General features: G+C 39.7%; 60 protein-coding genes, 4 pseudogenes and 1 riboswitch (1 of these 65 running past the window's edge). Of the genes and pseudogenes, 6 read left to right on the top strand and 58 right to left on the bottom strand.

The annotated features are described in order from the left end of the window. Positions 1-955, bottom strand: the 5' portion of a protein-coding gene (locus tag WKT11_RS15455) for a response regulator (RefSeq protein WP_022380183.1). It extends 665 nt beyond the left edge of the window; only the first 955 of its 1,620 coding nucleotides appear in the window; its start codon is at positions 953-955; the stop codon falls past the left edge of the window. Between the two features lie 374 nt (positions 956-1,329). Between WKT11_RS15455 and WKT11_RS15450 the strand changes: the two genes are divergently transcribed. Further along, the gene (locus WKT11_RS15450) at positions 1,330-1,773 is read left to right on the top strand and encodes an RbsD/FucU family protein (RefSeq protein ID WP_008708382.1); all 444 of its coding nucleotides are present in this window, start codon (positions 1,330-1,332) and stop codon (positions 1,771-1,773) included. A gap of 296 nt (positions 1,774-2,069) precedes the next feature. On the opposite strand, the gene WKT11_RS15445 is transcribed toward WKT11_RS15450, so the two are convergent. Then, a complete protein-coding gene (locus WKT11_RS15445) occupies positions 2,070-3,866 on the bottom strand; it encodes an L-fucose isomerase (RefSeq protein WP_022381348.1) in 1,797 nt (598 codons plus the stop codon). Positions 3,867-4,196: 330 nt separating this feature from the next. Here WKT11_RS15445 and WKT11_RS15440 point away from each other — a divergent pair, with 330 nt between their 5' ends. Further along, a complete protein-coding gene (locus tag WKT11_RS15440) occupies positions 4,197-5,045 on the top strand; it encodes an AraC family transcriptional regulator (RefSeq protein WP_118246989.1) in 849 nt (282 codons plus the stop codon). Positions 5,046-5,152: 107 nt separating this feature from the next. On the opposite strand, the gene WKT11_RS15435 is transcribed toward WKT11_RS15440, so the two are convergent. From WKT11_RS15435 to WKT11_RS15360, 16 genes are all read right to left on the bottom strand, one after another. Further along, positions 5,153-6,241: a cob(I)yrinic acid a,c-diamide adenosyltransferase gene (locus WKT11_RS15435; protein ID WP_118246990.1), complete on the bottom strand. Its 1,089-nt coding sequence runs from the start codon at positions 6,239-6,241 to the stop codon at positions 5,153-5,155. Positions 6,242-6,337: 96 nt separating this feature from the next. Further along, complete coding sequence (locus WKT11_RS15430; protein ID WP_117674449.1) at positions 6,338-7,489, bottom strand: 1-propanol dehydrogenase PduQ; 1,152 nt, start codon at positions 7,487-7,489, stop codon at positions 6,338-6,340. A 24-nt stretch (positions 7,490-7,513) separates the two neighbouring features. Beyond that, positions 7,514-8,278 (bottom strand): DeoR/GlpR family DNA-binding transcription regulator, encoded by a 765-nt coding sequence (locus WKT11_RS15425; RefSeq protein ID WP_117674488.1) that lies wholly within the window; start codon positions 8,276-8,278, stop codon positions 7,514-7,516. Between the two features lie 82 nt (positions 8,279-8,360). Beyond that, positions 8,361-8,909, bottom strand: coding sequence for a BMC domain-containing protein (locus WKT11_RS15420; RefSeq protein ID WP_117674448.1), 549 nt, complete (start codon positions 8,907-8,909; stop codon positions 8,361-8,363). 16 nt (positions 8,910-8,925) lie between these two features. Then, positions 8,926-10,254 carry a 4Fe-4S dicluster domain-containing protein gene (locus WKT11_RS15415; protein WP_117674447.1) on the bottom strand — a complete coding sequence of 443 codons (1,329 nt, stop codon included), beginning with the start codon at positions 10,252-10,254 and terminating at the stop codon, positions 8,926-8,928. A gap of 4 nt (positions 10,255-10,258) precedes the next feature. Further along, positions 10,259-10,525 carry a EutN/CcmL family microcompartment protein gene (locus tag WKT11_RS15410; protein ID WP_026648404.1) on the bottom strand — a complete coding sequence of 89 codons (267 nt, stop codon included), beginning with the start codon at positions 10,523-10,525 and terminating at the stop codon, positions 10,259-10,261. A gap of 137 nt (positions 10,526-10,662) precedes the next feature. Beyond that, positions 10,663-11,274 carry a phosphate propanoyltransferase gene (gene pduL / locus WKT11_RS15405; protein ID WP_445291951.1) on the bottom strand — a complete coding sequence of 204 codons (612 nt, stop codon included), beginning with the start codon at positions 11,272-11,274 and terminating at the stop codon, positions 10,663-10,665. 69 nt (positions 11,275-11,343) lie between these two features. Further along, positions 11,344-11,622 carry a BMC domain-containing protein gene (locus WKT11_RS15400; RefSeq protein WP_005427721.1) on the bottom strand — a complete coding sequence of 93 codons (279 nt, stop codon included), beginning with the start codon at positions 11,620-11,622 and terminating at the stop codon, positions 11,344-11,346. A gap of 212 nt (positions 11,623-11,834) precedes the next feature. Continuing rightward, positions 11,835-12,143: a BMC domain-containing protein gene (locus WKT11_RS15395; RefSeq protein WP_117674445.1), complete on the bottom strand. Its 309-nt coding sequence runs from the start codon at positions 12,141-12,143 to the stop codon at positions 11,835-11,837. A gap of 31 nt (positions 12,144-12,174) precedes the next feature. Continuing rightward, positions 12,175-12,450: a BMC domain-containing protein gene (locus WKT11_RS15390; protein WP_008705581.1), complete on the bottom strand. Its 276-nt coding sequence runs from the start codon at positions 12,448-12,450 to the stop codon at positions 12,175-12,177. A gap of 71 nt (positions 12,451-12,521) precedes the next feature. Next, positions 12,522-12,836 carry a BMC domain-containing protein gene (locus WKT11_RS15385; RefSeq protein ID WP_117674444.1) on the bottom strand — a complete coding sequence of 105 codons (315 nt, stop codon included), beginning with the start codon at positions 12,834-12,836 and terminating at the stop codon, positions 12,522-12,524. 27 nt (positions 12,837-12,863) lie between these two features. Further along, positions 12,864-14,081, bottom strand: coding sequence for a zinc-binding dehydrogenase (locus WKT11_RS15380; protein ID WP_117674443.1), 1,218 nt, complete (start codon positions 14,079-14,081; stop codon positions 12,864-12,866). 71 nt (positions 14,082-14,152) lie between these two features. Continuing rightward, on the bottom strand, positions 14,153-15,541 hold the full coding sequence (locus WKT11_RS15375) for an aldehyde dehydrogenase family protein (protein WP_008705584.1): 1,389 nt from the start codon (positions 15,539-15,541) through the stop codon (positions 14,153-14,155). 29 nt (positions 15,542-15,570) lie between these two features. After that, on the bottom strand, positions 15,571-16,434 hold the full coding sequence (locus WKT11_RS15370) for a class II aldolase/adducin family protein (protein WP_117674442.1): 864 nt from the start codon (positions 16,432-16,434) through the stop codon (positions 15,571-15,573). Positions 16,435-16,625: 191 nt separating this feature from the next. Then, positions 16,626-17,417, bottom strand: coding sequence for a glycyl-radical enzyme activating protein (locus tag WKT11_RS15365; RefSeq protein WP_117674441.1), 792 nt, complete (start codon positions 17,415-17,417; stop codon positions 16,626-16,628). 43 nt (positions 17,418-17,460) lie between these two features. Further along, on the bottom strand, positions 17,461-19,986 hold the full coding sequence (locus tag WKT11_RS15360) for a glycyl radical protein (protein WP_118516541.1): 2,526 nt from the start codon (positions 19,984-19,986) through the stop codon (positions 17,461-17,463). A gap of 401 nt (positions 19,987-20,387) precedes the next feature. On the opposite strand from WKT11_RS15360, the gene WKT11_RS15355 reads away from it, so the two are divergent. Next, positions 20,388-21,116: a phosphatase gene (locus tag WKT11_RS15355; protein WP_340285189.1), complete on the top strand. Its 729-nt coding sequence runs from the start codon at positions 20,388-20,390 to the stop codon at positions 21,114-21,116. 170 nt (positions 21,117-21,286) lie between these two features. On the opposite strand, the gene WKT11_RS15350 is transcribed toward WKT11_RS15355, so the two are convergent. The 23 genes and pseudogenes from WKT11_RS15350 to WKT11_RS15240 form a co-directional block, all read right to left on the bottom strand. Next, positions 21,287-21,472 (bottom strand): hypothetical protein, encoded by a 186-nt coding sequence (locus WKT11_RS15350; protein ID WP_118590456.1) that lies wholly within the window; start codon positions 21,470-21,472, stop codon positions 21,287-21,289. Between the two features lie 98 nt (positions 21,473-21,570). Beyond that, positions 21,571-21,954 carry a hypothetical protein gene (locus WKT11_RS15345; protein WP_117674437.1) on the bottom strand — a complete coding sequence of 128 codons (384 nt, stop codon included), beginning with the start codon at positions 21,952-21,954 and terminating at the stop codon, positions 21,571-21,573. A gap of 302 nt (positions 21,955-22,256) precedes the next feature. Further along, entirely contained in the window at positions 22,257-23,303 is a 1,047-nt protein-coding gene (locus WKT11_RS15340) for a hypothetical protein (protein ID WP_118246992.1), read from the bottom strand. A gap of 22 nt (positions 23,304-23,325) precedes the next feature. Beyond that, positions 23,326-25,623 (bottom strand): C1 family peptidase, encoded by a 2,298-nt coding sequence (locus tag WKT11_RS15335; RefSeq protein ID WP_340285188.1) that lies wholly within the window; start codon positions 25,621-25,623, stop codon positions 23,326-23,328. 626 nt (positions 25,624-26,249) lie between these two features. Continuing rightward, positions 26,250-26,573: a cysteine-rich small domain-containing protein gene (locus WKT11_RS15330; protein ID WP_118246993.1), complete on the bottom strand. Its 324-nt coding sequence runs from the start codon at positions 26,571-26,573 to the stop codon at positions 26,250-26,252. 334 nt (positions 26,574-26,907) lie between these two features. Beyond that, a riboswitch (cobalamin riboswitch) is annotated at positions 26,908-27,101 on the bottom strand. Between the two features lie 139 nt (positions 27,102-27,240). Continuing rightward, positions 27,241-27,747: a EutP/PduV family microcompartment system protein gene (locus tag WKT11_RS15325; protein WP_117674434.1), complete on the bottom strand. Its 507-nt coding sequence runs from the start codon at positions 27,745-27,747 to the stop codon at positions 27,241-27,243. A 42-nt stretch (positions 27,748-27,789) separates the two neighbouring features. Next, positions 27,790-28,218 (bottom strand): BMC domain-containing protein, encoded by a 429-nt coding sequence (locus WKT11_RS15320; RefSeq protein ID WP_117674433.1) that lies wholly within the window; start codon positions 28,216-28,218, stop codon positions 27,790-27,792. An 11-nt stretch (positions 28,219-28,229) separates the two neighbouring features. Further along, positions 28,230-28,595: a BMC domain-containing protein gene (locus WKT11_RS15315; protein ID WP_117844608.1), complete on the bottom strand. Its 366-nt coding sequence runs from the start codon at positions 28,593-28,595 to the stop codon at positions 28,230-28,232. 408 nt (positions 28,596-29,003) lie between these two features. After that, on the bottom strand, positions 29,004-30,431 hold the full coding sequence (locus WKT11_RS15310; RefSeq protein ID WP_118136432.1) for a C40 family peptidase: 1,428 nt from the start codon (positions 30,429-30,431) through the stop codon (positions 29,004-29,006). A 613-nt stretch (positions 30,432-31,044) separates the two neighbouring features. Beyond that, positions 31,045-32,517 (bottom strand): N-acetylmuramoyl-L-alanine amidase family protein, encoded by a 1,473-nt coding sequence (locus tag WKT11_RS15305; protein ID WP_118136434.1) that lies wholly within the window; start codon positions 32,515-32,517, stop codon positions 31,045-31,047. Between the two features lie 411 nt (positions 32,518-32,928). Then, positions 32,929-33,915, bottom strand: a complete 987-nt coding sequence (locus WKT11_RS15300) for a diaminopimelate dehydrogenase (protein ID WP_117844614.1) — start codon at positions 33,913-33,915, stop codon at positions 32,929-32,931. A gap of 160 nt (positions 33,916-34,075) precedes the next feature. Beyond that, entirely contained in the window at positions 34,076-34,723 is a 648-nt protein-coding gene (locus tag WKT11_RS15295) for a J domain-containing protein (RefSeq protein WP_117844616.1), read from the bottom strand. Beyond that, positions 34,716-35,561, bottom strand: coding sequence for a DUF5685 family protein (locus tag WKT11_RS15290; protein WP_118136435.1), 846 nt, complete (start codon positions 35,559-35,561; stop codon positions 34,716-34,718). The genes WKT11_RS15295 and WKT11_RS15290 overlap by 8 nt, the downstream gene beginning before the upstream one ends. 87 nt (positions 35,562-35,648) lie before the next feature. Beyond that, on the bottom strand, positions 35,649-36,059 hold the full coding sequence (locus WKT11_RS15285; protein ID WP_117674426.1) for a hypothetical protein: 411 nt from the start codon (positions 36,057-36,059) through the stop codon (positions 35,649-35,651). Positions 36,060-36,071: 12 nt separating this feature from the next. After that, complete coding sequence (locus tag WKT11_RS15280) at positions 36,072-36,578, bottom strand: flavin reductase family protein (protein ID WP_117674425.1); 507 nt, start codon at positions 36,576-36,578, stop codon at positions 36,072-36,074. Positions 36,579-36,598: 20 nt separating this feature from the next. Beyond that, complete coding sequence (locus tag WKT11_RS15275; RefSeq protein ID WP_178761321.1) at positions 36,599-37,801, bottom strand: class I SAM-dependent methyltransferase; 1,203 nt, start codon at positions 37,799-37,801, stop codon at positions 36,599-36,601. Between the two features lie 256 nt (positions 37,802-38,057). Next, positions 38,058-38,639 carry a GNAT family N-acetyltransferase gene (locus WKT11_RS15270; RefSeq protein ID WP_340285187.1) on the bottom strand — a complete coding sequence of 194 codons (582 nt, stop codon included), beginning with the start codon at positions 38,637-38,639 and terminating at the stop codon, positions 38,058-38,060. After that, complete coding sequence (locus WKT11_RS15265; protein ID WP_243009581.1) at positions 38,629-40,218, bottom strand: DUF1002 domain-containing protein; 1,590 nt, start codon at positions 40,216-40,218, stop codon at positions 38,629-38,631. Before WKT11_RS15265 ends, WKT11_RS15270 begins: the two co-directional genes overlap by 11 nt. 110 nt (positions 40,219-40,328) lie before the next feature. Further along, positions 40,329-40,883, bottom strand: a complete 555-nt coding sequence (locus WKT11_RS15260; protein WP_118136443.1) for a manganese efflux pump MntP — start codon at positions 40,881-40,883, stop codon at positions 40,329-40,331. A gap of 544 nt (positions 40,884-41,427) precedes the next feature. After that, positions 41,428-41,670: pseudogene (locus WKT11_RS15255) on the bottom strand (ABC transporter ATP-binding protein); the annotation flags it as partial. A gap of 28 nt (positions 41,671-41,698) precedes the next feature. Further along, on the bottom strand, positions 41,699-42,187 hold the full coding sequence (locus tag WKT11_RS15250) for a DNA-deoxyinosine glycosylase (protein ID WP_340285186.1): 489 nt from the start codon (positions 42,185-42,187) through the stop codon (positions 41,699-41,701). Positions 42,188-42,757: 570 nt separating this feature from the next. Continuing rightward, positions 42,758-43,321 (bottom strand): annotated as a pseudogene (locus tag WKT11_RS15245) (Fic family protein); the annotation flags it as partial. Further along, positions 43,311-43,445 (bottom strand): annotated as a pseudogene (locus tag WKT11_RS15240) (DUF4368 domain-containing protein); the annotation flags it as partial. The pseudogenes WKT11_RS15245 and WKT11_RS15240, both read right to left, overlap by 11 nt. Positions 43,446-43,472: 27 nt before the next feature. Here WKT11_RS15240 and WKT11_RS15235 point away from each other — a divergent pair. Next, positions 43,473-43,829: a helix-turn-helix domain-containing protein gene (locus WKT11_RS15235; protein WP_117739535.1), complete on the top strand. Its 357-nt coding sequence runs from the start codon at positions 43,473-43,475 to the stop codon at positions 43,827-43,829. A gap of 66 nt (positions 43,830-43,895) precedes the next feature. On the opposite strand, the gene WKT11_RS15230 is transcribed toward WKT11_RS15235, so the two are convergent. From WKT11_RS15230 to WKT11_RS15160, 15 genes and pseudogenes are all read right to left on the bottom strand, one after another. After that, complete coding sequence (locus WKT11_RS15230) at positions 43,896-44,096, bottom strand: cysteine-rich KTR domain-containing protein (protein ID WP_117980623.1); 201 nt, start codon at positions 44,094-44,096, stop codon at positions 43,896-43,898. A 46-nt stretch (positions 44,097-44,142) separates the two neighbouring features. Then, positions 44,143-45,309, bottom strand: a complete 1,167-nt coding sequence (locus WKT11_RS15225) for an ABC transporter permease subunit (protein ID WP_117605955.1) — start codon at positions 45,307-45,309, stop codon at positions 44,143-44,145. Beyond that, a complete protein-coding gene (locus WKT11_RS15220) occupies positions 45,309-46,181 on the bottom strand; it encodes an ABC transporter ATP-binding protein (protein WP_117605954.1) in 873 nt (290 codons plus the stop codon). Before WKT11_RS15220 ends, WKT11_RS15225 begins: the two co-directional genes overlap by 1 nt. Position 46,182: 1 nt before the next feature. Next, complete coding sequence (locus WKT11_RS15215; protein ID WP_117605953.1) at positions 46,183-46,920, bottom strand: hypothetical protein; 738 nt, start codon at positions 46,918-46,920, stop codon at positions 46,183-46,185. Beyond that, on the bottom strand, positions 46,917-47,471 hold the full coding sequence (locus tag WKT11_RS15210; RefSeq protein ID WP_117606041.1) for an RNA polymerase sigma factor: 555 nt from the start codon (positions 47,469-47,471) through the stop codon (positions 46,917-46,919). The genes WKT11_RS15215 and WKT11_RS15210 overlap by 4 nt, the downstream gene beginning before the upstream one ends. A 221-nt stretch (positions 47,472-47,692) precedes the next feature. After that, entirely contained in the window at positions 47,693-48,598 is a 906-nt protein-coding gene (locus WKT11_RS15205; protein WP_117739537.1) for a conjugal transfer protein, read from the bottom strand. A 1-nt stretch (position 48,599) separates the two neighbouring features. Then, a pseudogene (locus tag WKT11_RS15200) lies at positions 48,600-49,793 on the bottom strand (FtsK/SpoIIIE domain-containing protein); the annotation flags it as partial. Positions 49,794-49,997: 204 nt separating this feature from the next. Then, positions 49,998-51,068, bottom strand: coding sequence for a hypothetical protein (locus WKT11_RS15195; RefSeq protein WP_243009888.1), 1,071 nt, complete (start codon positions 51,066-51,068; stop codon positions 49,998-50,000). A gap of 170 nt (positions 51,069-51,238) precedes the next feature. Further along, entirely contained in the window at positions 51,239-51,508 is a 270-nt protein-coding gene (locus tag WKT11_RS15190; RefSeq protein ID WP_340285185.1) for an N-6 DNA methylase, read from the bottom strand. Then, a complete protein-coding gene (locus WKT11_RS15185) occupies positions 51,505-51,912 on the bottom strand; it encodes a type I restriction endonuclease (RefSeq protein ID WP_117844626.1) in 408 nt (135 codons plus the stop codon). Before WKT11_RS15185 ends, WKT11_RS15190 begins: the two co-directional genes overlap by 4 nt. A gap of 50 nt (positions 51,913-51,962) precedes the next feature. After that, entirely contained in the window at positions 51,963-52,148 is a 186-nt protein-coding gene (locus WKT11_RS15180; RefSeq protein WP_005339647.1) for a helix-turn-helix domain-containing protein, read from the bottom strand. Positions 52,149-52,444: 296 nt separating this feature from the next. After that, positions 52,445-54,205 carry a recombinase family protein gene (locus WKT11_RS15175; RefSeq protein WP_117844627.1) on the bottom strand — a complete coding sequence of 587 codons (1,761 nt, stop codon included), beginning with the start codon at positions 54,203-54,205 and terminating at the stop codon, positions 52,445-52,447. 70 nt (positions 54,206-54,275) lie between these two features. Continuing rightward, positions 54,276-54,425 (bottom strand): SHOCT domain-containing protein, encoded by a 150-nt coding sequence (locus tag WKT11_RS15170; RefSeq protein ID WP_004613393.1) that lies wholly within the window; start codon positions 54,423-54,425, stop codon positions 54,276-54,278. 384 nt (positions 54,426-54,809) lie between these two features. Continuing rightward, on the bottom strand, positions 54,810-55,046 hold the full coding sequence (locus WKT11_RS15165; protein ID WP_038292684.1) for a helix-turn-helix domain-containing protein: 237 nt from the start codon (positions 55,044-55,046) through the stop codon (positions 54,810-54,812). Continuing rightward, entirely contained in the window at positions 55,030-55,470 is a 441-nt protein-coding gene (locus WKT11_RS15160; protein WP_002594762.1) for a sigma factor-like helix-turn-helix DNA-binding protein, read from the bottom strand. The genes WKT11_RS15165 and WKT11_RS15160 overlap by 17 nt, the downstream gene beginning before the upstream one ends. A 525-nt stretch (positions 55,471-55,995) precedes the next feature. Here WKT11_RS15160 and WKT11_RS15155 point away from each other — a divergent pair. After that, complete coding sequence (locus WKT11_RS15155; protein WP_002594763.1) at positions 55,996-56,346, top strand: helix-turn-helix domain-containing protein; 351 nt, start codon at positions 55,996-55,998, stop codon at positions 56,344-56,346. Positions 56,347-56,439: 93 nt separating this feature from the next. Here the strand turns inward: WKT11_RS15155 and WKT11_RS15150 are convergent, their stop codons facing one another. Continuing rightward, a complete protein-coding gene (locus WKT11_RS15150; RefSeq protein ID WP_002594764.1) occupies positions 56,440-56,775 on the bottom strand; it encodes a hypothetical protein in 336 nt (111 codons plus the stop codon). Between the two features lie 171 nt (positions 56,776-56,946). On the opposite strand from WKT11_RS15150, the gene WKT11_RS15145 reads away from it, so the two are divergent. Beyond that, entirely contained in the window at positions 56,947-57,204 is a 258-nt protein-coding gene (locus WKT11_RS15145) for a helix-turn-helix domain-containing protein (RefSeq protein WP_038292687.1), read from the top strand. Positions 57,205-57,223: 19 nt separating this feature from the next. Here the strand turns inward: WKT11_RS15145 and WKT11_RS15140 are convergent, their stop codons facing one another. Then, positions 57,224-57,646 (bottom strand): winged helix-turn-helix domain-containing protein, encoded by a 423-nt coding sequence (locus WKT11_RS15140; protein ID WP_002594765.1) that lies wholly within the window; start codon positions 57,644-57,646, stop codon positions 57,224-57,226. Between the last annotated feature and the right edge of the window lie 25 nt (positions 57,647-57,671).

Here is a 57,671-nt window from a genome sequence, read left to right as displayed (position 1 = left end):
CCGTTTTCTTTTCTTCCATATCCAAAAGGAGGCTGCCTCCCAGCAGATACCGATAGCCAATGGCTTTCTCAGCAAGCTTATAGGAATAGACCAGTTCCTGAGGTGATCTCACCCAGCTTCCGATTCCTATAGAAGTTTCAATCCCGATCACTTCTTTTACTTTCTGCTGGATTTCCTGACAGATACTATGTATTTTGTCTCCGAATTCTCTGGATCTGCATCCTGTAAATATAATGCATACCCGGTTACTGCCTTCCTGATAAGCAACACCTGCGTTCTCTCTGGTCACAATTTCATTGCTTATATTAAAAAGTACAAAGGACATCAATGCGCTTTCCTGCTGTTTATGCATATCTACCTGATACATTTCTGAGTAAGTGTCCATATCAAAAACAGCTACTCTGTAGCTCGAACAGTCAAAGCTGATCCCCAGCTTTTTCAGTTCCAGAAGACTTACCTGTACATCTCTGGTACAATTTACAAGAGTCTCCAGTGCTTTCGACCGGATGACATCCACATTCTTGTGATAATCCTTTGAAGTCTGCGACAGGGATTCCATTTTTTTCTGTTCTTTTTTTCTGGAATCCAGCTTTTCTTTCATATTCCGGAGCACTTTTGTCAGTTCCATTGCTGTGACAGGTTTGAGCATATATTCACTTACATTATAACGGATTGCTTTCTTCGCATATTCAAATTCCCCAAAACCACTGAATATAACAATAAGAATATCCGGATAATTATCATGAAGAAACTCGCTCAGTTCCATACCATCCATATAAGGCATACAGATATCTGTCAATACAACATCCACCTTGTGGCTCTGCACAAATTCCACTGCCTGTCTGCCATTCTCACAATCCCCCACAAGCTCACAGTCCAGGCTTTTCCAGTCAATGTTCTCCCTGATTGCATCCCTGACCAGGATTTCGTCGTCTACCAATAATATTTTGTACATATTAAATTTTATCCCCCATAAGATCAGGCATCATCCCCTGCCTGATAACCCAATAAAAATTACTACTTCCTTTTACTTATTTAACTGAATCAGGTAAAACCTCCGCAAAGCAGCTATTCAGTTATAAGCGAACAGTAAAGCAGGTTTCGAATATCTGCGTGATTCACTATAATGATAATAGCATATTTATACTATTTTTTCAATTTTTCAATATATTTTTTGTGCATTTCATACAACTCCGTGTGTTACTGTTTCCTCCGCTGTAAACTATAAAAATTTACTCTTTTTGCGTAAAATATTGCCTTGAATAATCTGATTTTTTTCATTAAACTGTTTACAATGATTTTCAGAATTTTGAAAGGAGAATACAAATTATGTTAAAGGGAATTCCTGAAATTTTATCACCGGAATTATTAAAAGTTTTATGTGAAATGGGACACAGCGATCGTCTTGTTATCGCAGACGGTAACTTCCCTGTTGAATCTATGGGAAAGAATGCCATCACTATCCGCTGTGACGGACATGGTGTACCGGAAATCCTGGATGCGATCCTCAAACTGTTTCCACTGGATACTTATGTAGAGCATCCTGTAAATCTCATGGAAGTTATGCCTGGCGATAATGTAGAAACACCAATCTGGGATACATATAAAGAAATCGTTGCAAAATATGACGAGCGCGGCGATAAAGCGGTTGGAAATATTGAACGTTTCGCTTTCTATGAAGAAGCCAAAACTGCATATTGCATTATTTCCACAAGCGAAAAAGCTCTGTATGCAAATATAATGCTTCAGAAAGGTGTTGTAATCAACAACTGATTTTGCTTTATCTTTTCGTTACTGTTCACAGTAACGTAGCCAAAATTCATTCCAGATTGCCTGCGGCAATGGAATTTTGACTTGTATGTCTCGGGATTTTGGCATATTCATGCCAAATATCATTTTTACACATTATACACACATCACACATACATATATATACAACAGGCTGGTATCTGTACACACAGATATCAGTTTGTTTTTTTTGATTCCCCCTGATACAAACAGCCGCCCAAAGTCAGATCATCTCCAACTCCGGGCGGCCGATATACATTCTTACATATCGGTTTTATTTATTATTTGTAAAGAGGTCCATAATTCTTGCATGCTCTGAAATCTGCACCTTCTTTATCCATTCCAAATGCATTCCATGCTGCCGGACGATAGATATCTTTCTCAGGAACATTGTGCATGGATACAGGAATTCTCAGCATAGAGCACATTGTGATAAGATCTGCACCAATGTGTCCGTAGGAGATTGCTCCATGGTTTGCACCCCAGTTGTTCATTACATCATAAGCTGTCTTGAACGGTCCTTCTTTGCCATCGCATCTTGGAGCAAACCATGTACATGGCCATGTATAGTCTGTACGTTTCCACAGCTTGTCAGATACTTCTTCAGGAAGAGCTACTGTCCATCCTTCAGCAATCTGCAGAACCGGTCCAAGTCCTTTTACAAGGTTCAGACGGATCATTGTTGCAGGCATCTGGGCACGTGTTTCATAACGGCTGGAGTATCCGCCTCCACGGAAATATCCGTTGTCAGCCATACACCATTCTGTGTTTTCCATGATTGCTTTCTGGTCTTCTTCTGTGATATCCCACCACTGTTTCATAACAGCTGTTCCATCAGCTTCTTTTGCTTCTCCGTTAGCATCAAGGCAGGCAGCACCGGAGTTGATCAGGTGAAGGAAACCGCCGGCTTCTTTTGCTACGCCCTCAAGGTCATATCCTGTAGCTTTCTTAACAGCCTCCGGGCTCCAGTATGTACGAACATCAGCGAAAATCTGTGCTCTGTTTGTAAGAAGTTTCATAAACAGCATTCCAAGTCCGTTAAGAACATCGTTCTCTGTAGCCAGGATGTATGGTTCACGTGCTCCGTTCCAGTCAAAGGAGGTGTTCAGCATAGCTTCTGCAAAGTCACCGTTCGGATAGAAATCTGTCCACTGTCTCTGTCCCTGGAAACCGGCTGCCAGAGCATTGTGTCCGATTGCTTCTTCAGAGAATTTAGGATCAAGGTTGTCACAGCCGTTCATCAGTTCTTTGATGATAACTGCCATCTTAACAACAAACTCGAACTGCTCTTCTTTCTTTTCAGCTGAGAACTGAAGTTCTTCAGGGTTCTTATCCCAGCCAATCTTACAGGTTTCTTTTGCCCATTTCAGAGCTTTCTCAAATTCTGCGTGATCATAGATACCCTCTGTCATACGACGGATGATCTCTACCTCATCAACAGACTCAACTCTCATTCCAAGATAAGATTCGATGAAATCGGAATCAATGATAGATCCGCCGATACCCATTGTTACAGAACCGATCTGCAGATAGGATTTTCCTCTCATGGATGCTGCTGCAACTGCTGCGCGGCCGAATCTTAACAGTTTTTCTTTAACGTCTTCCGGAATAGATGTGTCATCAGCTTCCTGAACATCATGTCCATAGATACCGAATGCCGGAAGTCCTTTCTGTGCATGTGTTGCAAGTACAGATGCAAGGTATACAGCACCAGGTCTTTCTGTTCCGTTGAATCCCCATACAGCTTTGATCGTCTGTGGATCCATATCCATTGTCTCAGCACCGTAGCACCAGCATGGTGTAACTGTAAGAGTGATATCTACGCCTTCTTTACGGAATTTATCTGCACATGCAGCGCTCTCGCCAACACGTCCGATGGTTGTATCAGCGATTACAACTTTAACCGGTTCACCGTTGGAATATCTTAAATTCTCTTCAAATAATTTAGCAGCTGATTTCGCCATATTCATTGTCTGATCTTCCAGAGATCCACGAACATCCAGTGCTCCTCTACGACCATCGATAGTAGGTCTGATTCCGATTACCGGATAGCTGCCGATTAATCTGCTCTTTGCCATAATAAAATACCTCCTGAAATTAATTGTTATAATCTTATCACAGGAATATCCTTCCTGATATTACCCCTAAGATTACACCTCTGCTGTTCCTCAGTAAGTTACTGTTATTTCGTTCTCAACAACTGTTGCTGTTCACTCCGTTCTCAGTAACACGCTACGCGGGATATTACAAGTGAACAGTAACCAATAACTCACCTTTGTTACTGATATCTATTATATAATTGCATTCCTGAAATTACTTGTGTTATAATAGCAAAAAATAGTACAATATTCACCTTTTCTGTTTTAAGTTCAAAATTTCTGTAAATTTTAAAGAGGAGGCAATTTATTTTGCATGATTTAGACCATAACGAAGATCGTCCAAGAGGCACTTATGAGTTTCCATTTGAATTTCATCATATTGACCACACACATCCAAGATATGTCATGTCCTACCACTGGCACGTAGAATATGAAATTATTCGCATTCTGAAAGGCTCTATCACCGTCACTTTAGACGAAAAAAGTTTTACTGCATCAGAAAATGATGTTATTTTTGTACATAGCGGGATTCTTCATTCCGGAATTCCTCATGATTGTGTTTATCAGTGCATTGTTTTTGATATCAATACATTTCTGAAAAATAATCCTGTATGCGGAGAATATATTCAGAAGATCCTTCACCAGGAAATGATGCTTTTTCCATATTTCACAGCAGAACATCCTAAGATCCTTGATTGTATTTCCATCTTATTTCAGGCTGTATATGAAAAAAAGCCAGGATATGAGCTGACTGTATTTGGACAATTTTACCACTTTTTTGGTTTGATTTTTAGCAATCATTACTTTATTGAAAATCCCCAGAAAACACGCAGGGATTATAAGCGCATTTTGCAGTTAAAACAGGTTCTTGAATTTATTGAGAAAAACTATACCAATTCTATCACTCTTCAGGAACTGTCAGCCTCTGTCTCCATGTCCCCAAAATATTTCTGCAGATTTTTCTCGGAAATGACCCATCAGACTCCTATGGATTATCTTAACAGACAAAGAATTGAAGAAGCATGCTATCAGTTGACCACCACTGACGATTCAATTACTGAAATTGCTTACAGGAATGGTTTTAATGATCTCAGCTATTTCATCCGTACTTTCAAAAAATACAAAGGCATTACTCCCGGAAAATATAAACGAAGATAACACAAAAGATCAGAGCAGTGTTTCCCTGAACTGTTCTGATCTTTTTTCATTTCTTTTTTGTTTTTATTCTGTTTACTATTGATACGATTTTAACTGGATTTCTCCGCTTACATCAGTTCATTCAAAACAGCCTGTCCATACTCTGCCAGACTGTGATCTTCTTTGCCTGTACCGCCGCTGATCCCCAGACCGCCAATAATAGTGTCACCAGATTTCAGCGGAATACCTCCACCGAAAATAACAATCCTGCCCCCATCCAGTTTGTCAACTCCATAAAAAGTTTCCCCTGGCTGTGCAAGCTTTGACAGTTCCATAGTGGACATCTTAACAGCAACAGCAGTGTATGCTTTCTTCATTGCCACATCAAAGCTGACAATGAAAGCCCCATCCATAACATGGACTGCTACCGGATTTCCTTCCGGATTGCAGACAGCGATCACTGCATGCTGTCCCCTGCGCAGTGCCTCCTGCTCCAGCTTCTCTATCAGTTTCTTTGCTGTATTTAATGTAATTCTGCTCTGTATTCCCATACGTTTAAGAACCTCCTGAATAACTGCCTCATTGATGTCTGCTGCTTTTTGCACAGCATCTGCAGTATTATCAGGCTGCTCTGCTGTAGATACAGCTTCACTTCCTGTATTTTCTGCGCTTAAAGTCTGAACTCTGTCTCCTGTCTGTTCTGCATGCACAGATCCTGACTCATTCTCTGTATATCTGGCAAGAATATACAGATAGTCCGAAAGACGGTTTAGAAATTTTTTACTCTCATTATCTGCTCCGAATTTTACACTGACCTGCGCCAGACAACGCTCTGCTCTTCTGGCAACAGCACGGGTGATCTCAATCTCCGCTGCCAGGCGATTCTTTCCTGTAAGCTTCTCCGGAACCGGCTGTGCACAAAGTGCCTCCATCCTGTCTGTCTCAGTTTCCAGAAATGCTGTTTCTTTCTCACTGATCCTGCTGTTCCTGTCGTAGGGATTGCTGACTCCCGCTGCGATCAGATTCAGGTTATTCTGTATATTTTCCAATAATGAGATCACTTCTGCCTGAGAAAGCATACTTCTCACAAGATCAATATGGCTGTTCAACTCATCAATAGTACCCAGCAACCGGATACGATCATCGGACTTGGAAATATTACTGGTATGAGCCATATCTGTAATTCCTCTGTCTCCCCGTTTTGTATAAATACTCATATACACTCCACTCCTGTATCTGGTATCAGCGGCAGTCCGCATCTGCCTGTAGTCAGGAAAAAAGGTCTGGTTTATTTCAGGCCAGACCCACTTCCCTTAGAATGACCATAATTTTGTATAAATCTTTACAATATCTTCTTTTGTAGGAACTCTTGGATTGTTCACAGTACAGGCATCTGCAAGTGCTGCCTCTGCCATCTTGTCAATTGCTGCGAAATACTCTTCCGGTGCAATCGTTCCAAGTTCCTGTATCGTCAGAGGAATATTCATTTCTTTCTGCATAAACTGAATCCAGTTCACCAGAGAACGCACTGTCATTACCTTATTGTAATTACTCAGGCCAAGAATATGCGCAATATTTGCATATCTCTTTACGGCCGGAAGATATTCTTTCTGACTCTTACTGTGTTTATTAATATCAGCATTAAATTCTACGATATGCGGAAGAAGCATCGCATTTGCTCTTCCATGCGGAATATGGAACATTGCTCCCAGCTGATGTGCCATACTGTGGGTGATTCCCAGTCCGGCAGTGTTAAATGATAACCCAGCCAGACAGGAAGCTACATGCATCTTATTACGAGCATGCATATCACTGCCGTCCAGATATGCTCTCAACAAAAATACGCCGCAGATTTCTATCGCCTTCTCTGCAAGTGCTGAAGAAAATTCATTATGTGCTGTACTTACATAAGATTCCAGCGCATGTGTGAATACATCCATGCCTGTATCCGCTGTAATAGATGGCGGAACACTCTTTACAAGCTCTGCATCCAGAATTGCTTCATCTGCAGTCAGACTGTCTGAAATCAACGGATACTTCACATGTGCCGCTGTATCATTTACCACTGCAAAAGAAGTCACCTCTGATCCTGTACCACTTGTAGTCGGGATTGCGATCAGGCCTACTTTTCCATAATTGTTGATCTTTAATGCAAATTCTCTGATTGCTTTGGAGGAATCGATCGCAGAACCTCCGCCAACTGCGACAACAGCCTCCGGCTGATACTCAAGAAATTTCTTTACCCCTACTGCAATCTTATCTACAGGGGCATCCGGCACAACATCATGGAAAATGTCATACTCAATACCAGCACTGTTTAAAGGAGTAGTGATCAAATCAATCATCCCACTCTGTACAACAAATGGATCTGTAATGATCAGAACCCTTTTATACGGGATCTGTTTTAATCTTTCCAGCGCATTATCACCAAAATGTATCGCTGTTTTCATCTCGAAAGTATTCATTATTTAATACTCCTTTTTTCCGTATCAGACAGGATACTTGCACTCTACTCCTTTTTCTTCGAAGTACGCTCTCCAGCGTTCTGCAGGTTTCTTATCTGTCACCACAACGTCTATATCTTTCACACTGCCGCAGACAGAAAATGCTGTCTGATCAAATTTAGAACTGTCAATAACCAGAATTCTTTTTCGTCCGGAATTCAGCATTGCTCTCTTTGTGGAACCAAATGCTTCCTGAGATTCCATAATGCCCCACTCCCGATCCAGTGCCTTGCATGAGATAAAGACTTTGTCTACATAATAAGAGCGTATGGACTCATCTGTTTTAGATCCAAGAAAAGCAAGATACCCTTCCTGCATGACCCCTCCTGTGGAAATAATATTCCAGCCGGATACATCAGCCAATTCCAACAATATCTCCAGGGAATTGGTAATCACAGTAAGCCTTTCTCTTTCCTTCAAAGCCTTTGCAATAAACACTGCAGTAGTACTGGCATCAAGAAAAATATGGTCACCGTCCTTCACAAGGGAAGCAGCCAGTTCTGCCATTCTCTGCTTTCCTGTTACATTCTGATTCTTGCGGACATTAAAAGGCAAATCGATACTCACATCCTCATTAATCACAGCACCGCCATAGCTTTTAATTGCAAGTCCCTCTTTTTCCAGTTTATCAAGATCACGGCGTATCGTCTCTTCAGAAACCTTATACAGCTGGCTCAGTTCACTTACCACCACCCGCTTCTCTATCTGCAGTTTCTCAAGAATCTGATTTCTTCTCTCTAACGCAAGCATCTTTTTTGCCTCCTTTTTTCGAAGACTCTGTAACTGTCCGGCATCATCTGTCAGCATAAGCACCGAACAGTCTCAGGAATTTTTATAATAAGCTGTCTATCATTCTTCTGTCAGGATGTGCGATAACTGAAGAATCCAGATACATTCCCTTTGAAGCAACAAACTCTTTTGCTCTCTCTATGGATGCTTCTACTGCTGAAACTTCTCCTGTGATCATCATATAAGATTTTCCACACATACCTTTTGCAATACGAAGTTCGATCAGATCTACGATCGCAGTCTTCGCTGCCTGATCTGCTGCCTCAATAATGGAAGCCGCATCATATGTTTCAAGAATTCCCAGCGCACTGATATCTTCCACCTGTGTGGTTCCATAAATTGCAGGGAAAATTGACTCATGAGGATTACCCAGTACAAAACTGTCAATACATTTATCCTCATATGTAGTTGTTGCCGTATCAACGGCTGCTTTTACAGCACTTAAGTCACCGGTAATAATTGCAATATATTTACCAGGACATACGGTCTGTGCCTCGACGATCTCTACCTCAGATGTTTTTACCATAGCATCTGCTGCAGTAACGCCTGTAGCTGTGGTTTTAAATTCAATCATTCCGATTGCTTTACTCATTTTGTGCACGTCCTTTCTACTTTACTGCAATGATAATATAACTATCTGTGACTTCTGTGACTTTACCGCTGACAGAAGCATGGATTCCAACGCTCAGTCCCTGTGCAGGCTGTGCGATCATCTGTCCTCTGCTTACCTGATCACCAGCTTTGACAACTGCCTGCGCAGGTGCTCCGATATGCTGGCTCAGCAATACTTTTACTTTATTAACCTGTACAAGTTCTTCTTTCAGAGGTGCATCCTTATCATACTTTGTAAGTCCCAGACGTGCCATCAGACGTTCTTCCGGAACCTTACGGTATTCTCTGGATTCCTGTACCGGTTTTGGCTGTACTCCCTGAGGCGGGCGGATGCCTGCTTTTCTCAGTCCACCCTTCATATCTGCCAGAAGAGTTCTTGGTGCAAGACTCTGAGGACATGCATACATTTCACACACACCACAGGAGCTGCAGAAAGAAGCATCAATATATGGGTTCACATCTCTGAAATCATTGTTTGACGCAGCCCGCATAAATCTTGCAGGGTCGATCGGATGTCCCAGATTATGTCGCGGACATAAATCTGTACATGTATTACACTGGCAGCAGATAGATGCTGCACGTTTTAAATCTATAGCAGAAGTACGCTGTTTCTTCGCTACAATAAGATGGTCTTTTGGTAAAACCAGAATAGCATTTGTTGTCTTTGTCACAGGATCTGATCCATTTCCAATACGGCCCATCATCGGACCACCTACGAAATAAACAGGATCCTTCACTGTTGTGCTGCCTGCCTGAGCTACAACTTCCTCCAGGGTGCATCCCAGCGGAACCCGTACTGTAACAGGATCACTTACTTCTGCAACAACAGACACATATTTGTCTGTAACCGGCTGTTTTTCTTCTACAGCACGATATACATTATAAACTGTTTCGACATTAAATACAGCCACACCCTGCTCGATCGGCAGTCCTCCCGGTCTTACAACACGTCCTGTTGCCTCATAAATAAGCACAACTTCATCTCCCATAGGATAAACTTCATCCAGAAGATGGAGTCTCATTCCAGGAAATTCTTCAATATGCTGATTTAATGCCTGTATTGTCTGTACATAAGATTTCTTGATTCCAATAATTGCCTCAGAAGCACCTACAGTCTCCTGGATCATATGGAATGTTTTCATAATTTCATATGCATGTTTCTCCAATAACTGTCTGTGTAACTTCAGCAATGGTTCACACTCTGCACAGTTCATAAGAATGGTATCAGCTTTATCTGTAAGCTTCATATAAGTAGGGAATCCGGCTCCACCGGCACCCACTACACCATTCTGCTGTATAATATCTTGTAATTCTTTGATTTCCATGGCGTTACTCCAATCCTGCACCGTCATCGATGATACCAACAATTGCCGCATCCACCGGTGCTGTTTCTACGCCGCAGCCAATTCTTGCTGCGCTTCCCTGTGCCACCAATACATATTCACCAACTCCGGCTCCAATCATATCGATCGCCACCAGCTGGCTGAGGTCACCTTTCATATGATGCACAGGCTCGATAATCATAAATTTGCTTCCTATCAGTTTTTCACATTTTCGCGTGGATACCACGCTTCCCACAACTTTGCCTACGATCATATGAGCCTCCAAATTATTTCTTATAATGACTTTTGGGGGCAAAAGATTCTGCCCCCAAATTAATATTCAAGGGTTTCCGGCCAAAGCCTTATCGTGCAGGCACGAACGGCTTTCTGACCTTTGGCCCTCCGATATTGTTATTTAATAATTGTTACTGTATTGCCTGTGGCAATTTTTGCTGCATTCGCTTCATCTGTATCAATGTGCATTTCCAGTGTAAAACTGTCATCCACACGGATCTTAACCTGATTAAAAATTGTTCCTCTTTCGTTATCTGCTTTTACTGATACGATCTGACCATCTTTAACACCTGCAGCCTGTGCATCTTTCGGAGACATGTGTATATGGCGCATTGCCACGATACATCCCTCTTTCAGATAAATAGCACCTTTTGGTCCTACAATTGCTATCGGTGCACTTCCTGCAACATCTCCTGATTCACGGACCGGAACATTCATTCCAAGTTTGATGGCATCTGTAGCAGATACTTCAACCTGTGAAGCTTTACGTACAGGTCCAAGGATTCTTACATTCTCAATGGCACGAAGTTTCAGTCCCACAATGGTAACTGTCTCATTAGAAGCAAACTGACCGCCCATCAGATCTTTTTTCTTTGTAAGCTGATATCCAGGTCCGAATAATGCTTCTACATGTTCCTGTGTCAGGTGAATGTGTCTTGCAGAAACTCCGATAGGAACTACGAAACCATCGCCTTTTTTCTCATTCTTATCGATTGCCTGAAGAACCATTCTGGTAATCAGTTCAATATTATTTGTTTCCAAGAATACACCTGCTTTCTGTCAGAAATGACGGATCTATTATTTTAATACAGGCAGGATTTTCTCTACATCTGTATGTGGTCTCGGAATTACGTGTGTAGCTACTAATTCACCAAGTCTGGATGCAGCTGCGCTTCCGCTTTCTACTGCTGATTTAACAGCTCCAACGTCTCCGCGAACCATAACTGTTACAAGTCCGGATCCGATTTTCTCTGTTCCTACTAATGCTACGTTAGCTGCTTTACACATCTGGTCTGCTGCTTCGATAGCTGCTGTAAGTCCTCTGGTTTCTACCATTCCTAATGCTTCCTGTGTCATTCTTTTTTCCTCCTTATGAGATGATGTTTCTGTTATCTTTTCTATCTGGGATTCTGTTTTATCTGTTGCCTTAGCCGCTGTACCCGGTTTCTGAACTTTTTCTTCTTTTTTCACAGAAGCTTTTGCTCTTCCTGCCGTACTCCTGGTCTTTTTGCGAGCGGCCGCTTTTCCAGGGGCTGTATCACCTGTTCCCGGTTTCTTTTCTTCAGCCATCATTCATCCCCCTGCATATCCTTGTTCTTCCAACGACTTGCACTCAGTTCCACCATTTTGACTGTTTCTTCATGGGGACGGGCAATCACTGCATAACTTGCCGGTTTCTTGATTGCACCTGCCACAGCTGCATTTACTGCCTCTGTTACTGCAGATACATCGCCCTCAACTATAATAGTAACCAGTCGTCCGCCCAGCTTACGTTCCCATGACGCCAGCTCAACGTCTGCAGTTTTGCACATGATGTCCAGAGCATCGATTGCTGCAACAACACCTGTGATTTCTATAAATCCGTATGATTTACTCATGAGCGAACTCCTTTATTTCTTAATCTGCTGGTCAGATGCTTGGAAGGATTTTCTCTACGTCTGTATGAGGTCTCGGGATTACATGTGTAGCTACTAATTCACCAAGTCTGGAAGCAGCTGCACTTCCGCTTTCTACTGCTGCCTTAACAGCTCCAACATCTCCGCGAACCATAACTGTTACAAGTCCGGATCCGATCTTCTCTGTTCCTACTAATGCGACTTCAGCTGCCTTTGTCATTGCATCTGCAGCTTCGATCGCTGCTGTAAGTCCTCTGGTTTCTACCATTCCTAATGCTTCCTGTGCCATTTTATCTTCCTCCTGAATCTACACTAATTGTCTGTTTCTATTCTAACTGATACCCGAAGGATATGCAACTGCTATTCCTTATCCAGGGCACTGATTTTCAGCATTTTTGCCGTTCCCTCTTCCGGGTTCGGAATTACATAGTGCTGTACCACACCAGTCATTCTGTTTGCAACTTCCATGCCTGCTTCCACAGCTGCTGTAACATCAGTTACACTTCCTCTGAATTTAATGCAGACAAGGAGCGGTACCGGCAGGCTGTCAGCATTGGCTGGTTTATTCTTATCAAAAACCTCCATGCGGACATTTGCCGCCTTACATCCGGCATCGCCTGCTACAAAGGCTGTTACCAGCCCGAATACCTCTAAAATTCCTACAGCTTCTGCCATTTTGTTTCTCCTCTATTGCCAGGTCTGTTATTTATTCACAACCGCAATCTTAAGTCCTGTCATTGCCAGATTAGTCTGAAGAGCTTCATTGATCTGCTCTAACGGGAATTTATCTGTGATCAGTTCAGACATTGGAAGGCCGATTGCTTTTGCTCTCTTAAGGAAATCAAATGTTGTTACATAATCTCTGAGTGTGTAAACCCAGGAACCAACCAGGTTGATTTCTTTAGAGCAGAGGTCAAAGTGTGGATTGATAGTAGCATCTCCACCATTGATGAAGAAGCCAAGTTCACAGAGACCACCGCCATTGCGGATAAATTTGTAGATATTTGCATGAGCTTTCGGATTTCCTGTACACTGGAATGCAAAGTCTGCAAGATGTCCACCCTGTGCTTCCTTTACAGCTTCTGTCAGTTCATCGATACCTTTGCAGTTCATGAAGTTAACGCTTGTATCAGCTCCCATTTTCTTGGCAAACTCAAGACGTTTTTCATTTCCGTCTACTGCGCAGATATTCTCAATACCCAGAGTACGAAGTACTGCGATACAGATCAGACCGATAGGTCCGCAGCCCTGAACTACAACTCTGCTGTTGAAACGCAGGATTCCTGTTGTTTTAGCTCTCTCTACTGCATGTACAAGTACTGCACATGGCTCGATAAGGATTCTTGAATCCAGATCCAGATCGCTTACATTAAAGAATGTTGTTCCGAAGTTTCCACCTCTTAAGAAGATGTAATCAGAGAACCATCCGTTAAGATGTACATCATCATCCGGAAGAAGACCATATACATCAGCTCCGCCTACATTTTTCTTGTTCAGGTCGAACATTGTGATATCAGGATCATCTTTGAAGATCATACAGGTAACGACTTTATCGCCAACCTTTACAGGTTTTCCTGCTGTATCCACTTTAACGTTTTTACCCATTGCCACGATCTCACCTGTACCTTCATGTCCAAGTGCTACAGGGATCAGGTTAAATGGATCTCTCTTGAATTCATGTGCATCTGTACCGCACACACCGCATCCTTCAACTTTAACAAGAATGTCATCATCTCCAAGTGGAGGGATTGGATATTCTTTCAGTTCAAAATGCTCTTTTTCAGTTAATACAGCTACTCTGGCTGTCTTCGGGATTCCAGTTGATGCTGCCGGTGCTGCTGTTGCTGCCGGTGCGTTTCCTGTCATGCCGGAGAGAACCTGTTTCACGATTTCTTCTATATTTACATTATTCATGTCCATGTTCTTTCTCCCTTACTTTTCTGATACCAGGGCCAAAAGAGCAAATGCTTTCTGACCCTGACATTCTGTTTTTAGCGAATGCAGAGACTGTCTGCCATTACGCAGCGTCTTCTCTTGGTAAATGTACTTGCGCATGTAAGACCTTCACCTGTGCGGCTTGCGATCGTAAATGTACAATAACCTTCACCGCCAAATCCTAATGCTGCATAAGATGGAGCATTCTTTACAAGGATTGCTGTATCGATTGCTTTCGCATATTTTGTGATATTATCAATATTCTTTGAATGAATATGTGCTGAATGACGATTGCCATGCTCTAACCATACTGCCTGCTCTACTGCATCATCGAAATCTCTCGCTCTTACAACACCAAGGATTGGCATCATAAGCTCTGTAGTGATCAGAGGATGTTCCTTTGGTCCCTCAAACACGATGCAGCGGATATTTGCAGGTGCATTTACTCCGATCATGGAAAGGAGTGTTCTTGCATCACGTCCAACACATTTACGGTTCAGTTTTCCGCCTGCCAGAACTACTTCTGTAAGTTTATCCTGTTCTTCTTTAGATGCAAGATAACAGTCATTCTCAGTTACAAGATAATGCATCAGCTCATCTACGATAGAAGAAACTGCTACGATTTCTTTCTCTGCGATACATGGAAGATTGTTATCAAATGTACATCCGTTTACAATGTCTGTTGCCGCTTTACGAATGTCAGCTGTTTCATCAACAAGTGCCGGAGGATTTCCTGCACCTGCACCAATGCCACGTTTGCCTGAAGAAAGAACTGCAGTTACAACTCCAGGTCCGCCGGTTGCTGCAATAAGCGGGATGTCTTTATGTTTCATCATTACATTGCTGGTTTCAAGAGTAGGTTTCTCTACGGTAACCGCAATATTATCCGGTCCGCCGGACTCTAATGATGCTTCATTCAGAAGATTGATCGCATAAATGGAAGTCTTGATTGCTGCCGGATGAGGATTAAATACAACTGTATTTCCTCCTGCAAGCATTCCCATTGTATTACATAAAATTGTTTCACTTGGATTAGTACATGGAGTAATAGCACCGATCACACCGAAAGGTCCCATTTCAATAAGAGTTAATCCTCTGTCTCCTGACCATGCAGTTGTTGTAATAACTTCTGTTCCTGGTGTCTTATCAGCTACGAGATGATGTTTGAGAATCTTATCTCCTACATTTCCCATACCGGTCTCTTCCACACCCATGCGTGCCATTACTTCTGCATTTTCTTTTATTTTCTTACGAATGCAGGTAATAATTTTTTCTCTCTGATCCATGGACATTTTCTTTACAATAAGCTGTGATTTCTTGGCAGCTTCAATTGCATCATTCATTTCTTTAAAAATGCCATGTTTGCCAGTCGGAGCGTCTGCTATCTGCATTTTTGCCATAACTTCCTGTACAATTTCCTGTACCATATTCTCATTAATTGGCATGAGACTGTCCTCCTTGATTATCTATGCTCTTATTTCATTCCTAACTGAGCCATTACCTGTTTTGTAATCTCAGCAACTAACTGTGCATCAGATGCAGCATTATTCTCTGCCGGTTTGGAATCGCCACCAACGAAATCATACTGATATCCAGGGAATTTCTTGAATTCTCCGTCCTGACATGCTCCACCGCAGTTATGGCAGTTCTTGCCGTCTTTGTTCAGGCAGAGGTTTGCCGGATGTTTACCAGCCATACCGAATTTACGACGAATTTCATAAAGTTTCTCAATGTTCTTCTCATCAAATTCCTTAGGTCCGCCAAGAACTTTTGACTGATACAGAAGCTGTGCGTAGAACTCTACAGATTCCATTTTCATGTAAGCTGCATTTAAGTCTGTGCTCCATGTCAGTGCTCCGTGATTTTCAAGAAGAACTGCATCGAAATATGGAAGATATTTCTCAAGGTTGTCCGGGATCTCCATTGTAGATGGTGTACCATATTCAGCGATCGGAACGCATCCAAGAGAGATAACAGCTTCCGGCATGATCGGCTGTGTCAGCGGAATACCTGCAATTGCAAAAGATGTTGCATAAATCGGATGAGCATGTACAACAGAACCAACATCCGGTCTCTTCTCATAAACTCTCATGTGCATTTTGATTTCAGAAGATGGTTTGAATCCCGGATTTGCCTGGATCACATTTCCTTCTCTGTCTACTTTACAGATAAAGTCCGGTGTCATGAAACCTTTGGATACACCTGTAGGTGTGCAAAGGAATTCATTGTCATTCAGTTTTACAGAGATGTTTCCATCATTTGCAGCTACCATGTTACGGTTGTAAATTCTTCTTCCGATGTCACAGATCTGTTTTTTGATTTCGTATTCGTTTACCATGCTTTTTTTCCTCCTTAAGGCATTTGTTTGGTTGGCATTTCTATTTGAAATTATACATCATCAGTCATAAAAAGTCAATACGATTCCGTTGTTTTATGTTGTTTTTATATTTTATTTTATGTTGTTTTTGTTTGTTTTTTTGTTTTTCGACACTTCATCTGCTATCACATATGTTTTCGGGCTGCATATCCTCAGCCACCAATCTGACAGTCCAGGCCGCTGACTGCATGCACTGCTTTTTTCAGCGTTTCCATATGTTCTTTAGACGGCGGTTCAATATCTCCCATGGGATACGCTCTCCCCAGTCCTTCATATTTATCCTGTCCAAGTCTGTGATATGGAAGCAGATGGATCTTATTTACTCCGGGAAGAGTATCCGCAAACCTTGCAATCCCCTGGATTTCTTCAACTGTATCATTAAACGTAGGTATCACAGGCACGCGGATTACCAGATTTGTCTTTCCTGAAAGGGCCACCTTTCTGGCATTTTCCATCATCAATTCATTGGAACGTCCTGTAAATTTTTTATGTTTCTCTGTATTTGTATGTTTGATATCCATTAAATAAGTATCAAGATACGGCAGGATCATCTCGATGGTTTCCCATTTCGCACAGGCCATACTCTCAATCGCAGTAGAAATTCCTCTCTCCTTTGCAGCTCTCAGAAGAGCCGCCGAAAACTCAGGCTGACACAGGCACTCTCCACCTGAAAGAGTCATTCCTCCGCCTGAGCGGTAATAATATGCCCTGTCTTTCTCCACCTCTTCAATCATCTCTCTGACTGTCACGTCACGTCCGATGATCTTATCTTCTCCCAGAACCTTCATTGTCTGGATCTTATATTCCTGAGATTCCGGATTACAGCACCATTTGCACCGCAGGACACATCCCTTCAGAAATACGATTGTCCTTATGCCCGGTCCATCATGAATGGAATATCGCTGGACATCAAACACTCTGCCCTTTGTATCCAAATAGTCCATGCTTTTTCCTCTCTTCAGCTCTTATATATTCTTATCGTTCGGATCAGAATCCCTGTTCTGTACGGCGAATGATATCATCCTGGAGCGAACGGGAAAGTGTAGTGAACAGTGCACTGTAGCCAGCCACACGCACTACCAGATGTTTGTATTTCTCAGGATGTTTCTGTGCATCCAGCAAAGTCTCTCTGTCTACTACATTAAACTGCATATGCATTCCCTTCTGATCGAAGTAAGAACGGATCAACGCAACAAATTTCTCCAGTCCTTCTCTTCCTGACAATGCAGATGGATGGAATTTCTGGTTAAAGAGCGTTCCGTTGGATACAATAAAATGATCCAGTCTGGATACAGAAGTTGCTGCAGCTGTAGGTCCCTTCACATCCTTGCCTGCAGACGGCGAAACACCATCTGCAACAGGTGTATGCGCATATCTTCCATCAGGTGTGGCACCTGTCTGTCCGCCCAGCGGTACATTGGCAGATACAGGGTATAAACCAGCCTGGAACATACCGCCTCTTGGATTGCTGTAATTCTGAAGCGGTTTTGTATATGTATAGGCAACCTCTCTTGCGAAATAATCAATTTCCGGAATATCATTTCCAAACTTCGGAACCTCATCGATCATATCATGGATCTCTTTAAATCTCTGAGTCTTCTGTTCTCCCGGTTTCATTCCGATAAGTGTTCTCAGAAGTGTTTCTGCTGTAGAAGCATCTACATTTTTGCCAGCCTTCTGCATTGCCTTCATAACAAGCTGGGCAATATCTCCTGCTGACTGAGCATCAAGTCCCTGATCATAATTCCATGCAAGTGCTTCTTTCAGTTCTTTCATGGACACTTTCTTATCCTCATAGACCAGTTTACGGACTGCAAAAAGCCCATCTGCCATATTGGCAATTCCAAATCCCTGAGGACCTGTAAAGTTATAAACAGCTCCGCCTTCCTGAACAGATTTGCCTTCTTTCAGACAATCATCTATCATGCAGGAAAGGAATGGTAGCGGACATCTCTCAGCGTGAGCCACATCAATAGCATTGTCTGCATTTACAAGCAGTGAAATACAGTATTCCATCTGTTTCTTATATGCATCAAAAAACTCATCAAAAGTTTTCATCTCTGTGACATCACCTGTAGGGATTCCCACCATCTCACCTTTATCCATACCATTGGCAAAAACAAGTTCCAGTGGTCTGCACATGTTAAAGAACGCCGCATCATGCCATCCCTCTGTCTTACCTGCTTTCTGAGGTTCTACACAGCCAATGATATTGTACTCTCTGGCATCAGCCAGGGATAATCCTCTGTTCTGCAATGACGGAATGATCACTTCATCATTGTAGTATGCCGGAAGCCCAATTCCTGTTCTGGTAAGCTCTGCTGCCTTGATCAGGAATTCATGCGGGGAACCATTCCATACTCTCACTGAAAGTGATGGTGCCGGCAGATGAACATGCATAGATGCCTGGATACACATAATAGAAAGATCGTTTGTTACATCTTCTCCCTCTTTATTCTGACCTCCTGCGATCAGATTCTGGAAAAGGCTGTATCCTGCAAATCCCTCTGCTGAGGCTGCATCACGGCATTTGTTCAGATCATTAAATTTCACCCAGATACAATCCATCAATTCCTGTGCAAACTCACGGGTGATTGTACCTGCTTCCATATCCTTCTTATAATATGGATACATATACTGGTCAAAACGTCCCGGTGAAATAGAATGTCCGCTGGACTCCATCTGAATCAACTGCTGTACAAACCAGAAAGACTGGCATGCTTCATAGAAGCCCCGGGCACCCTTTGCTGGTACCTTGCTGCAGTTTTCTGCAATCACAAGTAATTCCTGTCTTCTGACCGGATCACTGGTCTGTCCTGCCATTTCTCTTGCAAGCTGTGCGTATCTGTCTGCATAGTCCATCACTGCCTGACAGCTTAAGATCACTGCCTCAAGGAAATGAGATTTTCTGGCATAATCGCCATCACCCACATTACAGTTATCCAGCTCTTTCTGAGCCTTAGCCATAATTCCCTCAAATCCAATTTCCAGCACTTCCCAATATTTTACAGTAACATGTCCTACTCCATTGTAGAAATAATTACCAGGTGTAAAAATATTGTGTTCGATCGCTCTGATCGCTTCCGGTGCCATATAGGAAGTAGCAAGCTCGCTGGTTGTTTTTCCCTTCCAGTACTTATCTGCCTCCCTCAGTTCAGCCTTAGTCTCCTCTGCGATTTCAAATGGATCTGCTGTTCTTGTTGCAACAGTATCCAGTTCAGCCTCCAGCCATTCATAAGAGAATTCCGGGAATGTCTGGCATCCTCTTGGTGCGATCGTACTACTTCCTACGATCAGTTCATCATCACGGATAATAATAGGAATATTGCGAAGAATATGGGCAAAAGCTTTCGCTCTGCGGGTAATAATAGGTTCTCCTTCCGTTTCCTTATAGGATTCCGTGATCAGCTTCGCTCTGGCAGACTCGATCACTGGCATATTTGCATATAATGCATCTACCAGTTTCTGGATTCTGGGAGATTTGGGAATGTCTGATGTTTGAAATTTTTCCATGTTGCTCCTTTCTCATGAAGTAACTGTCTACGCATAAGTAAACAGTGCTATCGCTGTCATTGATCAGCAATAAGCCCCCATGTTTTCATATAGTTCCATTATACCTTATGGCATTTACAGAGTCAACATAAATCAACATATTTTTATCATCCTTTTATGTTGTTTTATATTTATTTTTTGTCCTGTTTTGGTTGTTTTTATTTTGTTTTCTGATTGACTTTCCATTTCTCATCTGTCATACTTATAGCATAAAATATGTTGCTGTTCACTCCGTGTTCAGTAATATTTCTCGTAATACACAAAATTTATGCTAATCACATAAATTCGCGCCGTATATCCTAGTATGGCCCACGCTAGCTTCACAATTAATGCAAAAATCTATACCGAAAGGAAGAAAAAAAATGTATCTTTCCGATATCCACACACATTCCATTGCCAGCGGTCATGGCACTGACTGTACGATTTCTGATATGGCAAAAACAGCCAGCAAAAAAGGGTTGAAACTTCTTGGAATTTCCGATCATGGTCCTGGTACTTTCGCTTCCGGTACTTCCTCTTATTTCCGCAGTCTTCCTTTTTGCCCGAAGAAGAGATTTGGCATAGATATTCTTTATGGAGTTGAATTAAATATCCTTGATGTAGAAGGACATATTGATCTGTCAGAGGAGCTGCTTGATAAACTGGATTATGCAATTATCAGTATGCACCGTCAGAATTACCGTTCAGGCTCTGTCAGTCAGAATACACAGGCTTATATCAATGCAATGAAATATCCTGCTGTAAAAATCCTCGGTCACTGCGATGACACACATTTTCCGGTAGATTATGAAACTTTAGCAAAAACAGCTTTACAGGAAAATGTAATTTTTGAAATAAACGAAGCTTCTCTTGCTCCTTACGGTTACCGGGGCGATACCAGATTAAACACAGCCAGAATCCTGTATTACTGCCGGAAATATAATATTCCAATCATCTTGTCCAGTGACAGCCATGGCAAAGAACACATCGGAGATTTTACATATTCTGCCGGGTTTGTTCATCAGGCAATGTTTCCGGAAGCGCTTATCCTCAATAATCAGATTCCTAAATTGAAAATTTTTCTTCAAACTCGCGAATACATTGTTTCGTAAAGAATAGTCTCGCATCCACAAACAAGTAGATGGTGTACATATTTAAAAAGGAGATACCATCAACTTATTTCTACGCAAAACAAGAAGAGCAACCTCCGGAATTATTAGTTTCATAATTCCAAAGTGTTGCTCTTTTATACTTGCTTTTATATTTGCTATCTATTTTTCTGTCAGTTATGCCATGCGAGTCTTCTGCATGCCGGATGCCATTCTCCTGTCATCCAGTCTACATCATTGGTAATCCAGTCCATGATTCCAAGTTGCCTGGTTTCCCATTCCACTGTAGCTTTTCGTTCATCATGCCGTCCTTTACCTGCATTGCAAATGCGCGTCTTTCCATTTATTACACCCTCCATACATTTATTTCTTTATAACGATCCATCTCTTAAAATTAATCGATCGTCACATTATTTTCATTTTATACCCCAATGTTTTTTCCGTTATCTTCTACTGTTCAGGCTTCTACTCTTGTATTCTGTTCTCTTTCTTTTCTGGCTTTCTCTCTTTGTTTTGTCAGATCGTAATAGTCATCTGTAAGTATCCCATGTTTTCTCATTGCATCAAATACTTTCTGCTGAGCAACCGTCATTTTCATTCCTATGGAATTATTATAATCAGTCAGAACACAGCCCGTTTTCTCAATCAGCCAGAATAACGGAGAATCATTTTCAGGAATCATTTTCCATATTTCATCTTCCGTCCATGGAAGCAGCGCCATCATGCCATGAAGATGGCCCTTTGGAATTCTTATGTAATCGCCATCTGGTAAAATCAGTCCATCCGAAAAGTTTTCATCTTCAACTTTCATCTTCTCCAGCAGTTCTTCCGTTATTTTCATAGTCTTTTCTACCTCACCCTTGTATTTTCACCTGCTCCTATTATACGTGCGCCTCCGGTATTGTGCAAGCGTTACATTACTGTTCACTCCGTTCTCAGTAACGTAGCCAAAATTTCTTCAAAATTTAGTTTGATTAATCCAGCAAAAAGTTGTAAACTATACTTGCACACACAAGTTAACATTTTTTGTTAATTAAGACTATTCGAGGTTTCCTCAGAATGTCTCAATTATACACACACATTTTTCCAAAAAGAGCAGCTTCACCATCCGGTGAGCTGCTCTTTGATTTCATTAATTTTTATTTATTTTTTCTTCTTAAGGAAATAGATCAGTAATATTACAATCAGAATAATGCCAATACCACTGATCCAGATTACAGGATTCTTCATTCCTGAATCTGACTTCACATTCTTTCCAGATGTTTTCTCTGTCTGTTCTTCACTGGCTTTCTTTTCATCTGTTGAATCAGGTTTCTCTGTTTCTACAGTTTCCGGTGTCGGGGTAGCTTCTTCTGTCGGAGTTGCCTCTGGTGTTGGTGTCGCTTCTTCCGTCGGAGTTGCCTCCGGTGTCGGGGTTGCCTTTTCTGTTGGTGTTGCTTCTGGTGTAGGCGTTGCCTTCGGTGTCGGGGTTGCTTCCGGTGTCGGGGTTACTGCCTCTGTTGGCGTCGGTGTAACCTCATCAGCTGCCGCTGGAACATTTCCTGATGTACCTGTCGCATCCGGAAGATTCTCAGCTGCCGGAGCATTCTCAGTTGTGTAGTCTGTATCGCGGTCAAGATTAATCCAACCCTGATCAACACCCTGTGTATCTGCTTTTCCCCAGTTTGTTCCATCTTCGCCCTGGACATACTGAGAAATATGTACGGTTGTCTCATCCGCAATACCATTTGAACCTGAAACTTCATCAAATTTCTCTCCAGGTCCGTTATAAACCGGTACGTTTACACCATTTCCCTGAATTTTTACTTCGAAATCAACATCTTTACCGCCAAAAGTATTATATTCCTTATCTATTGCTTCATCTCTGGTAGCCGGATTCAAATCTCCCATTGGAACATATCCATTCATTCCATGGTATTGGGTATACGCCCATTCATTATTATCTGTCCCGCTTTTTTCACCAAGCACATGAATCGCTGTGCCATTTGGAATCTGTTTGTCATTTAATTTCACGCTCTGTGGAGCTGCCTCATCATAAATATCCACGCCACCCTGCGCGCTCTGCACGATCATGTAATAATCTGTCACATAATCCGGATTCTGGCTTTTCCCATCATCAGCGTAAACAGATACCGCTGTCAGGATAAAACATAAAGCTGTCGCTATTATTGCCCCTAACTTTCTCTTCATAATCATTTTCCTTCATCATTTATTATTTTCTTTTTACAGCAGATGAGCTCTTATATTTGCTGTAAGTGTTTCCATAAGGTTCTTTTACATATGCTTTTACCGCATAGTAGTATGATACACCTTTTTGGGCTTTTTTGTCCAGATATGATGAGAAATTTTTATCAGAAATTTTCCTGATCAGTTGATAAGATCCACCTTTTTTCTTTCTATAAATGTAATATCCGTCACATTTCTTCTGTGTACTCCAACGAATGCGGATTCCGTTCGTTTCTGATTTCACAGAAGAAACCTTCTGTAATGCCGGTGCCGCCTTAATCACAGGGCCTGTTGTATACTTACTTAAATAATTTTTCCCATTTGCCTGATAGTATGCCCGTACAGTATATCGATACGATGCATTCGCCGTAACCTTACTGTCTTTATATTGAAGTACTGAATTCTTAACTGTTGCAATTCTTGACCATGAGCCACCTGTTGCAGGTTTTCTGTAAACATAATATCCTGACGCCTGAGGAACTTCTTTCCATGAGACAAGATTATATCCTGAATTATATGCCTTCACCTGAAATACCGGTGTATCCGGTACCCAGGATTGACTTAACGTTCTTGTATGTGCCTTAATTCTTGCCGACCAGTTTTTAGTCTTTCCATCTGACCATTTCGCTGTAGCCGCTGCGCTTTTATGAAATGTCTGATTATTCTCTATCCCTGCCGTGGAAGAAAACCAGTTACTGCCTCCCGAAGTCCTATAGCTGGCATTTGCTTCCACTCCGAAGCTGATATAGCTGATTCCAGCATTTGTAATCACCACCGAATAACGGCTTCCCTGTTTCAAAACCACTTCCGGCACTGTAATCGTCTGCACTCCGGCGATCGGCTGTTCAAATTCATAAGGTGTCGCATATGCAGCTGTACCGCTTTCCGGATCAGAAGGATCTGTGATATCTGTGTATATCTGAATCTTATAAGAAGCATTATCATTCATGGTAACTACATTAACTTCGCCCAACGCCTCTTCTTTTCCATTACCAGCCTTTGCCTCGTAAACAGCAGCCACTGATTGTCCCGGCTGTACTTTTATAGAAGAAATCGCTGAAGATCCATCATAAAAATAATTATTTTTATATTTCTGATCTGCAATCGTCACTGCCTCTGCCGTTACCAGGTTGCTGATATTTGGATCCTGATAAGAAAGATAATAGTATCCATCATCACCTTTTTGATTTCCCCAGCTGTTTTTTATAATCCAGGCACCATCCTGTGTCACATTAGAACTGGACAGGAAATTGTTTTTGGAATAATTATCATCCCATCCCACTACTGTTACAATGTGATTGATTATTTTTCCCGAAGTTCTGTTTACAGGGTAACAATACGCCGCTGTATCTGCATTGACATAATTTTCCGACATATACAGCATGATAGATACTGCATGATCATTCATCAACATTTCTTTCATGCGCTCCTCGCTATATTCAGAAAACGATGCATTTTTCAGATATGCAGCCGCATGGTACGCTTTATCTTCGGATATTGCCTCAGTCAGATCCTGTTTATGTGAGGAGTCTGTAGGAAACGGCACATCTGTCTCTGTAGTCATACCTGACCATGTGCTGAGAAAAACTGCCGCCAGGTAATCATTGCCACCTATATTATGGTAATTTCCCAATACAGAATTTATATCATTGGCAGTATTTCCTAACGGATCATTCTGCCTGTTGGAAAAGAAATATGACAGATGCTCCTCTGACAAGTCATACGTCCCCTTGTTCTGTGCCAGCAAAGAGGACTCCATGATTGCTGCCATTCCAAATGCCCAGCACGTTCCAAATGGATGCTGATCTTTTACAGAAGTAACCAGTCCCTTTTGTCTGGAATCATAATAAGATGAAAAGGCTGCGGCCCTGCTTCCATAGGCAGCATAAACAGATGTCAGATCACTTTCCACCTCTGGTCCCGGATCTAGTAATGTCAGATTTTTAAACGGTTCTAATTGCTCTTCTTTCTCCTCTTCTGTTAACGGTCGTCCTTTGATATATCGGATTCCCTCTGTATTCTCCTGCAACGTCTCCCCATCCTGGAAATCCTGTTCTGTATCGTCAGACGAAAATACTTCTGTATCTGATTCCGTATCTGATTCCGTATTTGTCTCAAAATCATTTGTCTGAGAATCCTGAAATTCTTCTATATCCTCTGCTTCCGTTTCCTGATATATACCAGTTCCAAACATCTCCTGACCTTTTACAGGTATCGAACCGCAAATCATGGCAGATGTCAAAAAAGCCGATAGCACACGTATAGCAGTAGTTCTTTTTTTCATATGTCTGATAATTCCTCCATGTTTAAAGATAATAGCATTGTATCATTTTTAATTTCATTTTTCAATATAGAATCCTGCTTTGTAAAATTTCCTGTTACACCAAAACCGCCAGATAGCAACTTCATGCTTTCCGGCGGTTCTATGTAGCAAATATATCTTCCAACCTTGTATCTTTACAATCTATTTTTCTTCTGTTAATAACAGTAAAAGAACTCCTCCTCTTATCCTCTATACAAATCATGCATAAAATTCCAAAAAATTTTTCCTCGGCAATGGAACTCTTGCTTCAAGGAGGAAACATATAGAAAATAGAAATGTCCGGTTCTGCCAGTCAGAAAAAATACCGGCAGGAAAAGATGTCAAATGCCTGTGCCGCATTCTCTTTTGTTCAGGTGAAAAGTGTGCGAACGGTGCATGAGTGTATGTAAAATAATTTACACAAAAATCCGTTCAAGTTTTTGATATTTAAGAAGATATTAGCTGCCGGTTGTTCCAACAACTGTATTATTTCATTTCAGATCTTCTCTTTTGTTGTATTTATTCTAACAAACTTAATTGTATATTACAATAAAAATCGTTCCCGTTTATCTGGGCTAATCTGACACATTCCCGCTTTTCACACAAATTTATTTTATTCCTCGAGGTATTTTGGTCTCTGTCTGCTCATTTTCTCTTATTTTCTTCATCAGCGTCGACAGTTCCTGATATTTTCCCGTAATATAACCATAACTTTTTCTTTTATGTGGAAGCATACAATTTGTGCAATCCTTTATCCCATTCTCTGTATATCGAAAATTCCCTCCGCATTTATCTCCCAGCGCATATAGTGGACAATAACAGAACAGACAATTAAAATCATCCGGATCTGCATTCTTATGGCATGGAAAATACTCGCATTTTTTATGGCTGAAATAAGAATACTCTTTTCCCTCCCAATAAGGTTTCTCCATTTCTTTTTCCTTCTTTCTCATACATAATATAAAAAAATACTCTAATGAATCATCAATCACTCTTCGCATAACAAAGTATCAAAAATTCATTACAGCATTTCTTAAATTACGTAATTATAAGAGGGAGCGATGCTACCCCGGGGTAGAAAAAAATCCGTTCATGAGTGCGCGGAGGGAACGAATAAATCCGAAGTAGTATCGCCTGCCATTTAATCATGTATAATTCATAAAGAACAGGCGCATTCCATAAAAAATGTCTGCCTTCAAATAAAAGCAGACAACACTCCGAAGCTGCGGATTCAACGGAGTTGGTTGTTACACTTTACACGGAAGTTTAACCTCGCCATACCAAGCAGGTTTCCTGGCTCCAGGCTCATCGCTCCTCTCTCCTTCTCATGCTATGGCACAATGGACATTCTGAGATTTGCTCCTCTGTTACAGTGACCGGATCGCTCAGGTTTCTCACCTGATTCCCTCTTTCTGTACTGTTTCTTAAACAGTATCAGCACTTAATATGTTCTGTATGGAATTATACTGACTGTATAGTAACATTTTGTAATGAGAATGTCAACTATTTATCAATATAATTTTATATTTCTTCGGTTATCCTTATTCTAATGACGAATTACTTCCATCCTACTCTGGCAACTTATGAAGTAAATAATATTTAATTCTCTGGCAAGGGTTCCCATTCATTTAAACCCAGGCTCTGTCTGTATTTCGCTTCTTCCAGACTAATCTGCGGAAGGTCTTCCTCCAGATATTCCTTCAGCTCATCGATTCCTTCTCCGGTAACATTATTTACCAGAAAAATACGTTCACATCCTGCATTAATCATCCACTGTCGTACCATCGGTACATTTGCATATGGAGAATCTATCTTTGTTATAATCCCAATCAGTGGTCTGAGAATAAACGAATTACTTCCATATCCAAAAAGGCTGAAAGGCTCATCTGCCGACTGCACCATAGCGATCACATCTGCCTCAAATGAAAAGCATGCAAGCCCGACACTGAAATGTTTAGATTCCGCATACTCACCTGGAGAATCAATCGTATCATCGTTCGTATTTGTATACTGTGTTTTTATGTAATGAAGTTTTTCTCCTTTCAAAGCCTGCGTAAGCGAAGTTTTCCCAGCCTCGCTTCTGCCCATCAAAAATATCTTCTTCATATTTTGTATTCTTTCCTTTCAGCTCTCCCAATATAGGCTATGCTAGCTTCTGTGAATCGCACAGGTTTTAAACTTTAATACCTCTTTAAAAAATCTCACGACTTCTTCTACTGCCGTCTGAACCTCTGTCAGCCCTCCGGTAAGAATCAGTGAACCACTGAAACGATCCATAAAGCCAATCTCTACATTCGCACTTTTTACTGCCACATCAGCCGCTACAACTACTGCTTCCCAGGGTGTAAAGCGAATCATTCCTATCGCCTCCCCTGTATGGTCCTCTCCTTCATGGACTCCTATATGAAGTCCCAGATTCTGATAGATACAACTCTGAGATGGATTGATCACATGTGCCAGACATACTTCCTTGCCAGGAACTCTCACTCTGGTCATGCGAAGTTTCTTTCCTTTCAGCTTCTCATAGTCCTCATGATAAAGCTTCTCCAATAATTCTTTTGTCGTCATCCCTGCCATCAAAGCACTTCCTATCTCTTGGTAATGTCACAGACTACATAGCCTAATGTATCTCTGAAATAATCCACAACCTCTGTCATTGCTGACATTACATCAGAAATCTCTCCTGTAATAATCAGCGTACCTGTAAAACGGTCTGCAAATCCCAGATAAACATTTCCACTCTTGACTGCAATATCTGATGCGATCACAGCAGATTCTGGCGGTGTCATATTCATGATTCCAATCGCAGAAGAACGGTAATCTACCTGCGGATTCAATCCCAGCTTCTGATATATGATCGGAGCAGGACCACCCATTACATGTGCAAAGGTAATTTCCTTACCTGCAACCGTTTCCTGTACAATTCTTATATGTTCTACATGGTCATTTGCCATCTGTCTTTCCTCGCTTTCACTCTCTTCTATCTATTGAGATATCTGGCATTACTGTTCACACACTCCTATCCCACAATCAAACGCGCAGTAACCTTCAATCAGATATTCTCATTTTATTTTGCTGCACTTTGCTATATCAGCCATTTTCCATGCCAGTCAGACATCCCACAGCTTATCTGAGTTTATCTGAAATCTGGCTGAATTTATCTAACAGTTACTTAAACTGTACTATCCAAATAATTTTATGTCAAGGTAAAATCCATTTAATAATTGGTAAAATCTTACGCAGAAAACGAAAGGGAGCACTGACCCCTTTTATCAGTACTCCCTTTCACCCCTATTTGTATTTAATTATTTATACTTATTTAATTACCCCGATGTATTATCAGATCAATATACGCTCTGTCATTACACCAGTCTTCTTACAGAAACAATTGTTCTGTATGCTGCATTATCACTGATCTTGATACCATCTACGGAGTTGGATGCATGAACGATACGTCCATTACCCATGTAAATTGCAACATGTCCACCGTAGCAGATCAGATCTCCCGGCTGTGCATCTGCATAAGAAACTTCTGTACCTGCGTTCTGCTGTTCATAAGAAGTTCTCGGAAGGCTTACACCAAAGTTTGCATATACACTCTGAACAAATCCTGAACAGTCAGCTCCATTTGTAAGGCTTGTGCCTCCCCATACATATGGATTACCAACAAACTGTGTAGCATAATCTACAACAGAAGATCCTGATCCGGAATAGGAAGAAGAACTGTCTGAGCCAGATGACTGTTCACTCTCGTAATCATCTGCTGATACTGTATTATCAGAATCAATTACATTGCCATACTCATCGTACTCTACATCATCAGAAGATGTACCACTGTCAACAACATCCCCGTTCTCGTCGTACTCTACATCTTCTTCTGAATCGGACTCTTCACTCTCATCATCTGAGTTCTCTATTACATTTCCGTCTTCGTCATATTCCACATTATCTTCTGATTCAGATTCCTGCTCCTGTTCAGCGGCTTCTGCAGCAGCTGCTTCCTCTGCGGCCTGTCTTGCAGCTTCTTCCTCAGCCTGACGTCTTGCCTCTTCTTCTGCTGCAATTCTCTCAGCTTCCAGTCTCTGGATTTCAGCTGTCTGTTCTGCTAACAGGTTTGCATATTCTGTAGCCTGCTGCTGTGCATAGGCAATTTCATTTTCATAATCTGCAGATTCAGCTTTCTTCGCATCAATCTGACACTGAAGATTATAAGACTGTTCTTCATAAGAAGCCTTCATCTCCTCCAGCTCTGCCTTATCAGATTCATACTGTGTCTTAAGATTATTTACTTCATTGATCGTATTTACATATTTATCAAGGTTCTTTCTGTCCTGTTCATACATCTGCTGTGTGTTCTCAGCACGTGTAAGAAGCTCGCTGAGATCATCTGAATTAAGCATCATCTGGAACCATGCTGTATCTCCGCCCTGTTCATATAAGCACTGGATACGTTTCTTCATACTCTCATACTGTTTATCTCTTGCCTTCTGAGCTTTCGCCAGATCCTGTTTTGTTCTGATAATATCTACTTCTTTATTATCGATATCTCCTTTAAGAGTATCGATAGAAACCATAACACTTACAAGATTGGAATCCAGTTCGGAAATCTCATTCTCAAGCTGTGATTTCGCATATGCCAGCTCATCCATTCTGGAATAAGTTGCATCAAGCTGCTGGCTTGTAATCGCCTGCTCTTCTCTTAATTCATCCTCTCTTGAAGCGCTTACACTGACTACCTGTGTTGCTGTCATAAGCAGTGCTAATGTAAGACATATAATTCTTTTCTTCATGAATTCTCACCCTCGTAACATTTTCTTTCTATCTCGTAATCCTTTTGTAATATCTAAGTTAATTCTTATACATATTAACATATCACATTTAGAAACGCAAGGGTTATTTACAACAAATTTTATATTTCTGTAACATTTGGTAATCTTTTTGTGATTCTTATTAGTTTTTCACACAATTCAAACATATTTCATTGTGCTTCTGTAATATGTCAATCGGATATTCGCAATCCGCTTTCGCTACTTGCTCATAACCAAATAACTGCTTCGCAGTTTATCAGAAGGGGCTTGTACCCCTTCTGATACAAGCAAGTCCCCACCCACTGCTTATTGCTCTTCGCAATTGAAGCAGGGGACTTACTTGATTTGGTTAAAAGCAAGTGGCCAATCCTATAGCAATCCTCGTAAATAATGCATTTAAGACAGTTCAGCAGAGTGCGAAAGACAAGGAAGATATCTGCAGGCGTGCTGACGCACGGCAAAGATATCTGACGCAGGATTTCACACTCTGATGGGCTGGATTAAGATGCATTATTTACGAAGATTGCTATAATTTCATATTTGCAGCAAATAAAAAAGCAGCCTTCCTCATGAAAGCTGCTTTTTTATTTCATTTTTAGCTAAACAGATCTGCGAGAATCTGATCTGCTGTCATATTCAGATAACCATCCGGATCTGAAAGTGTACTTCTGTTCCATCTCAGATAATTACCCCTTCTGATGTAGTTGCCTGATGAAGTATGATAAGCATATTTCGTAAATCCAGGATATCTTGACATATATTTCTGTGCCAATGTAATTGCCTGGCTTGAATAATCACCTGACGGTGTTGGTGTACCTGCGATCTGAACACCTGCATTCGGTGTAGAGTGTACGATCACCGCACTCTTATCCTTACACTGTCCGAGAATGATCCATGTATGACCACTGTCATATCCAACATCACCAGGATATACCGTCCAGTCATCACTTGCCAGATTTGCCTGAGTGAGAACACTTCCCCAACCCATAGATTTATAATAAGAACCAACCTCGCCGGAAACAACTGTGTATCCGCTTCCGACACCGGATTTACTCTGCATTACCTGATATGCTGCCCAGCCTACAAATCCTGAACAGTCAAATCCTTTCGCGCGGTTCGCAGTGCTAAGGTCTCGATAGTTATTATAATCATAACTGCTGCTCTGGCTGTTATAGAAATCAGTCATTGTCTGGCTTGTTCCTTTTCTTGTGGAATCATTCCAGCCACCACCCCATACATACAGAGCCTGTCCAACCGGCTGTAATGCACCGGCAAGATAATTCTTGATTGTCTTTGATCCTGTAGGAGTTGTTGTATTATTTAATACACCGTCAGAAGTAAAGTGATATTTTGTACCATCAATAGTCACATCACCTGTGGCCATTACACCGGTTTCTTTATCAAAATAATATTTGTTTCCGCTGATAGTCGTCCAACCTACAGCCATCTTACCGCTGCCTGTACTAAAATAATATTTCTTTCCGTCAAGTGTCTGGAATCCTTTTGCCATGATTCCATCTTCTGTTTCGAAATATCTGTACTCATTATTTGAATTCTTAGTCCATCCGGTAAGCATATAACATGCACTGGTAAAATATCTCGTGTTATTTTTACTGTCTGTAAGGAATGTTTTGCAGGCAGCTACACCACTGTTGCTATAAAAATAATATTTCCTGCCATTCAGCGTCAGCCATTTTGTCTGCATGAATCCTGTAGATGGATCAAAATATCTCTTCTGATCCTTTGAATCAGTAAGCCAGCCAGTCAACATAACTCCGGCATTCTTGCTGAAATACCTCTTTCTCCCTTTACTGTCAGTTGCCCAGCCTTTTACCTGAACGCCTGTCGTTGCATTAAAGTAATACTTCTTACCCTTGAGTTCAAGCCAGCCTTTCTGCTTAGATCCGTCTTCGTTTATGTAGTATGATTTCCCGTTAATAGTTACAAAACCGGTTTTCGTTTCAGCATGTACATTCGCCGCAGTAAAATACATTGAAATTCCTGTGACAAAAAACAGCAGAAACAGAAGTACCCCCCAGATTTTAAGTTTCCTGTTTACGTTTTGCATACATACCTTCCTTTTCTTCTTTTCATTATCAGAGCGTGTCTGAAAAGTACAGTCTGCAGTATCGCATGGATACTCTCTATATCTCTTATACCTCTCAGATACGCTCTGAACTTCAACAAAGTTTTTTACAATGTTGTTACGTTTCTATGACTATATTATATTACACTTTCAATATTCAGTCAACAGACAAGTAAAATTATGTTAAACATTCACCAATTTTTCACATTTCAATCCACAAAAAAGAGACAAAGTCCACAAAAACCCTGTCTCTTTTTTCTGTTTTTAGTAATACAGCCAATTGTACAATATTATTATATATCGTCCTGTATCAATCAGCGATTCTCTGATTATTCAGTTAATCTGATTGCAAATTACGTTACTGTTTCCCCTGTTCTCAGTAACGCATCCAAATTACAGTAAGTGTTTTCTTAATTCAGCTCCGTCAGCAGCACACAGATAAGCCGGCGCTACATCGAATACTGTCTTCGCACCAGTCTGTCCTTCTTTATTCATGCGATATGCAGCTCTTGCATATGCAACAAGTACAGAAGATGTAAATTCCGGATTGGAATCCAGTTTCAGGCTGTATTCGATTACATGGTTATTCTCATCATTCCAGCCTGTTTTTCCGGAACGGATCACGAATCCACCATGTGGAATGCCGCTATGGTCACGTTTCAGTTCCTCTTCACTGATAAAATGTACAGTTGTGTCATAGTCTGCGAAATAGTTCGGCATAGTCTTGATGTCATTCTCGATCTGTGCAAGGTCTGCGCCTTCTTCTGCAACTACGAAGCATTCTCTTGTATGTTTCTGTCTGGTTGTAAGATCTGGATTCTCTCCGTTTCTTACAGCTTCCAGTGCTGCTTCTACAGGGATTGTATACTGTTTTGCATCTTTTACACCTTTGATACGACGTACAGCATCTGAATGTCCCTGGCTTACACCTTTGCCCCAGAATGTATAGTCTTTACCGTTAGTAAGGATTGCATTTGCATAGAGACGGTTCAGTGAGAACATTCCCGGATCCCAGCCTACAGAGATAATTCCGACATGTCCGCTTTCTTTTGCAGCAGCATCTACTGCATCAAAATGCTCCGGAATTCTTGCATGTGTGTCAAAGCTGTCAATTACATTGAACATCTTTGCATATTCCGGTGTCTGTTTCGGAAGGTCTGTTGCACTTCCTCCACAGATGATCAGTACATCGATCTTGTCTTTCATTTTCTCAGCATCATTTACAGAATATACTGTAGCAGTCTCTGTAAGGATCTTAACTGTTTTCGGATCACGACGTGTAAATACTGCCACCAGCTCTGTATCTGGATTATGTTTAATTGCACACTCTACACCACGGCCAAGATTACCGTAGCCTAAAATACCAATACGAATACTCATTATTGATTTCCTCCTGTATTCTTTATTATGATATCAGAGTCAAAAGGTCAGAAAGTCGTTCGTGCCTGTACAATAAGACTTTTGAACTTCAATTCGATATCAAATCACTTTAATATAGTAATATTTTCACTTTTAGTTGTCAATTACTAACTGAATTTTTTTAACAACAAAACACGCCGCCACCCGGACAGCATAAGCTGCATGCCAGATTTGCCAGGCAAAGTTTCATACAATAGTCATCGCTGCCTGTCGGCATGCCTCCAAAAGGATTCTGCATTTCCTGGTACCAGGTTCCACCGCCTTCCATCTGCTGTTGCAGCATCCGGTATTGTGCATTATCTGGCTCTAAACGAACTGCTTCTTTAATATCATTCAGAGCATTTACATTATTTCCAAGTCCCATATTTGCCATAGCAGAAAGATAATACCACTGTCCATTCTTCTGCTGAAGTGACTGCAGTACATTCATAGCTTCACGGTAGTGTCCACTCTGAATATAATTGGCTGCTGCCTGTCTGCGGATGCTCTCCTCATCCTGATAGCCGGAATCTGTCTGACCGGAAAAGCCTCCGAAGCCTCCATAATTATAGCCCCCGTAATTTCCGTAGCCAGTTCCCTGCTCTCTTTCTTTCATGATCTGTTCATAAGCCTGCTGAACCTGTTTGAATTTTTCCTCAGCCTGCTCTTTATTTGGATTGTCTATATTGGCATCGGGATGATATTTTCTGCTCAGCTTACGGTATGCTTTCTTTACCTCATCATCGGATGCATCCCTGGATATCCCAAGTATACTGTACGGATCAATCATTCTTTTTCTCCCCTGATTCTTTTCTCTGTTTGTGAACCGCCTCAAAGCGCACCCACACTCCAGAGTAGAGAATATTTCTCAAAATATCGGTATATTTTATAATAGGAAGTTTCTCGAACTCCCTGCAAGTCTGTGACATCATCATGATCAGAATCTGCCGTACCTGCTCTTCAAACCCTTCCATTATATATTGTTCTGAAAAAGGATTGTAATTTTTATTTTTTATATCCTCCTCCACATCATCATATGCATCCAGAAGATAGATGAATTTTCCGAGAAAAAATCCCATTCTCCGCAGCGAATTCTCCCACACATCCTGTTTCCATGCAAAAATTTCTTCCATGATCCTGCCAAAGCAGCCTGACATCTTGTCAATATCATGTTCGCCGGCTTTTTCCATTTCAGAAAGCTCTTTTAGAAGTTCCTGTATCCGGCGTGATTTCTCCGGATATTTCTTATCCAGCTTCCGGACTTTTCCCTGTAGAACTTTTGAATACCCAAGGGCCATCGCTTTCTTCTCATCTTCCCAGTCATCCCGGCATTTATGATAGGTAAGAAGTACATTCATATCTGCCGCATATCCGGTCACTGCATTTCTTCTGACCGGCTGTTTTCGTACCGGATGAATGATGCATCTGGTTGTTCCTTTCCGGGTTGGCGGCTCATAAAGAGCACTCAGCAAAATTACAACAAACGTCATATCATAAGTCAGAGAAATCTGTCCGGATATTCCATATCTGTCTTTCAATTCTCTGCACAGACCGCAGTAAAAGGAACGGTAAAGGTCGAAATCCTTAAACTTTATTTCCGGCTTATTCATTACTACATATCCAAACATAATTCCTCCATTATATTTAGCACTCTATTTGATTATTCAAAGTTTTCTCCCGCTTATGCTTCGCCGGGGTTCTACTGATTCGCTGTACTAGCGTCTTTTTACAAATTTTGCGTGGCACTTCGGGCATTCAATTTCTACTTTCTGTCCTTTTCCTCTCGGAATACGGATTTTCTGTCCACAGCCCGGGCAGGTATAGATATGATGTGTCTTTCTCTGTTCCATCATATTCTTCTCTCTGGCAAACTGGCTGCGGACTTTCTGCGTATAACCCAGATATTTCTGATTTTCCGCATAACGGGCAGAGACATTTCTGGAAAAAATTCTGAAATATGTATAGATAATAAGAATAAATCCCAATGTATCTAAAATGCCGCCTGCTACATTTCTTCTGAGAAAAGATCCTATCACGATAACAAAAAGTGCCACTCCAAGAGTAAATCTTGCGAACTGGTCTACTCCATAACGTCCCTGCATAAATTTATTTAATTTATCTTTCATAGATTACCTCTTTTATTCCCTCACGAGAACTTTCACGATTTCTGCGATATACATGGTATGATAATCTTTCTGAGGATACCATTTGCCGTCATTTTCTGGTGCGTCAAAGCACTCCGGTTTAATCTCATCATGATACATTTTCTTGCAGACCATGATCATATCTGCTTCCTCGATTCCTGCTGTTCCATCTGTGAAATATGGAGTCAGACCTGCGTCTTTGATCTTATCCACACCTTTTCCGGAAACCTTGCCACAATAATTTAATGCTTTGCGATACTCTTCTCCCAGCACGGAAATCGTAAATGTATCTTCTCTGTCTACGAATTCTTTTGTATATCTCTGTGGACGGATGTATACAGTTACTGCATTCTTTCCCCACATAACACCCATTGCGCCCCAGCTGGCTGTCATGGTGTTGCATTTTTCTTCATTTCCAGCTGTGATCAGCAGCCATTCTTTTCCAATCTTAGTAAATGGATTCATAGTCAGTTCTTCTGCTTTTACTTCTTTAAAACTCATAATAATGTCCTCTCTTTCTATTACCTGTCATTGCAAACCTGGAAAATATAAAATTTTAAATAGTAAGACTCATCTGCTGCCCAGAGAATCGGGTGATCTGGTGCCTGGGTTCTGTATTCTACCTGGCGCAGTCTCTTATGTACATTCTTTGCTGCCTGTCCGATTGTTCTGGTGAATAACTCGTAATCCATAAAATGAGAGCAGGAACAGGTTGCCAGAAATCCTCCGTCTTTGACCAGTTTCATAGCACGCAGATTGATTTCTCTATATCCTTTTACTGCATTCTTGATTGAGTTTCTTGACTTGGTAAATGCCGGAGGATCCAGAATCACAACGTCAAATTTCTCACCTTTCTGTTCCAGTTCAGGAAGAAGCTCAAATACATCCTCGCAGATAAATTTCACTTTGTCAGATAAGCCATTTAATGCGGCATTGGCTGTCGCCTGATCTACCGCAAGCTGAGATGCATCCACACCGGTTACACTGTCAGCACCTGCGATTCCCGCATTCAGAGCAAAGGAGCCTGTATGTGTGAAGCAGTCCAGGACTTTCGCACCCTTACATAATTTCTGAATTGCAAGTCTGTTATATTTTTGATCAAGGAAGAAGCCTGTTTTCTGTCCGTCTTTGATATCTACTTCGTATTTTACGCCGTTTTCTTCAATCTGTACAAGTGTCGGGAATTCCGGTCCGATGAAGCCTTTCACCAGTTCCATGCCTTCCTGTTTACGGACCTTTACATCACTTCTCTCATAAACACCACGGATCGTAATTCCATCTTCCGCAAGAACTTTCTTAATAAGCTCCACGATCGTCTCTTTGAAACGGTCGATTCCAAGCGCCAGTGACTGGACAACAAGCACATCAGAAAACTTATCCACAACAAGTCCCGGAAGAAAATCTGCCTCTGCAAAAATCAGACGACAGCTGCTTATATCTACCACTTTTTTACGATATTCCCATGCATCACGTACGCGCTTCTCCAGAAGTTCTTCATTGATTTCAACATTCTCATCTCTGGTCATCAGACGTACTGTAATCTTGGAGTTCGTATTAATAAATCCTCTTCCCATCGGATATCCGTCAAAATCATGGACAAGAACTATGTCTCCGTTCTCAAAACTTCCCATGATTGAATCTATTTCATTATCAAAAATCCACATTCCGCCGGATTTCAGAAGTCGTCCCTCACCTTTTTTCAGGGTTACAACTGCTATACCCATTTATCTTCCTCCTCGTTATGTTTTCATCACATTTCATGATATCAAATTCAAAAAGCTGTTCAAGCTCATGCGCCAAAGTTTTTGAACCTGATATCCCTTTGTTGACACTGCTATATATGCAGTAAATTTTCTATTTCTAATCACCCATTCTATCACATTCATTTTATTTTTTCCACATATAACGGAAAGCAGCCAGCGAAATCACAAAAATTTCACTGGCTGTTTTCTGTTTGTTTCTTTTATTTTTAGTATTTTTTCAGATTTTTTTTGCATTTTTCAGAAGTATACATCTTGGAAGTCCACCATAGCAGAGTGCAATCTTCTTTACTTCATATCCATGGTTCTCCATGTTATGTCTGCTGAACTGATTATCAGGATGTATCGTACACATCAGATAATAGTATTCTTCCAAATTCAGGAAATTCTCTGCTGCTTCGAGCATCCGTCCCTGCAGCCCATTGCCTCTGTATGTATTTCCTACAACTGCTGAATCCATGACTGCTACATGTACAAGCTGTTCTTCATCAAAATCGAGATAAGTCCCCAGATTATCTTCCTTATTTTCAGGATATTTAATAAGAAAGAATCCTGCAATCTCTTCTTCTGAAGATTCTGCTACAACTACAAAACCATGCTCTTTCAGATGCGCACGGATATAATCTTCATTATCAGCTACAAACCAGTCCGGATGTTCTTTATCGCCCTGTGCTTCATTCATAACTTTCATAATTCCGACAACATCTGTTTCGTCTGCTTTCCGTATCAGAAACGTCCCCTGCATAGCACTATCCTGGTTCTGGTTCTGCTTATATTCCTGGTCTTTTCGATTATTCTGCATAATCTTCGCTGTTCTCTGTGTCTGCGGTTTCAGTTGTCTCTGCCTCATCTGTATTATAGGTTTCGCTGCTCTCACCGTAGAGTTTCTCGAAGAATTTCATTGTCTCATTATATAAAGTCTGTCTGTCTTCATCAGAAAGTTCGCTAAGCTCCGGGCTTGCCTGTGTATCTGCGCTTAATCCAAAGATCTCTTTCATGGATTTATCTACCATATTGAGTTCTGTGCTCATGTAAATTTCAGTTCCATCTGCCTGATAGGAATCTGTTCCCTCAGTAAGAATCTGCAGGTATGCTTTCTCTACATCTTTGGAAAGTGTTGCACCATTTTCAGCGTCAAGAACTACAGATGCGGTTGCTGTCTCATCTTCCATAGCTGTTGTAAGAGCAGCTGTATCGCCCTCGTATTCTCCTTTACAGAAATTCTCAGCTTTATTAAATAATGTCAGCTGATCCTCTGTTAATGAGGAAGTGTCAAGTTCATCTGTTGTAGTTCCATTCTCAACACCCTCTGTTTGATCCGCTTCTTCATCTATATTGCCAAGTGTGCTGTCATCTGTTGTCTCGTCACCAGCTGTTTCCTCCGGCATATCTGTAGAATTCATTTCATCATCCTGATCACTGCTGTTATCCTCAACCAGACCAGACTCCTGTTCCAGTGATGGATTCTCTGTAGAACTCTCTACGATATCTCCACCCAGAGCACTGTTATCAACGCTGTTAAGAATATCGTCGCCATCTGCTGTATCACCTGCATTAACAGTGTCGTCTTCTTCGTCAGCAATGTCACCGAGTTCACCACTGTCACCGGATGTATTCTGGTCTACCTGTTCCAGAGTTGCTTTTACATCATCATAATTATAATCCTGCTGTGCAATCTGCTTCAGAAGCTCTACGATCTTATTGATCTGGTCAGAATCCAGATTTACATTGTTCTGCTGTGCAACATTTACTACGATATTGTAAATCTCATCTGCATTCTGAACGTTATCCTTGATAACCTGCATCTTGGAATTGTTCATAACAGTTGTTGCATCATTCTTACCGACTTCATCTGCAAGATTTCCTGTTACTACCATTTCCTCTGTTGCAAGTTCTTTCTTCGTGCTGTCAAGCTGTTCGCCTGTAGCTGTCTCATATGCCATCTGGATACCGGTCAGCGCACCTGTACCGGATACTTCGAACGGGCAGGCTGCAACTACTTCACAGTTCTTTACTCCTGATGTGGAAAGTGAAGTAGCAATCATGTTACAGGTTACCCAGTTAAGGTTGGCTGTTCTTACTTTGATTCCGCCGGACTGGGTTGGTTTTACGTATGCGCAGCTTACTGTTCTGGTTCCGATCTGTTCGATTGGTACATAGGCACTTAAGTGATCTCTTTCATCCTGGTTTGTGACGGTAAGGATCTGTACCTGACTGCTGTCTACGTTAAAGTATTTCATCATTGTATTCTTCTGGTCCTGGGAAAGATCTGCTCCCAGTGTTACCACTTTCACGGAATCTGCCATTGTCGGTACTGCTGTTCCTGAAAGTACCAGGCATGCGCTGCATAAAAGTGCGGCTGCGGATTTTGCTTTTTTCATAATAGAAACCTCCCTGATATGTGTTCAATTTTTGATTGAATTTTGTGTTCTTATTGATATTGGTATTATAGCACGTTTGGTTGGGGATTTGTAATTTTTATTGTTCTTTTCTAAATAATTCCAAGTCCCTCCAGCAGGATTTTCACTCCAATAAGAATGAGTATGATTCCACCGCATAGTTCTGCTTTGGATTTGTATTTCATTCCAAAGAGGCTTCCAATCTTGACGCCTGCGGCTGAACAGACGAAGGTTACTATTCCAATGAAGGAAACAGCAGGGACGATTGCTACTTTGAGAAATGCGAATGTTACGCCTACTGCAAGTGCATCAATACTGGTTGCGACTGCAAGTAAAAACATGGATTTGACATCCATATCTGCATTGACGTGTTCTTCTTCTCCGGATTCTTTGATCATGCTGATTCCGATAAATAACAGAAGTACAAATGCTACCCAATGGCTGTAGCGGGTTACTTTGTCTGCGAAGAATCGTCCTCCGAAGTATCCAATAAGAGGCATTAATGCCTGAAATCCGCCGAACCATGCACCTGCGATGCACATATGTTTTGCTTTGATTTTGCCAAGGGAAAGTCCTTTACAGATGGATACCGCAAATGCATCCATGGACAGCCCTATTGCCAGTATAAACAGTTCAAAAATATTCATGTCTTTTTCTCTCCTTTATCTGTGTAAAATATTTTTATAGAATTGCTGCCGCGGCACAGGAAAGAACCCTGCAGGCAGAATTCTTCGCCTGCGGCGGGTCGCTTCAGCGACATAATTCCTTTCCGCCGCAGTGCGATACTGCCCGGAGGGCTTTTTTATGTCACTGGAACATTACGGAGTAATTTTCTGTGACATAAAAAAAGAGACACACAGACAGTTGTTCTAACTGTCCATGAGTCTCATCGTTTACTGTAATACCGGGTGCGCATTGCACCATTATGTCGATAGTACTACATATCCTTTAGAATATGCCGATTACTCCCTCGCGGAGAATGTCCATATTCTATCATATTGATTATTGTTTATCAAGTAGTCTTTTACAATTTCCATCCGGCAGCTTTTCTGCAAAGTTACTGTTCACTCCGTTCTCAGTAACACGCTTCGCGATGCACAGAATTTATGCTATTCGCATAAATTCGCGCGGTATGTCTCGGGATTTTGGCATTCTCATGCCAAAACACCTCGCGGGATAGTGTCGTGTGAACAGTAACTCTGCAAATTCATCACAGTGAGCCAGTTTTGCCGCTGCGATTACTTCTTCATCCGTTGCATTCTGTTTACCGATTCTGATATTTTCCATAATGGAGTTATTAAACAGCGTGACATCCTGAAATACGATTGAATAGATAGACATCAGGGTTTTCGGATCTATTTTTGAGATGTCCATACCACCGACTTTGATCTGTCCTCTGGTGATATCCCAGAAGCGGGATGCTAGTCTGGATACCCTGTATCTGTTCCTGTTCTTCCTGATTTTAATCACCTGACTTATATATTTTACTCCAGGCTTCTTTCAGGCATTCCAGCGAATATCCGGCATTGGCAGGACTGGTTGACGGGAGTTTATCTGCCTTGATTCCATTTACCGGAAAAATGTATTTCTGATATAGTTCATATGCTTTCCCACCATTCGTATAAATCACCTGAATGTCGGCAGTCTTTAAAATTTCAGAAAGGTCGTTCGGTATCACATTACGAATACTGGCATCGGAAGAGCCTTCGATCTCGCAGCTTTGGATCACATCCCACACTGCAATGTGGTGTGTAAGAAGTATCTTTTTCTTCTCCTCGATTGTCTGTGGTACTTCACAGCCAAGAATACCTGCAAGTACCTTCCAGAATCGGTTCTGTTTATGTCCGTAGAAAAACTTCTGTTCTCGGGACTTCACCGATGGAAAGCTGCCAAGTATCAGAATTCTTGAATTTTCATCGTATACGGGTGCGATTGTGTGTTCTATTTTCATGGTGTTTTGTCCTTCCTTTTATTTATTTTAATCTCATTTACGAATATTATCAAACATTTTCTCATCATTTGTCATTCATTTTATATTCTCACCCCCACCAATTTTCCATAGTTGTTCTTCAAAGCAACCCTCCAACAGGAACATCTTTGAACAGATATGTTCGTGGCAAGGCAAAAGAAAAAGACCAACAGCAGCACTTCAAATTACTACCATTGGTCTTAATGCCCTTAATTTCCAGACATTTCTGCCTTTGCCTATTTTACCCTTGACATCAAAACTACCGTCTCCACATGCGGAATCGTTTTTCACCGCTTTAACAGTACGCGAACCCGCATGGTTACTGGGTTTTTACCCCCCTGACATGTTGTTAACATCCGCAATTATAAGGTTAAGACATGGCGTACAGACCGTTTAACTTTGTAAACGTGTGGCGGGTATGTCGATATTTTGTAACACTTTTATAATGCAAAATCATTATAAATACAGCTACCGAATTTGGTAATATATCGGTCCGCAGATTTGTTTTGGGCAGTTTTGCGAATGGCATTAACACCCTTTCAACGTCCCCTTTTATTGAAACCGATATTTTCCTTTTCCATGTCCAGTTACCGGCACAATCACTTCACTATCAACCAACAGTTTTATTAACTTGGAAGCGCCTGATGGCTTTAATCCGGTAATATCTTCTACAATCGTTCTTCCAAAGTAATCTTCTTTTCCATGTTTTGAGAATATTTCTACTGTATGATTTATTGTTTTTTCTGAAATCGTATCTGAGAAAGAAAGTAATTTATTTCGAATGTCCACTTTTGTGTTTTCAATGTCCACTTCTTCACTCTCAATATCCACTTTTGTGTTTTCAATGTCCACTTCTTCAAACACTCCACTAATATGCATCGAACGATTATGAAGTTCATTCTTCTCATCCAACAACAAATTTCTTAAAAACATTTCCAAATACTCAGTTGTCTCATGAACACCATTTTTTAAATCGTTATAATTAGCTCTAACAAGCGCATTCCTAAAATACCATGCGTTCTCCGCAAAAATATCATTGGTTACGTCAAATCCTAGCGTTCTAAGATACTTAATAAAAAATACTGCTGTAGTTCGTGTGTTTCCCTCATGCAATACCACATTGGGACTCACAAAGAAATCTATAATTGATTTCCACTTTTTGAGTACGTTCTTTGCCGGTTCCCTCTGCTTGATACACATATATACTGTCAATCAGTTCAACCAGCATAGAACGGTTTAACAGTAAAATATAGTGAGGTGATTACATATGCGTAAAAAAGAAGATAAATATGATTTTAGAGCTTTTGGTCTTGCAATCAAAGAAGCTCGTAAAAAGCAAAAATTAACTCGTGAGCAAGTGGGAGCAATGATTGAGATTGACCCACGCTATTTAACAAATATCGAAAACAAAGGGCAACACCCAAGTTTACAGGTGTTCTATGACCTTGTATCATTACTTAATGTTTCCGTTGATGAATTTTTCCTGCCTGCGTCTGATCTGGAAAAAAGCACCAGAAGACGACAGTTGGAAAAACGACTTGATAACTTGTCCGATAAGGATTTGGTTATCATGGAAAGCGTTGCTGACGGAATCATCAAATCAAAGGAAGTGGAGGACAAGTAATCCTCCACCTTGCATATTCAATAAAATAAGCCGATAACCCAAGAAATTCTTAACTCATTCTCGGTATTATCGGCTCTGCGTCTTTGCGTCTGGCTCTTTTACAATGGTTACTTTTAAATTGTTTACGTTGATTAAGCTTTCTTTTTTGCATTTTGGACAGAATAGAGGAAAATTTATTAATTCCGTATCTTTTCGTACTTTCAATCTAGTTTTATTACTACAGATTGGACATAATAACCATTCTATTTTTTCCTTTGTTTGATTCATAAATATCATTAACAGAGTTTGTTGTTTCCTTTCTGAAAATTCAGTTTTATGAAAAATGCCATGATTTCATATGTCTGTAAGTGATAAAATCAAAAATAATTTTCAAAGTAATCAAAAACAAAAAGACTACCATTAAATTCTGAATAAATGAACTCATCAAAAATGATTTTTCTGAACTTAGTAATTCCAGAGTTTTTTGAGCATTTAAATTGTTAATAGGAAAGAAATATAATAGCTTATTTAATATTCCTTTTCTGAATATCTGCAAAAGTAGTTGTGGTAGTAAAAACATACCCAATGAAACAGAAAGTGAAGTTATAGGTGATTTTGCAAAGGAAGAAATCAATAATGTAAAACTAGAAACAAATACAATTCCTATACTTTGCAAAAGCACAACAATTAAGTATGTTTGCAAATGATTCCATTCAACAGGAAACTGAAATAACCCCATTGACAAATTTGTCTGAATACTTGAATTCCACCCGCTAGTATCATACATGAGCGAAAAAATGCCTGCGTTCAGAAGATGAAATAAAATCAATGTACATAGAGGAATCACCGTTCCTACAATAATCTTCGCAAAAATCATTTTATTTCTGCCTAATTTGGTAATCAATAAAATTTGATTCACATTCTTTGAAGTATCATTGGAAAATATTGTAGAGCAAATTAAAATAGTCAAAACACATATGAGCAGGTTTATATTTCCAATTACTGAAAAGAAATCTGTCCACGGAACATAATTACCTATTTGTAAAGGCTTTTCAAATTCTGTGAATCCTAAATCACGAATCGAATGAACTGATACATCATCTAGCAATAGTCTTTCTCCGGATTTTACTTTTTGAATCATTTCTGTGTAAATATTTTCGCTGTCATCGTCAAAAAAATTGTCGCCCATTTGCCAGTAGAATAAATAAAAAGGTTTATCGGTAACTCCTTTCTCTTCATTTTCCTGAAACTGATTCATAGAATCAGATAATATCATTTGTACTTTTTTGTCTGTAAAGTCCCCCGCATATTTTTGACTGATGATAGTATCTATATTTTTAGGAAATCCTTTGTTGACATTATTTCTTTCACTCATTTTGAATTGTGAATAGTTATATCCAACAAAGAAAATACCTAGAAGAACAATAAAACTTATTACTAAACTTCCTATGACAATTTTATTTTTAAGGACTTTTTCAAATTCAAACTTTATAATTTTCATCAGTTTTCTCCCTCCTCACGAAAATAGTATAAATATAAATCTTCTAATGATGGCTCAACTTTTTTTGCATTTAAAGCTGGTTGGTTTGTTGAAACAATGCGGAGAACCGCTCCATTTTCCGTATATTTCCGATTACTCACAATAAATTTATCCTCAAAAAGATTTATTTGATCCATGTTTACGAAACATTCCCACACATGATTTTGAATTTCTTTTAGGAGTATATCTGTTGTACCTTTATTCAAAATCATTCCCTTCTTCAGTACAATAATTTCATCCGCAATATATTCCACATCAGCTACAATGTGTGTAGATAATATAACGATTTTATTGTTAGCAAAAGAACTGATTAATTTTCTGAATTTAACTCTTTCTTTTGGGTCTAGTCCAACGGTAGGCTCATCCAATATCAGAATTTGAGGATTATTGAGCATTGCTTGTGCAATTCCAAGTCTTTGTTTCATTCCTCCAGAATATTTTCTTATTTTTATGTCTTTCATTTCCTCCAAACCAACTTGCTTAAGTAATTCTAAAGAACGTTTTTTTGCCACAGTATTATTCAGACCCTTTAGAGCCGCAATGTATAACATAAATCTCATACCCGTAAAATCCGGATAATAACTAAAATCTTGAGGTAAAAATCCTAAATTTGTTCTATATGCTTCCGCTTGCTGATTTACATTTTTGCCATTGAATTTTATGCTTCCATGAGTAGGCTCCATAAGTCTGCAAATAATTCTAAATAAAGTTGTCTTTCCCGCACCATTTGCTCCTAATAAGCCATAAATGCCCGGTTTCAATGTTAAAGAAATATCATTCAACACTAATACCCTCTCATATTTTTTTGTTATATTTTGTAAAGTAAGCTCCATTTTATGCAACCTCCAATCTAATTGTTCGTGCCTGTGAATAAATAATGTGCCCTAGAATGATAGTTGTGAGCAAATAGGTTACGGCCCAATAAACTATTTTTTGCTCATAAACATTAAAAATATTTGTAACAAGAATAAATGCAACTCCGATTGAACCAGAAGCAAACCATAAAACATAATTGTACATTTTGTTTCGCCACATAGTAAGAATCGAAAACAAAATGATACAAATTAAGTTATAAGGAACAAGCAAGTATAATAATATGTTTAATAGCGATATAGAAAGTGTGGGTTGTACTATAATAGACATCAAAAATACAAGTATCATATCTATTAATCCCATAATCAATAACTTGACTATTGTATGTTGACGTAACTCATACTTCAATGTTTGCTCCAATTCCCACATTCCTGTTGTAAAGCTTTTAAATAATTCATCAATAAAGAAAAGTATGGATACAATCAAAATAAACGTAAGGATTTGCATAATTTCATTTATTGAATGAAGAGAGGAAAGGTTTGATGTAATAAAAATAGCACATATCAATATAATAAATTGTGCTATCCAGCTACGTACGGAAATAAAACGTAGCGTAGATAGAAATAAATTAAAGTATGAATGTTGCTTTATCTGATTAGTAATAATTTGTTCTTTGCCTAGAGAAATAATATGTTCACGTGTTTGTCCATCAATATCTATAGGATAGTTTTTAATTTTTTTAATGATATCCTCATTCATTTTAAAAACTCCTTTCTGTCCAGTAATTTACTCAATTTTTTTAATCCTTGTTGAATACGTGATTGAGCTGTAGGAACACTTACCCCCGTAGTTTTCGCAATATCTTTAACTTTAAAATCATGATAGTACTTTAAAATGATTGCTTCACGTTGCATATCTGGAAGTGTATCTAAAGCTTTCTGGATAATAATACTATTTTCATTTTCTATTATGTTATCAATCATTGACTTTTCTACATCAATAGAGAAAACCGAATCATTCAATTCTGTTTGATTCAAAGATTTTTTGGTACAATAATTGTTACAGGTATTTACAGCTATTGTGAATAGATAGTTGTAAAACTTACCCGAATAACGAAAGGTATTAATTGATGTAACAAGTTTTAAAAAAATATCTTGTGTCAAATCGGCTGCCACACTTCGATTACCATAGCATCTTCGAACACAATAGCAATAAATTTGATTATAATATTTATTAACCAATACTTCCCATGCATCTGTATCCCCTTTCTTTATTTTCTCTATCAGTAAATAATCATTAATTTCCTTCACCTTCTTTATAAATAGGATATCCTTCACTTTAAATAAACAAGCTTCTTTGAAAAAACATTTAAATATAGCAAAAATTTTTATAATTTATATTATATAGCGTTCGCTAATTTCTTGATAATAAATCATTCCGATTTACAATTTGTTAGTTGACTATGTTTACTATAACATAATAAAGTAGGAAATTGCCTACATAGCCTTGCTGACAATTTCCTATTCAAAATCTATTTTACAATCTTCCAGTTACTATCTTTTTCCAACGTCAAGTCAAACTGTGAAATCTGCGTTGCTTTCGTCCTCTGGTCGAGATATTTCACCGATATTGACGCTTTTATCTGTTCCCCATCTTGTATGAAGATGGGATTTACCAGCTCCGAGAACGCATAATCACAATTCACAGGTTTAAGAACATTCCCCGATACATAATAAGCAAGCTCCTTTTCTGTTGCGGTAGGGTAGAGCTTGAAGAATGTTTCCAAGAACTCTGTCACTTCCTCCGTCGTGGCAGCGTCCACCGTTCCATCTGATTCCTGCGCTTTTGGTTCATAGCTGGATTTTGTTGGTATGCTGCTGATGGTTGGATTCTGTATGATAACCAGATTCCCGTCACCATCTACATGAACCACCACCATATAAGCGGAAGTGTAGACGATAGAAGTTTCTCCCTCCGTTACCGTCTGATCTATCGAGTAGACAACGGTAAAGTCGGTTGTTCCAGCCTGTTTTATATCCCAAATCTTAACGTCTGTCACCGTAGAGCTTGTGGGTATATCCTGTCGTACCGTATCAACATTCAAATCCTGCAAGCTCTTTGTAAGATACTGGTTGATAGCTGTGGTTCTTTTTTCAATGGATTCCTGCGTATTACTCCAAGAATAGTAGGACTTCGCAAATGCTTTGACGAAATTCTCTATCTTGTTGGTATCAACGATACGTTGTTCAATGACTTCTTTCTCATGTACCGTGTGCATATCAATAGCGGTGAAGTTCTTATACACCCCAAAACTGACGCTTGCAATCAGCACCAGCCATAAGGCAATCACGGTTTTCTTGTGTGTGCCGACTTTCATCACAGGCACACGTTTCTCTTTCTTCGGTTTCGGTTCTTTCTCCTTTTTCTTAAATATCATAGTATCCAAGCTCCGACATACGCCCAAGAGCCACACGGAAATTGAACTGGTCACGGATTCCATCACCGAGATACTTTGCGTCTGGACGCTGACAGGCGAGAATGAGAAAATATCCTGCCTGTCGTCCGAGCATGACTATCTGTTTCAGCTTGTTAAGGACAGCAGCATTTTCCTTTGTGGTGAGCATTTCCATGAACGCCACATATTCATCAAAGATAAGGAAGTGGGGCGATAGTCCTAAATAGGCATAGTTTTCACCTGTCCTGTAATTCTCCATGAGCTTCATTGCTTCACTTCTTGCCATCATACCGTCATAGAACCTGTCAATACAGGCGGTTATATCGTCTTTCTTGTACCAGACTTCCGACATGACAACGGACAAATCCGCAAGGTCGGCGTTCTTTGGGTCTAAAATATACATGACCGCATTGCTGCGGAGCAGAGCTTCAATGATAGTAAGGATAAAGTAGGTTTTACCACCACCAGTGCCGCCAGCAATTAGCATATGTGGGAGCTTGTCATACTCCCACCAGACATTTTTCATCAGACGCAAGCTGCCATGTTCAGCCTGTACCTCATTGATAGTGATTCTGTTCGCAATCGTATCATAGAGCAACACATATTCCACATAGCTGTCTTTCAGCTCTTTGGAAACCAGCTCACAGTACAAGCCTGTTTCCAGTTTCTTTTCCAAGTGTAAAAGCTGCTCTTGATATTTCCCCAATGTGATTTCTGTACGGATATATAAAAGTCCATGCTCCATACGGTAATACAGTTTTGGAAAATAGGTGATTTTCTCTTTTTTAGTAGTAGCTGGCAAGTCCTTGAAGAATCCGCTATCCTGTGTGGATTCCGATTCATACCAGCCATTTTCCAACAGCATACGAGCCAGCTTTTGACGGTGAAAGAGCTGCTTCACTCTGTCATACTGGAATCTGCGATAGAAAAGGGCAGCCAGCACACAGACCAGAGCCGCCACAACGATAGTCATTATCCTGTATGGCATGATTGTCAAATGGACGCTGCCATCTTGAAAAAGTGAGATTGCTTTCCAGTCCGTAGTGATGATTGACTTTAGGTTCAGCAGCATAACCACCGCAAAGAACAGCAGGAGCAGTGAACCAAAAGAGAAACGAAAAACCAGTGATTTGTCACTGGCTCTGATTCGATTCCCACGTTTATTGAATTGTGGCATATAAAATCCTCCTTTCCATGAAAAAAGCAGCTAATCTTTTACAGACTAACTGCTTATGGTATTGAATATGAAATTATAATATAAATCAAAAATATTTATTATGGTAACTGTATTCCTTTTGAAGCCAAGTACATCTTAATTGCATTATATAAAACAGGCACACCAGCAGTAATTCCAGCTACTGCAACATCTCCACCTTTATCTTTAACATAATCCCAAAGTGGATGACTTGAATCTATTGAAAATAAAATTACGACTTCTATCGCCCTTACCATCTTCTTCTGTTTTGAAGCTATATTGCATCGCAAAACGGTCATATGTTTCATCAAACACACCACCAAATCCTTCAATAATTTCCATAGGATTTTTCGCGTTTTTGTGTTCATCAAGATATGCTTGTTGTAACTTCGATGCAGTAGTAAGCTCTGCCGGAAAATCTCTAGTCTTCAAAGATGCATATACACGATGAAACAGACCTAAATAATCAATATGATTTTCTAAGCCTCTTGTTATAATCTGATTAAGTAACCTGTCTCTTGTTGCATCAAACTCATCTATAAAAATAATTGCATTTTTTGTAATATCATTATTGTAAAAGCTGTATGTAGGTTCAATTATCGTAGTATTCCCCAAGAAAAACTTGTCCATAGACATAAAAAATATCCGTTTCTCTCTCGTATATACTGCCGGATACAATTCTCCTATCCAATGATAATCAGGATTATTAGCAATATTCTTTAACTTTTCCTTTGGTGTCCTGAACTGCTTCAGTTCATTTTCTATTACTCGACGAAAAGCACCTTCCTGCTGCTTGCGAATTGCATCCTCTGCGCTCTTGCATAAAACATTTATAATGTCCCTGCTGGTTCCTTTTAATTCACGCTTTTTATCTCTGTATTCATTTAATAATTTTACTGAACCATGTAAATCCTTAAATTCTTGTTTCATAGTGATTGCCGGCGGTATTTTTCTTGCACGATATAGCTCGTCCAATTTTTCTACAACCATATCCGCATTAGCTTCTATTCGCAAACAATATTTATCATAATCATCTGCTTTACCGCGCTTTGCAAAATGTTCACGCAACTCCTTATCCGGCAAATTTTTCTTAAGTGTTGTAACAAAGAAAATCTTCTTATCCTTGAATTCAGGCGCATCATAATTGTCGACCATAAAATCCAACACACTATATGTTTTCCCAAAACCGGTCGGCATATCCAACAAGAACAATCCCGTATCCGTTGACTTGCAAAAATTTACAATCGCCTGTTTCATAGTATCCTCCAAGTTTTTCTTACTTTGTCATCTATTATTTATAGAATATCTGCATAATATTTCCCATTTTCCAACGAGAAGACCACTTCTCCAGGAACAAGTTTTTCTCCCATATTTACACATCCCACCACAGTCATCGCCCACTCTGAATATTCATACGGAAGTTTATATCACACCGTCTCCCTACCATTTTCGATAGTAACCATAGGAGTACCTGTATTACCAAATCCAATCGATAAAACTTTGTACACATTCTTACCTTTTGTTATAGGCAATAGTGGATCTGCTACTGTTTCATCAATCTTAGGATCAACCACTTCTACGATTGCCTGGATAAGTGCTCGTGGAGTAAAGTACTGACCTGCTCCACTCTTTTTATCCTGACCATTCTTTTCAAGAATTCCCTCATAGATAGCACCCTTAAAATCTCCTTCCATCATATACCATTGCTCAGAAGATACCATTTCAATAACCTTTCTACTAGATAACCTCTCTGCATCTCAAGCATATTTTTGAAATATATCTTATTCCCATTAGCCATATACACTAAGGGAATAAGTTTCTCAAACCATAAACCATACCAGGCCTGTGGAGAAACAGCATAGTCCTCTGCCTGCGTCTTAACTTCATCACCTAGAGGATTATCTTCTCTTTTTGCCTCAACCACTGCAATAGCTTTTCCATCAATAAAGAGAAGGTAGTCACTTTCTGTGTTTCCTCCCATCAAAGCTTCCTCAACAGCAGATGTGCTATTCGGCAGATATTCATTTCGAGCCACTATATCCCAGCCGGCATTTCTTAATTGCTTATCTATTTTTACACGAGCTTTTTCTTCCGGTAACATAGGCACACTCTTCCTTTATAATCCATTCTCTCATACCAGTTGTCCTAAAATCAGGACTTGATATACTTCCCGGACTTAATCCTTTTATCCGCTGGTTTTACAGCATTCTTTGGAATGGCCCAAGTATTACCAAACTTCATAGCCCCTTCTATCATTCCTTCATTGCAGATTGTCTGCACTCTTCTAACTGACAGGTTCCACTTTTCTGCTGCTTCTTTAATTGTCATAAATTCCATATTTTCTTACCTCAATAAAGTTATAGAATACGACATTTTATCCTAATTTCTATTATAAGCGCCGAGACGCCGAAAATCAATCTAACCCTCATAACTTTTGGCGTACAGCCAGTTACCTATTCGCGAACTCAAAATCAAAAAATACCTTTTAGCAAGCAGATGTATTTTCTCGCTAAAAGGTACTTCACCCTTGTGCATATATTCAATTTATTTTTTCATGCACATTTTTCTTCTTTAAATTTCTATGATATGTTTCCTTAAAAATAGCCCTCAACCCCGCTTAAACTGGGCATTTCTTAGAGAGTAAACATACCGTCTCCACGTGTGTTGTCACTAACATAGGAACACACATCCTTTACCTCGTCTACGATATGGGAACACATTTCTTTCGCTTTTTCTACTGCTTTTGATTTCTTCCCAAATCGTTCTTTTGCGTTTCCAATTTCATTTTTGAATCCTGTTTTATATACGAAAATGATTTTATAGGGATCTTTCTCTCCATTTTCATCGTAACCACCGACAATAACTTTTTCGATGATACTTTCAAATATTCCTCTGTCAAATTCTTCTAAAATCTGATTTTTTGACAATGCTTTTCTAAAATCTGCCAGTCTTCTTTGCAAGCTGCCTTCATTGTCATATTGTTGTTCCAACATACTTAACTGTGTTTTTGCTTCAGACAATTTCTTTTCATACCCCACATCTGTTTCCTCATAAATGTCTTTAGCCACAACACCCTCTAAATAGTTTTCCAGCAACTTTTTTCTCTTATATTGAATATTATAAACACTTCTATTGAGTTTTTCAATTTTATCTTCTATCGAGTCCTCTGATAAAGTTTTCTCGACTCTCTTAATAAATTCTTCCAACACATCTTTATGATCTGTACATAACATACGGTAAGATTCAATAAAAGCATCTTCTATAACCTGCTCTGGAATTCCTTTACTATCTGGACAAAACCTTTTACCATGTTTTGTTGATTCTACACATTGCCAAATAGTTTTTGTATATTTCGAACTGCTATGCCACCTTCTCCTTGATAAATTCGCACCGCAAAATCCACATTCAAGCATACAACTAAAAGCATATTGTCTACTGAATTTTTCTCGTTTTCCAGGTGCTACTCCCTTTTTGCGTCCTCCATTACGGCGTTCCCGTATCTCCTGAGCTCTTGCAAATTTTTCTTCTGATATAATCGGTTCATGATGATTTTTGATATAAAACCGATCTTCTTCTCCAAGATTTTCCAGCCTTCTTTTTGATATCGGATCTACGGTAAAGGTTTTTCCTAATAAAATATCACCTTTGTATTTTTCATTATTAATAATTCCCATTACACTGGAAGAAGTCCACGGATTCCCTTTAATAGTTGGAATCCCCTGTTCATTCAGTTCCCTTGCAATCATCGTACTTCCAGCACCTGCAACATATCTGTCAAATATGTATCTGACCGTTTCCGCACCTTCTTCGTTAATAGACAGCGACTTTGTTACTACATCGTAATCATATCCAAGGCATCCCTGAAAACCAACAAGTTCTCCACGTTTCATCTTCATTTTCAAACCTTTTTTTACATATGCAGATGTATTTTCCACTTCCTGCTGTGCAACAGAACTTAAAATAGTCAGTAAAAATTCTCCATCTTTTAAGGTATTAATTTTTTCGACTTCAAAATATACCGCTATATTTCTCTCTCTTAACATTCTTACATATTTTAATGTATCTAATGTATTTCGTGCAAATCTAGGAATACTTTTGGCAATCACTAAATCAATATTACCAGAAAGGCATTCCTGAATCAGTAATTGGAATTCTTCTCTTTTATCTGTTTTCGTGCCTGTAATTGCTTTATCAGCAAAAACTCCTGCAAAAACCCATTGCTTATTACTCTTTATCAAGTCCGTGTAATATCTGACCATTGAATTATAACTTTTAATCTGATCTTCATCATCAGTACTAACACGACAATATGCGGCAACTCTTAATCTATCAATCTTTCTTCCCGTAGAAGTATCCTCACCAGCACCCTTCGCCTTAATGATTTCAACTTCCATTTCACCGCCCCTTTCTTTTTGTGTTCCTACCGTAGTGTTGATATAATCTTACAACGCAACACTCCGATAGTCAAGCGGTAATATTAGAAATAACACCATAATCTTTTTTTAACTTTTTCTCTACCAGCTGATACTCTGCTTCACTTATAAGTTTTAACGAGCGTAATTGTTTCAACATTGACAGCTGCATACTGTATCTCAACAATTTTGCACTATTCATTTTCCCTCTCTATTCTTTCTCATCTACTTTTATTAAAAAATCCTGCAGTAGCTGTCGGGTAACAGCCTCATTGGTATTTCACCATCTTCTCAGACCGGGCAGCTTTCCCGGAAGTATCATTAACAAAAACAGTATCTTCGCTACAAAAATCCCACTTTCTGATCACAGTCAAATATTTATCGCTCATGCCTTTGCTTCCATATCATTTTGATACCATTTCCACTTTGCGTCACGATGTCGCAAAGCAATAATGCAGACAGTCCTGGCGTATCTACTGTATAGCTCCTCTGTTTCATTCGTCCTGCAGGATAAATATGAAATTTTCAAGGTACAATGATTGCTCTTTTTATATCAATTTACGAAAGGGAGTCGTTCAGATAAAAATTATGCAATCTTAAATTTCAGTATTTTAGTAATCAATTTTGTTTCAAGTCTGCGTCTCAATGTTTCATCCACACAATAATGTAAATTTCCGTATTCATCATATAATTTTCTGGTTGATAACACTGCAATATAACCTTCATAATGTTTCAAAATCCTGTTAATTGCTTCCACATCTCCGGACGCTGCCGACACAATAATATGATACGGTAGTAACTTTGTATTATTTCTTTTTTCCAGTCCTGATCTCCTCCATAATCTTTTTTAAAGCTATAAGGGAACTTGTACGATGATGATGAATGGTACTTCTTACAAGATTCATATATTTTGCAATTTCTGTATCTGTCATATCCAGAAAAAAAGATAATAAAATTACATTTCGCTTCTTTTCCGGCAAAGACTTTAATGCTTCACCAATCAACTCATCTTTTACTTCTATGTCATAATCAAAGACATGGAACATTTCTGATTCAACTATGTAATCATCCATGATTTCCAGTTGTCGTAGTTCCTTCTGCGTTAATTCCGAAAAAGAAATTTCATATTTTAAACGATAATTTCTTTCTCTCTCATAATCTATCATTTCATTCTTCAACAGGGTTTTGCAGAAACTGTCAAACTGTTTCCTTATTCTTGACTGCTGTTCGGAAGAAGATTTCTTCATAAGAGATCACCTCCTTCCGTAACCACCTGAAGCAGAGTGAAATATCTCCCTTTCACTCCATAGCACGAATGGATATATATCCAGCGTCGAACACCCGACACTGTTTTTAAAAAATATTTTTTTATATAAAAAACGCCCTTACAGGCCGATACCCATAGGACGTTGTTTATATCTGATATTAAATTTTCCCCACATGTCTCGAGTGGGTATAATGCACTCTCAACTGCATAACTATTTACATTGCTTAAAATGCAACTTATTTATCTGCCTTTCCACGCATTACGCAGGATTGGCTTTGATTAGCACCAAAAAATCCTTTCAACAGTTCAGAATACATAGCTCTCCCAAACATGTTCAAAGGATAAAAACACGAAAAAAAGCCTTTGAACATTGCGTTTTTTTATATGCAATATCCAAAGTTTCTTACCTTTTCTAAAAGTGCATGATACCCCTCTAATATAGTGATTTATTAGTGCATTTTCTTTCTCTAAAGTGAAATATACACTATACATGGAGGTGTATGATATGGCTAAATCTAAGAAAATTGATAAAGACATGGGTTTTCGCCTGAAGAAAGCCAGATTAGACCAAAAGCTGACTTATGATGAGCTATCCGAAAAATCCGGTGTTTCATCAAGATATATTAAAGAGATTGAAAATCATGGCAATGTTCCAAGTCTTGAAAAACTCGGACAGCTCATTCGTGCTTTACACATCTCTGCCGATCCATTTTTTTATCCAGCGGCTCTGAACGATAATCTGGATTACCAAAGGCTGTTGATCTATCTTTCAGAATGTACTCCCGATCAGATAACCACCATCCTTGCACTTGTGGAAGCCTATCTTCGTACATATAAAACCCATGAAACAGAATAGCAGAAAGATTTCTATTTTTTCTGGATTATTTCTGAATAATTCTGGATAAAACAGGGTGGTCAGCTTGTCTGTAAGCCTTCCACCCCGTTTGAACTATTTTTCAGTATGCATAAGCAGTTCTTTTACTTTATTTCTTTTTTTCAAAATTCCCAATCCTTCAAATATCTGTATCGTATCTATCATTCCCTGATAATACGCTCTTTGTTCTTCTTGAAAATGGGCATGATCCACAATATCCATATATTTTTCCAAAAGCTCCCTCTGTTCTCCTGAAATCTCTGCCAGCAACTTCTCATATTCCTGATTTGCCTTTTTTAATTCTTTAGCTGCATTTTTCGCTTCTTTCGTACAAACGGAATACTCACGCTCTCCTGCTTCGCTACGAAGCTCCTCCAATACCTCTGCCACCATTTCAAATACTTCGTTCATTTTTGTATCCACCTTTCCATATAAGTATTGCATTTTGCAGGCAGTATTATCAGTCCTTGCATTATTTTCAACAACTTTATTCTCTTATACTTCATCTTTAGAAGTATATTATCAATAATATTCCGTAAAATCAATCATGTAACACTTCATCTTTAGAAAGTTGGTGTTTGAATGAAGATTTACTGGAATCAGGAAAGTAATTCCAAGAACCTTATCGGACAACGTGTAAAAGCCCTACGAATCGAAAAACATATGTCGCAAAAAGCATTAGCCGAACAACTACAACTGGCCGGATATGAATTCAGTGACCTTACCGTACTTCGTATCGAACAAGGAACACGTTTTGTACCGGATTATGAAGTCGTTGCTCTTGCAGAATTTTTTCATGTATCTTGTGAATATCTCTTGGGTGTTAAAAAGGAAAAATAAGCAGTGATCTGGAATATTTTCACAGACCACTGCTTAAATTTTTGTTAAAGCGATACCCAACTCCCCATACTGTTTGTATGTAAATCGGTTTACTTGGGTTATCTTCTATTTTCTCACGTAGATTACGGATATGGCTCATGACGATGTTATAATCGCCGGAATAGGATTCCTTCCAGACAATATCATAAATCTGCTCCTTGCTAAACACTCTACCTAGATTGTTGGCTAACAGATAGAGGATTTCAAATTCTGTAAATGTCAAATCTATTTCCTGTTTCTGCTTTCTTACCAAACGATTTATATTATCTATTTCTAATCCATTAAAACTCAAATTTGTTTTTGCATTTTCAATTACTTGAAATGCTCTTGCTCCCGTATTGACACAGGATATTATATGATTCAGGATTTCTTCCTCACTATCTTCAAATGTCAGTATTAACATTTTCCCATGTAATCACCTACTTTAT

Source organism: Blautia sp. HCN-1074, assembly GCF_037890165.1.
In the GTDB taxonomy this organism is placed as follows: domain Bacteria; phylum Bacillota; class Clostridia; order Lachnospirales; family Lachnospiraceae; genus Blautia_A.
The sequence above is the reverse complement of the archived record's forward strand: the minus strand, read 5'-3'. Positions and strand labels throughout refer to the sequence as shown.

What these genes read in the sequence shown, in the direction of transcription:
- WKT11_RS15450 (WP_008708382.1), top strand. Translation starts at nt 1,330, where the DNA reads ATGTTAAAGGGAATTCCTGAAATTTTATCACCGGAATTATTAAAAGTT.
- WKT11_RS15445 (WP_022381348.1), bottom strand. Translation starts at nt 3,866, where the DNA reads ATGGCAAAGAGCAGATTAATCGGCAGCTATCCGGTAATCGGAATCAGA.
- WKT11_RS15435 (WP_118246990.1), bottom strand. Translation starts at nt 6,241, where the DNA reads ATGAGTATTTATACAAAACGGGGAGACAGAGGAATTACAGATATGGCT.
- WKT11_RS15430 (WP_117674449.1), bottom strand. Translation starts at nt 7,489, where the DNA reads ATGAATACTTTCGAGATGAAAACAGCGATACATTTTGGTGATAATGCG.
- WKT11_RS15425 (WP_117674488.1), bottom strand. Translation starts at nt 8,278, where the DNA reads ATGCTTGCGTTAGAGAGAAGAAATCAGATTCTTGAGAAACTGCAGATA.
- WKT11_RS15420 (WP_117674448.1), bottom strand. Translation starts at nt 8,909, where the DNA reads ATGAGTAAAGCAATCGGAATGATTGAATTTAAAACCACAGCTACAGGC.
- WKT11_RS15415 (WP_117674447.1), bottom strand. Translation starts at nt 10,254, where the DNA reads ATGGAAATCAAAGAATTACAAGATATTATACAGCAGAATGGTGTAGTG.
- WKT11_RS15410 (WP_026648404.1), bottom strand. Translation starts at nt 10,525, where the DNA reads ATGATCGTAGGCAAAGTTGTGGGAAGCGTGGTATCCACGCGAAAATGT.
- pduL (WP_445291951.1), bottom strand. Translation starts at nt 11,274, where the DNA reads ATGGTTCTTCAGGCAATCGATAAGAATGAGAAAAAAGGCGATGGTTTC.
- WKT11_RS15400 (WP_005427721.1), bottom strand. Translation starts at nt 11,622, where the DNA reads ATGACACAGGAAGCATTAGGAATGGTAGAAACCAGAGGACTTACAGCA.
- WKT11_RS15395 (WP_117674445.1), bottom strand. Translation starts at nt 12,143, where the DNA reads ATGAGTAAATCATACGGATTTATAGAAATCACAGGTGTTGTTGCAGCA.
- WKT11_RS15390 (WP_008705581.1), bottom strand. Translation starts at nt 12,450, where the DNA reads ATGGCACAGGAAGCATTAGGAATGGTAGAAACCAGAGGACTTACAGCA.
- WKT11_RS15385 (WP_117674444.1), bottom strand. Translation starts at nt 12,836, where the DNA reads ATGGCAGAAGCTGTAGGAATTTTAGAGGTATTCGGGCTGGTAACAGCC.
- WKT11_RS15380 (WP_117674443.1), bottom strand. Translation starts at nt 14,081, where the DNA reads ATGGACATGAATAATGTAAATATAGAAGAAATCGTGAAACAGGTTCTC.
- WKT11_RS15375 (WP_008705584.1), bottom strand. Translation starts at nt 15,541, where the DNA reads ATGCCAATTAATGAGAATATGGTACAGGAAATTGTACAGGAAGTTATG.
- WKT11_RS15370 (WP_117674442.1), bottom strand. Translation starts at nt 16,434, where the DNA reads ATGGTAAACGAATACGAAATCAAAAAACAGATCTGTGACATCGGAAGA.
- WKT11_RS15365 (WP_117674441.1), bottom strand. Translation starts at nt 17,417, where the DNA reads ATGGACTATTTGGATACAAAGGGCAGAGTGTTTGATGTCCAGCGATAT.
- WKT11_RS15360 (WP_118516541.1), bottom strand. Translation starts at nt 19,986, where the DNA reads ATGGAAAAATTTCAAACATCAGACATTCCCAAATCTCCCAGAATCCAG.
- WKT11_RS15355 (WP_340285189.1), top strand. Translation starts at nt 20,388, where the DNA reads ATGTATCTTTCCGATATCCACACACATTCCATTGCCAGCGGTCATGGC.
- WKT11_RS15350 (WP_118590456.1), bottom strand. Translation starts at nt 21,472, where the DNA reads ATGGAGGGTGTAATAAATGGAAAGACGCGCATTTGCAATGCAGGTAAA.
- WKT11_RS15345 (WP_117674437.1), bottom strand. Translation starts at nt 21,954, where the DNA reads ATGAAAATAACGGAAGAACTGCTGGAGAAGATGAAAGTTGAAGATGAA.
- WKT11_RS15340 (WP_118246992.1), bottom strand. Translation starts at nt 23,303, where the DNA reads ATGAAGAGAAAGTTAGGGGCAATAATAGCGACAGCTTTATGTTTTATC.
- WKT11_RS15335 (WP_340285188.1), bottom strand. Translation starts at nt 25,623, where the DNA reads ATGAAAAAAAGAACTACTGCTATACGTGTGCTATCGGCTTTTTTGACA.
- WKT11_RS15330 (WP_118246993.1), bottom strand. Translation starts at nt 26,573, where the DNA reads ATGGAGAAACCTTATTGGGAGGGAAAAGAGTATTCTTATTTCAGCCAT.
- WKT11_RS15325 (WP_117674434.1), bottom strand. Translation starts at nt 27,747, where the DNA reads ATGAAGAAGATATTTTTGATGGGCAGAAGCGAGGCTGGGAAAACTTCG.
- WKT11_RS15320 (WP_117674433.1), bottom strand. Translation starts at nt 28,218, where the DNA reads ATGGCAGGGATGACGACAAAAGAATTATTGGAGAAGCTTTATCATGAG.
- WKT11_RS15315 (WP_117844608.1), bottom strand. Translation starts at nt 28,595, where the DNA reads ATGGCAAATGACCATGTAGAACATATAAGAATTGTACAGGAAACGGTT.
- WKT11_RS15310 (WP_118136432.1), bottom strand. Translation starts at nt 30,431, where the DNA reads ATGAAGAAAAGAATTATATGTCTTACATTAGCACTGCTTATGACAGCA.
- WKT11_RS15305 (WP_118136434.1), bottom strand. Translation starts at nt 32,517, where the DNA reads ATGCAAAACGTAAACAGGAAACTTAAAATCTGGGGGGTACTTCTGTTT.
- WKT11_RS15300 (WP_117844614.1), bottom strand. Translation starts at nt 33,915, where the DNA reads ATGAGTATTCGTATTGGTATTTTAGGCTACGGTAATCTTGGCCGTGGT.
- WKT11_RS15295 (WP_117844616.1), bottom strand. Translation starts at nt 34,723, where the DNA reads ATGATTGATCCGTACAGTATACTTGGGATATCCAGGGATGCATCCGAT.
- WKT11_RS15290 (WP_118136435.1), bottom strand. Translation starts at nt 35,561, where the DNA reads ATGTTTGGATATGTAGTAATGAATAAGCCGGAAATAAAGTTTAAGGAT.
- WKT11_RS15285 (WP_117674426.1), bottom strand. Translation starts at nt 36,059, where the DNA reads ATGAAAGATAAATTAAATAAATTTATGCAGGGACGTTATGGAGTAGAC.
- WKT11_RS15280 (WP_117674425.1), bottom strand. Translation starts at nt 36,578, where the DNA reads ATGAGTTTTAAAGAAGTAAAAGCAGAAGAACTGACTATGAATCCATTT.
- WKT11_RS15275 (WP_178761321.1), bottom strand. Translation starts at nt 37,801, where the DNA reads ATGGGTATAGCAGTTGTAACCCTGAAAAAAGGTGAGGGACGACTTCTG.
- WKT11_RS15270 (WP_340285187.1), bottom strand. Translation starts at nt 38,639, where the DNA reads ATGCAGAATAATCGAAAAGACCAGGAATATAAGCAGAACCAGAACCAG.
- WKT11_RS15265 (WP_243009581.1), bottom strand. Translation starts at nt 40,218, where the DNA reads ATGAAAAAAGCAAAATCCGCAGCCGCACTTTTATGCAGCGCATGCCTG.
- WKT11_RS15260 (WP_118136443.1), bottom strand. Translation starts at nt 40,883, where the DNA reads ATGAATATTTTTGAACTGTTTATACTGGCAATAGGGCTGTCCATGGAT.
- WKT11_RS15250 (WP_340285186.1), bottom strand. Translation starts at nt 42,187, where the DNA reads ATGAAAATAGAACACACAATCGCACCCGTATACGATGAAAATTCAAGA.
- WKT11_RS15235 (WP_117739535.1), top strand. Translation starts at nt 43,473, where the DNA reads ATGCGTAAAAAAGAAGATAAATATGATTTTAGAGCTTTTGGTCTTGCA.
- WKT11_RS15230 (WP_117980623.1), bottom strand. Translation starts at nt 44,096, where the DNA reads ATGAATCAAACAAAGGAAAAAATAGAATGGTTATTATGTCCAATCTGT.
- WKT11_RS15225 (WP_117605955.1), bottom strand. Translation starts at nt 45,309, where the DNA reads ATGAAAATTATAAAGTTTGAATTTGAAAAAGTCCTTAAAAATAAAATT.
- WKT11_RS15220 (WP_117605954.1), bottom strand. Translation starts at nt 46,181, where the DNA reads ATGGAGCTTACTTTACAAAATATAACAAAAAAATATGAGAGGGTATTA.
- WKT11_RS15215 (WP_117605953.1), bottom strand. Translation starts at nt 46,920, where the DNA reads ATGAATGAGGATATCATTAAAAAAATTAAAAACTATCCTATAGATATT.
- WKT11_RS15205 (WP_117739537.1), bottom strand. Translation starts at nt 48,598, where the DNA reads ATGATATTTAAGAAAAAGGAGAAAGAACCGAAACCGAAGAAAGAGAAA.
- WKT11_RS15195 (WP_243009888.1), bottom strand. Translation starts at nt 51,068, where the DNA reads ATGAAACAGGCGATTGTAAATTTTTGCAAGTCAACGGATACGGGATTG.
- WKT11_RS15190 (WP_340285185.1), bottom strand. Translation starts at nt 51,508, where the DNA reads ATGATGGAAGGAGATTTTAAGGGTGCTATCTATGAGGGAATTCTTGAA.
- WKT11_RS15185 (WP_117844626.1), bottom strand. Translation starts at nt 51,912, where the DNA reads ATGTTACCGGAAGAAAAAGCTCGTGTAAAAATAGATAAGCAATTAAGA.
- WKT11_RS15180 (WP_005339647.1), bottom strand. Translation starts at nt 52,148, where the DNA reads ATGGAATTTATGACAATTAAAGAAGCAGCAGAAAAGTGGAACCTGTCA.
- WKT11_RS15175 (WP_117844627.1), bottom strand. Translation starts at nt 54,205, where the DNA reads ATGGAAGTTGAAATCATTAAGGCGAAGGGTGCTGGTGAGGATACTTCT.
- WKT11_RS15170 (WP_004613393.1), bottom strand. Translation starts at nt 54,425, where the DNA reads ATGAATAGTGCAAAATTGTTGAGATACAGTATGCAGCTGTCAATGTTG.
- WKT11_RS15160 (WP_002594762.1), bottom strand. Translation starts at nt 55,470, where the DNA reads ATGAAGAAATCTTCTTCCGAACAGCAGTCAAGAATAAGGAAACAGTTT.
- WKT11_RS15155 (WP_002594763.1), top strand. Translation starts at nt 55,996, where the DNA reads ATGGCTAAATCTAAGAAAATTGATAAAGACATGGGTTTTCGCCTGAAG.
- WKT11_RS15150 (WP_002594764.1), bottom strand. Translation starts at nt 56,775, where the DNA reads ATGAACGAAGTATTTGAAATGGTGGCAGAGGTATTGGAGGAGCTTCGT.
- WKT11_RS15145 (WP_038292687.1), top strand. Translation starts at nt 56,947, where the DNA reads ATGAAGATTTACTGGAATCAGGAAAGTAATTCCAAGAACCTTATCGGA.
- WKT11_RS15140 (WP_002594765.1), bottom strand. Translation starts at nt 57,646, where the DNA reads ATGTTAATACTGACATTTGAAGATAGTGAGGAAGAAATCCTGAATCAT.